General features: G+C 72.4%; 52 protein-coding genes and 1 riboswitch (2 of these 53 running past the window's edge). Of the genes, 28 read left to right on the plus strand and 24 right to left on the minus strand.

Translation table 11 applies throughout. The features are described from left to right. Together sucC and sucD are read left to right on the plus strand one after the other, a co-directional pair. Positions 1–464, plus strand: the end of a protein-coding gene (gene sucC, locus AC2XR2_RS27485; protein ID WP_491516561.1) for an ADP-forming succinate--CoA ligase subunit beta. The gene continues 715 nt to the left of window position 1, outside the view; the window shows 464 of its 1179 coding nt (coding positions 716–1179); the start codon falls outside the window, past its left edge; it ends in the stop codon at positions 462–464. 21 nt (positions 465–485) lie between these two features. Further along, positions 486–1370, plus strand: coding sequence for a succinate--CoA ligase subunit alpha (gene sucD / locus AC2XR2_RS27490; protein WP_491516562.1), 885 nt, complete (start codon positions 486–488; stop codon positions 1368–1370). A 212-nt stretch (positions 1371–1582) separates the two neighbouring features. On the opposite strand, the gene AC2XR2_RS27495 is transcribed toward sucD, so the two are convergent. Further along, complete coding sequence (locus tag AC2XR2_RS27495; RefSeq protein ID WP_491516563.1) at positions 1583–2479, minus strand: sigma factor-like helix-turn-helix DNA-binding protein; 897 nt, start codon at positions 2477–2479, stop codon at positions 1583–1585. Between the two features lie 96 nt (positions 2480–2575). Here AC2XR2_RS27495 and AC2XR2_RS27500 point away from each other — a divergent pair, with 96 nt between their 5' ends. Continuing rightward, positions 2576–4273, plus strand: a complete 1698-nt coding sequence (locus tag AC2XR2_RS27500; RefSeq protein WP_491516564.1) for a cell division protein PerM — start codon at positions 2576–2578, stop codon at positions 4271–4273. Positions 4274–4275: 2 nt separating this feature from the next. Here AC2XR2_RS27500 and AC2XR2_RS27505 read toward each other — a convergent pair whose 3' ends face one another. Further along, positions 4276–5118, minus strand: coding sequence for a hypothetical protein (locus AC2XR2_RS27505; protein ID WP_491516565.1), 843 nt, complete (start codon positions 5116–5118; stop codon positions 4276–4278). Positions 5119–5418: 300 nt separating this feature from the next. On the opposite strand from AC2XR2_RS27505, the gene purN reads away from it, so the two are divergent. Continuing rightward, positions 5419–6066, plus strand: coding sequence for a phosphoribosylglycinamide formyltransferase (purN, locus tag AC2XR2_RS27510; RefSeq protein ID WP_491516566.1), 648 nt, complete (start codon positions 5419–5421; stop codon positions 6064–6066). Then, positions 6063–7625, plus strand: a complete 1563-nt coding sequence (gene purH / locus AC2XR2_RS27515) for a bifunctional phosphoribosylaminoimidazolecarboxamide formyltransferase/IMP cyclohydrolase (protein WP_491516567.1) — start codon at positions 6063–6065, stop codon at positions 7623–7625. Before purN ends, purH begins: the two co-directional genes overlap by 4 nt. Before the next feature lie 27 nt (positions 7626–7652). Here purH and AC2XR2_RS27520 read toward each other — a convergent pair whose 3' ends face one another. After that, a complete protein-coding gene (locus AC2XR2_RS27520; protein WP_491516568.1) occupies positions 7653–9308 on the minus strand; it encodes a protein kinase domain-containing protein in 1656 nt (551 codons plus the stop codon). A gap of 216 nt (positions 9309–9524) precedes the next feature. Continuing rightward, entirely contained in the window at positions 9525–10160 is a 636-nt protein-coding gene (locus tag AC2XR2_RS27525) for an RDD family protein (protein WP_381297526.1), read from the minus strand. Between the two features lie 223 nt (positions 10161–10383). Here AC2XR2_RS27525 and AC2XR2_RS27530 point away from each other — a divergent pair, with 223 nt between their 5' ends. The 5 genes from AC2XR2_RS27530 (at position 10384) to AC2XR2_RS27550 (ending at position 15258) form a co-directional block, all read left to right on the plus strand. After that, a complete protein-coding gene (locus AC2XR2_RS27530) occupies positions 10384–11238 on the plus strand; it encodes a bifunctional methylenetetrahydrofolate dehydrogenase/methenyltetrahydrofolate cyclohydrolase (RefSeq protein ID WP_123762605.1) in 855 nt (284 codons plus the stop codon). A 160-nt stretch (positions 11239–11398) separates the two neighbouring features. Further along, positions 11399–11878, plus strand: coding sequence for a DUF3017 domain-containing protein (locus tag AC2XR2_RS27535; protein WP_381297542.1), 480 nt, complete (start codon positions 11399–11401; stop codon positions 11876–11878). Between the two features lie 242 nt (positions 11879–12120). After that, positions 12121–12582 carry a helix-turn-helix domain-containing protein gene (locus tag AC2XR2_RS27540; protein WP_381297523.1) on the plus strand — a complete coding sequence of 154 codons (462 nt, stop codon included), beginning with the start codon at positions 12121–12123 and terminating at the stop codon, positions 12580–12582. Positions 12583–12792: 210 nt separating this feature from the next. Then, on the plus strand, positions 12793–13980 hold the full coding sequence (locus AC2XR2_RS27545) for a helix-turn-helix domain-containing protein (protein WP_491516569.1): 1188 nt from the start codon (positions 12793–12795) through the stop codon (positions 13978–13980). 288 nt (positions 13981–14268) lie between these two features. Next, positions 14269–15258 (plus strand): malate dehydrogenase, encoded by a 990-nt coding sequence (locus AC2XR2_RS27550; protein ID WP_381297519.1) that lies wholly within the window; start codon positions 14269–14271, stop codon positions 15256–15258. Between the two features lie 160 nt (positions 15259–15418). Here the strand turns inward: AC2XR2_RS27550 and AC2XR2_RS27555 are convergent, their stop codons facing one another. Continuing rightward, complete coding sequence (locus AC2XR2_RS27555) at positions 15419–15973, minus strand: hypothetical protein (RefSeq protein WP_491516570.1); 555 nt, start codon at positions 15971–15973, stop codon at positions 15419–15421. On the opposite strand from AC2XR2_RS27555, the gene AC2XR2_RS27560 reads away from it, so the two are divergent. Next, complete coding sequence (locus AC2XR2_RS27560; RefSeq protein WP_491516571.1) at positions 15957–16424, plus strand: serine/threonine kinase C-terminal domain-containing protein; 468 nt, start codon at positions 15957–15959, stop codon at positions 16422–16424. The genes AC2XR2_RS27555 and AC2XR2_RS27560 overlap by 17 nt on opposite strands. Positions 16425–16735: 311 nt before the next feature. Here AC2XR2_RS27560 and AC2XR2_RS27565 read toward each other — a convergent pair whose 3' ends face one another. Next, positions 16736–18175 (minus strand): MFS transporter, encoded by a 1440-nt coding sequence (locus AC2XR2_RS27565; RefSeq protein ID WP_491516572.1) that lies wholly within the window; start codon positions 18173–18175, stop codon positions 16736–16738. A 93-nt stretch (positions 18176–18268) separates the two neighbouring features. Here AC2XR2_RS27565 and AC2XR2_RS27570 point away from each other — a divergent pair, with 93 nt between their 5' ends. Next, positions 18269–19186, plus strand: coding sequence for a LysR family transcriptional regulator (locus AC2XR2_RS27570; RefSeq protein WP_491516573.1), 918 nt, complete (start codon positions 18269–18271; stop codon positions 19184–19186). Here the strand turns inward: AC2XR2_RS27570 and AC2XR2_RS27575 are convergent. Further along, positions 19166–20062, minus strand: coding sequence for a bifunctional helix-turn-helix transcriptional regulator/GNAT family N-acetyltransferase (locus AC2XR2_RS27575; protein ID WP_491516574.1), 897 nt, complete (start codon positions 20060–20062; stop codon positions 19166–19168). The genes AC2XR2_RS27570 and AC2XR2_RS27575 overlap by 21 nt on opposite strands. Positions 20063–20212: 150 nt before the next feature. Here AC2XR2_RS27575 and AC2XR2_RS27580 point away from each other — a divergent pair, with 150 nt between their 5' ends. The 3 genes from AC2XR2_RS27580 to AC2XR2_RS27590 all read left to right on the plus strand — a co-directional run bounded on the left by AC2XR2_RS27580 (position 20213) and on the right by AC2XR2_RS27590 (position 23876). Further along, positions 20213–21994 carry an AbeC-like domain-containing protein gene (locus tag AC2XR2_RS27580; RefSeq protein WP_491516575.1) on the plus strand — a complete coding sequence of 594 codons (1782 nt, stop codon included), beginning with the start codon at positions 20213–20215 and terminating at the stop codon, positions 21992–21994. Further along, complete coding sequence (locus AC2XR2_RS27585; protein WP_491516576.1) at positions 21981–22337, plus strand: hypothetical protein; 357 nt, start codon at positions 21981–21983, stop codon at positions 22335–22337. Before AC2XR2_RS27580 ends, AC2XR2_RS27585 begins: the two co-directional genes overlap by 14 nt. A gap of 297 nt (positions 22338–22634) precedes the next feature. Beyond that, positions 22635–23876 (plus strand): hypothetical protein, encoded by a 1242-nt coding sequence (locus tag AC2XR2_RS27590; RefSeq protein ID WP_491516577.1) that lies wholly within the window; start codon positions 22635–22637, stop codon positions 23874–23876. A gap of 72 nt (positions 23877–23948) precedes the next feature. On the opposite strand, the gene AC2XR2_RS27595 is transcribed toward AC2XR2_RS27590, so the two are convergent. Further along, complete coding sequence (locus AC2XR2_RS27595; RefSeq protein WP_381297503.1) at positions 23949–24722, minus strand: LolA-like protein; 774 nt, start codon at positions 24720–24722, stop codon at positions 23949–23951. A gap of 190 nt (positions 24723–24912) precedes the next feature. Here AC2XR2_RS27595 and AC2XR2_RS27600 point away from each other — a divergent pair, with 190 nt between their 5' ends. The 5 genes from AC2XR2_RS27600 to AC2XR2_RS27620 are packed head-to-tail and all read left to right on the plus strand — an operon-like array spanning position 24913 to position 32053. Further along, positions 24913–26439 carry an aldehyde dehydrogenase family protein gene (locus AC2XR2_RS27600; RefSeq protein WP_381297501.1) on the plus strand — a complete coding sequence of 509 codons (1527 nt, stop codon included), beginning with the start codon at positions 24913–24915 and terminating at the stop codon, positions 26437–26439. A 47-nt stretch (positions 26440–26486) separates the two neighbouring features. Beyond that, positions 26487–28016: a GMC family oxidoreductase gene (locus tag AC2XR2_RS27605; protein WP_491516578.1), complete on the plus strand. Its 1530-nt coding sequence runs from the start codon at positions 26487–26489 to the stop codon at positions 28014–28016. Continuing rightward, positions 28016–29158: a quaternary amine ABC transporter ATP-binding protein gene (locus tag AC2XR2_RS27610; protein ID WP_491516579.1), complete on the plus strand. Its 1143-nt coding sequence runs from the start codon at positions 28016–28018 to the stop codon at positions 29156–29158. The genes AC2XR2_RS27605 and AC2XR2_RS27610 overlap by 1 nt, the downstream gene beginning before the upstream one ends. Further along, positions 29158–31104 (plus strand): ABC transporter permease, encoded by a 1947-nt coding sequence (locus AC2XR2_RS27615; RefSeq protein ID WP_491516580.1) that lies wholly within the window; start codon positions 29158–29160, stop codon positions 31102–31104. The genes AC2XR2_RS27610 and AC2XR2_RS27615 overlap by 1 nt, the downstream gene beginning before the upstream one ends. 1 nt (position 31105) lies before the next feature. After that, positions 31106–32053 carry an ABC transporter substrate-binding protein gene (locus AC2XR2_RS27620; protein WP_330264893.1) on the plus strand — a complete coding sequence of 316 codons (948 nt, stop codon included), beginning with the start codon at positions 31106–31108 and terminating at the stop codon, positions 32051–32053. Between the two features lie 6 nt (positions 32054–32059). Here the strand turns inward: AC2XR2_RS27620 and AC2XR2_RS27625 are convergent, their stop codons facing one another. Genes AC2XR2_RS27625 through AC2XR2_RS27635 form a run of 3 tightly spaced genes read right to left on the minus strand, consistent with a single transcriptional unit; the run spans position 32060 to position 33764 of the window. Beyond that, the gene (locus tag AC2XR2_RS27625) at positions 32060–32794 is read right to left on the minus strand and encodes an isocitrate lyase/PEP mutase family protein (protein ID WP_491516581.1); all 735 of its coding nucleotides are present in this window, start codon (positions 32792–32794) and stop codon (positions 32060–32062) included. Continuing rightward, complete coding sequence (locus AC2XR2_RS27630; RefSeq protein WP_491516582.1) at positions 32791–33234, minus strand: carboxymuconolactone decarboxylase family protein; 444 nt, start codon at positions 33232–33234, stop codon at positions 32791–32793. Before AC2XR2_RS27630 ends, AC2XR2_RS27625 begins: the two co-directional genes overlap by 4 nt. Then, positions 33231–33764: a carboxymuconolactone decarboxylase family protein gene (locus tag AC2XR2_RS27635; protein WP_381297490.1), complete on the minus strand. Its 534-nt coding sequence runs from the start codon at positions 33762–33764 to the stop codon at positions 33231–33233. Before AC2XR2_RS27635 ends, AC2XR2_RS27630 begins: the two co-directional genes overlap by 4 nt. Before the next feature lie 46 nt (positions 33765–33810). Between AC2XR2_RS27635 and AC2XR2_RS27640 the strand changes: the two genes are divergently transcribed. Both AC2XR2_RS27640 and AC2XR2_RS27645 read left to right on the plus strand, forming a co-directional pair. Next, positions 33811–35400 carry an aminotransferase-like domain-containing protein gene (locus tag AC2XR2_RS27640; protein ID WP_491516583.1) on the plus strand — a complete coding sequence of 530 codons (1590 nt, stop codon included), beginning with the start codon at positions 33811–33813 and terminating at the stop codon, positions 35398–35400. A 59-nt stretch (positions 35401–35459) separates the two neighbouring features. Further along, positions 35460–35945 carry a carboxymuconolactone decarboxylase family protein gene (locus AC2XR2_RS27645; protein ID WP_449351827.1) on the plus strand — a complete coding sequence of 162 codons (486 nt, stop codon included), beginning with the start codon at positions 35460–35462 and terminating at the stop codon, positions 35943–35945. 64 nt (positions 35946–36009) lie between these two features. Here AC2XR2_RS27645 and AC2XR2_RS27650 read toward each other — a convergent pair whose 3' ends face one another. From AC2XR2_RS27650 to AC2XR2_RS27680, 7 genes are all read right to left on the minus strand, one after another. Continuing rightward, a complete protein-coding gene (locus AC2XR2_RS27650; RefSeq protein WP_491516584.1) occupies positions 36010–36804 on the minus strand; it encodes an aminotransferase class IV in 795 nt (264 codons plus the stop codon). 53 nt (positions 36805–36857) lie between these two features. After that, entirely contained in the window at positions 36858–38027 is a 1170-nt protein-coding gene (locus AC2XR2_RS27655; RefSeq protein ID WP_491516585.1) for an FAD-dependent oxidoreductase, read from the minus strand. Beyond that, positions 38024–39586 (minus strand): class I adenylate-forming enzyme family protein, encoded by a 1563-nt coding sequence (locus AC2XR2_RS27660; protein ID WP_381297480.1) that lies wholly within the window; start codon positions 39584–39586, stop codon positions 38024–38026. Before AC2XR2_RS27660 ends, AC2XR2_RS27655 begins: the two co-directional genes overlap by 4 nt. Positions 39587–39729: 143 nt before the next feature. Then, positions 39730–41331 carry an AMP-binding protein gene (locus AC2XR2_RS27665; RefSeq protein ID WP_491516586.1) on the minus strand — a complete coding sequence of 534 codons (1602 nt, stop codon included), beginning with the start codon at positions 41329–41331 and terminating at the stop codon, positions 39730–39732. Beyond that, positions 41328–43562, minus strand: a complete 2235-nt coding sequence (gene pabB / locus AC2XR2_RS27670) for an aminodeoxychorismate synthase component I (RefSeq protein WP_491516587.1) — start codon at positions 43560–43562, stop codon at positions 41328–41330. The genes AC2XR2_RS27665 and pabB overlap by 4 nt, the downstream gene beginning before the upstream one ends. Before the next feature lie 29 nt (positions 43563–43591). Beyond that, positions 43592–44170 (minus strand): putative antibiotic biosynthesis monooxygenase, encoded by a 579-nt coding sequence (locus AC2XR2_RS27675; protein WP_381297475.1) that lies wholly within the window; start codon positions 44168–44170, stop codon positions 43592–43594. Positions 44171–44311: 141 nt separating this feature from the next. Beyond that, on the minus strand, positions 44312–45166 hold the full coding sequence (locus tag AC2XR2_RS27680) for a hypothetical protein (RefSeq protein WP_381297540.1): 855 nt from the start codon (positions 45164–45166) through the stop codon (positions 44312–44314). A gap of 134 nt (positions 45167–45300) precedes the next feature. On the opposite strand from AC2XR2_RS27680, the gene AC2XR2_RS27685 reads away from it, so the two are divergent. The 4 genes from AC2XR2_RS27685 to AC2XR2_RS27700 all read left to right on the plus strand — a co-directional run bounded on the left by AC2XR2_RS27685 (position 45301) and on the right by AC2XR2_RS27700 (position 50014). Further along, positions 45301–45669, plus strand: coding sequence for a hypothetical protein (locus AC2XR2_RS27685; protein WP_491516588.1), 369 nt, complete (start codon positions 45301–45303; stop codon positions 45667–45669). Positions 45670–45682: 13 nt separating this feature from the next. Next, positions 45683–46867, plus strand: coding sequence for a glutathionylspermidine synthase family protein (locus tag AC2XR2_RS27690; protein ID WP_491516589.1), 1185 nt, complete (start codon positions 45683–45685; stop codon positions 46865–46867). A gap of 602 nt (positions 46868–47469) precedes the next feature. Beyond that, complete coding sequence (locus tag AC2XR2_RS27695; protein ID WP_491516590.1) at positions 47470–48321, plus strand: LLM class flavin-dependent oxidoreductase; 852 nt, start codon at positions 47470–47472, stop codon at positions 48319–48321. Between the two features lie 110 nt (positions 48322–48431). Further along, positions 48432–48521, plus strand: a riboswitch (ZMP/ZTP riboswitch). A gap of 41 nt (positions 48522–48562) precedes the next feature. After that, entirely contained in the window at positions 48563–50014 is a 1452-nt protein-coding gene (locus tag AC2XR2_RS27700) for a glycine hydroxymethyltransferase (RefSeq protein WP_381297469.1), read from the plus strand. 36 nt (positions 50015–50050) lie between these two features. On the opposite strand, the gene AC2XR2_RS27705 is transcribed toward AC2XR2_RS27700, so the two are convergent. The 4 genes from AC2XR2_RS27705 to AC2XR2_RS27720 form a co-directional block, all read right to left on the minus strand. Continuing rightward, entirely contained in the window at positions 50051–50779 is a 729-nt protein-coding gene (locus AC2XR2_RS27705) for a hypothetical protein (RefSeq protein ID WP_491516591.1), read from the minus strand. 58 nt (positions 50780–50837) lie between these two features. After that, positions 50838–51581, minus strand: a complete 744-nt coding sequence (locus AC2XR2_RS27710) for a hypothetical protein (protein ID WP_491516592.1) — start codon at positions 51579–51581, stop codon at positions 50838–50840. A 155-nt stretch (positions 51582–51736) separates the two neighbouring features. Beyond that, positions 51737–52648 carry a hypothetical protein gene (locus AC2XR2_RS27715; RefSeq protein WP_491516593.1) on the minus strand — a complete coding sequence of 304 codons (912 nt, stop codon included), beginning with the start codon at positions 52646–52648 and terminating at the stop codon, positions 51737–51739. After that, a complete protein-coding gene (locus AC2XR2_RS27720; protein ID WP_330264874.1) occupies positions 52641–53201 on the minus strand; it encodes an RNA polymerase sigma factor in 561 nt (186 codons plus the stop codon). The genes AC2XR2_RS27715 and AC2XR2_RS27720 overlap by 8 nt, the downstream gene beginning before the upstream one ends. A 142-nt stretch (positions 53202–53343) precedes the next feature. Between AC2XR2_RS27720 and trpS the strand changes: the two genes are divergently transcribed. Together trpS and AC2XR2_RS27730 are read left to right on the plus strand one after the other, a co-directional pair. Then, entirely contained in the window at positions 53344–54357 is a 1014-nt protein-coding gene (trpS, locus tag AC2XR2_RS27725; protein WP_491516594.1) for a tryptophan--tRNA ligase, read from the plus strand. Positions 54358–54585: 228 nt separating this feature from the next. Further along, positions 54586–55170: a 2'-5' RNA ligase family protein gene (locus tag AC2XR2_RS27730; protein ID WP_381297457.1), complete on the plus strand. Its 585-nt coding sequence runs from the start codon at positions 54586–54588 to the stop codon at positions 55168–55170. 156 nt (positions 55171–55326) lie between these two features. On the opposite strand, the gene dprE2 is transcribed toward AC2XR2_RS27730, so the two are convergent. Together dprE2 and dprE1 are read right to left on the minus strand one after the other, a co-directional pair. Then, a complete protein-coding gene (gene dprE2 / locus AC2XR2_RS27735; RefSeq protein ID WP_491516595.1) occupies positions 55327–56082 on the minus strand; it encodes a decaprenylphospho-beta-D-erythro-pentofuranosid-2-ulose 2-reductase in 756 nt (251 codons plus the stop codon). A gap of 40 nt (positions 56083–56122) precedes the next feature. Then, positions 56123–57159: the 3' portion of a decaprenylphosphoryl-beta-D-ribose oxidase gene (gene dprE1 / locus AC2XR2_RS27740; RefSeq protein WP_491516596.1), read on the minus strand. The gene runs 337 nt beyond the window's last position; the window shows 1037 of its 1374 coding nt (coding positions 338–1374); its start codon lies beyond the right edge, outside the window; it ends in the stop codon at positions 56123–56125.

Genomic DNA, 57159 nt, shown 5'->3' on the forward strand with positions numbered 1-57159 from the left:
AGGCCAAGAACCTCAACTACGTCAAGCTCGACGGCGAGGTCGGCATCATCGGCAACGGCGCGGGTCTCGTCATGAGCACCCTGGACGTCGTCGCGTACGCCGGTGAGGCGCACGGTGGCGTCAAGCCCGCCAACTTCCTCGACATCGGCGGTGGCGCCTCCGCCGCCGTCATGGCGAACGGCCTGGAGATCATCCTGGGCGACCCCGACGTCAAGTCGGTCTTCGTCAACGTCTTCGGCGGCATCACCGCGTGCGACGAGGTCGCCAACGGCATCGTGCAGGCGCTGCAGCTGCTCGCGGACAAGGGCGAGGAAGTCACCAAGCCCCTCGTCGTCCGCCTCGACGGCAACAACGCCGAGCTGGGTCGCAAGATCCTCTCCGACGCCAACCACCCGCTGGTCCAGCGCGTGGACACCATGGACGGCGCGGCCGACAAGGCCGCCGAGCTCGCGGCTGCGAAGTAAGGGAAGAGGGACAGACAAGCCATGGCTATCTTCCTCGACAAGGACTCCAAGGTCATCGTCCAGGGCATGACCGGTGCCACGGGCATGAAGCACACCAAGCTCATGCTGGCCGACGGCACGAACATCGTCGGTGGCGTGAACCCCCGCAAGGCGGGCACGTCGGTCGACATCGACGGCACCGAGATCCCGGTCTTCGGCACGGTCGCCGAGGCGATCGAGAAGACGGGCGCGAACGTGTCCGTCCTCTTCGTACCGCCGGCCTTCGCCAAGGCCGCCGTGATCGAGGCCATCGACGCCGAGATCCCGCTCGCGGTCGTCATCACCGAGGGCATCGCGGTCCACGACTCCGCCGCGTTCTACGCGTACGCCGTGTCCAAGGGCAACAAGACCCGGATCATCGGCCCGAACTGCCCCGGTCTCATCACCCCGGGCCAGTCGAACGCCGGCATCATCCCGGGCGACATCACCAAGCCGGGCCGCATCGGCCTGGTCTCGAAGTCCGGCACGCTGACGTACCAGATGATGTACGAGCTGCGGGACATCGGCTTCTCGTCGGCCGTCGGCATCGGTGGTGACCCGGTCATCGGCACCACCCACATCGACGCGCTGGCCGCTTTCGAGGCGGACCCCGACACCGACCTGATCGTCATGATCGGTGAGATCGGTGGCGACGCCGAGGAGCGCGCGGCCGCGTTCATCAAGGAGAACGTGACCAAGCCGGTCGTCGGTTACGTCGCGGGCTTCACCGCGCCCGAGGGCAAGACCATGGGCCACGCCGGCGCCATCGTCTCCGGCTCCTCCGGCACGGCCGCCGCGAAGAAGGAGGCCCTCGAGGCCGCCGGCGTCAAGGTCGGCAAGACGCCGACCGAGACGGCGAAGCTGGCGCGGGAGATCCTCGCCGGCTGAACGGCACCCAGCTGAACGTCGATGGGCTCGCTCCGTGACTTGGGGCGGGCCCATCGACGCGTCATGGGGTGCCGGGTCCGGTTGTCAGGCGGCTGCGGGTGCGTCGTGGCTGATCGCGCAGTTCCCCGCGCCCCTAAAAGACTTCAAGTGGACCCACTTTTCAAGGGGCGCGGGGAACTGCGCGACCAGCCCCCACCGGCCCCCAGCCGGCCCTAACGAGCAAGTGGCACCACCTTCTCCGGGCCGTTCCCCATGGACGAGCGCAGCTTCCTCCGCAGCGACACCTCCGACTCCGACAACGCCCCCTGCCCCACCCGCGCCGGCACCCCCTGGATCTCCGCGCCCGGCGCGATCGGCGGTTCGTAGTGGGTCGGTGCCGTGCGGACCGTGAGTGCCGTCGTGCCGATCAGTGCCACCGTGAACGCGATCGCCGCCCGGGTCCAGAAGCGGGCCCGCCGCTCGCTGCCGTTGCGCACGGCAGGCGGCGTCGCCGCACGGAGCCGCTCGTGGGAGGCCAGCGAGGCCAGGCGCTCGTGCAGGGTCGACGGGTCGGTCAGGTCGGGATGCGTGGCCGCGATCGCCGCGCGCGCGTTCATCAGCCGGTTCGCGGTCGTCGGCGTGCTCGCCTCCGTCTCCGCCGCCGTCTCCGGAAGGTCGAGGCCGAGACCGTCGTACAGCAGGAGGCAGCGTCGCTGCGACGGCGGGAGCTTGAGGAGTACGGCCATCAGCGCGCGGTCGGACGGGTCGGCGGCCGGCGGCTCGGGGTTCCGGTAGCGAGGGCGGAACCGGTGCCAGGGGGAGAGGGCGTACTCGTACGTCATGGCCCGTACCCAGCCCGCCGGGTCGCGGTCCACCGCCACCTCGGGCCAGCGCTGCCAGGCGAGTTGGAAGGCCCGTTCGACCGACTCGCGGGCGAGTTCGCGGCGGCCGGTGAGCAGATAGGCCTGCCGGACGAGTGCGGGGGCGCAGAAGGCGTACAGCGCGTCGAAGGCCTGAGCGGGTGTCAGGGAAACCGCCGAGGGCCCCGGTTCGGGCTGCGGCTGATGATCCGTCACCTCGGGCGCGGGCTCCGGCTCCTTCGGTGGCCCGGCCGACAATTCCGCCGTCACAGGGCACCCCTTCGTACGAAAAAGTACATAGTCGTATATTGATCGACACTTCGGTGGTTCGCTTGTTACGACGGATAAGCGCGTGTCGTTGGGAGCATGGCGGGCGTGATCGAGATGACTGCTCGCCGTACCTCGTTGTCGCCCCTGTTCACCCGGTTGCGCGACCGGACGCCCGGCTTGGCCGCCAGCCTCCTGGGTGGCGCGGTGGCCGCCGGCCTAGGGCTCGGGTCGTTCGCCGTGCTCGTGACGGTGCTGTGGATCAGCTCGCCGTATCCCGACAGCGGTCCCGGTGGCGCGCTGCACGTGGCCGCGGCGCTGTGGCTGCTGGCCCACGGTGCCGAACTGGTCCGCACGGACACGCTCTCCGGCGTGCCGGCCCCGGTCGGTGTGACCCCGTTGCTGCTGCTCGCGCTGCCGTTGTGGCTGGTGCACCGGGCCGCGCGGGACGTGGCCTCGGGGGACGAGGCGCCCCCGCCGGCGTCCGGGCGGACGGCGTGGGCGGGGGTCGTGCTCGGGTACCTCGCCGTCGGCGCGGCCGCCGCGCTGTACGCGTCCGGCGGGGTGCTGCGGCCGTCCTGGGCGTGGGTCTGCGGGTGCCTGCCGGTCGTCGCCACGGTGGCGGCCGGGGCGGGGGTGTGGACGGCGTACGGCCGCCCCGGCGACGCGCTGGACGGCGTCCTGGTGCTGCTGCCCGCGGGGTTGCGGCGACTGGTGCTCGGGGCGGAGGCGCGGGCACGGCTCGGTGTGGCGGCCCGGGCCGCGGGGGCCGGGGTCGCCGTGCTCGTAGGGGGCGGTGCGGCGGTGCTGGGGGTGTCTCTGGTGGTGCACGGCGAGGCCACCCGGGGATCGTTCCTCCAGCTGACGGAGGGGTGGTCGGGGCGGTTCGCCGTCCTGCTGCTCTGTCTGGCGCTGGTGCCCAACGCGGCGGTGTGGGCGGTCGGGTACGCCACCGGGCCCGGGTTCGTGCTGGGCGCGGGGCATGTGGTGGCGCCGCTGTCGTCGGATCCCGCGCCGCTGCTGCCGCCGTTCCCGCTGCTGGCGGCCGTGCCGGAGGCGGGGGCCGGGGGAACCGTGCACTGGGTGGTGGCGGGGGTGCCGGTGGTGGCCGGGGTGGTGGTGGGCTGGTTCGTGGGGCGGGCCGCGGACGCCGACTGGTCGCGTGGACGGACCGCGGGGGCGGTGTGCTGGGCCGCGGCGCTGTGCGCGGTGGCGCTCGCCGGGCTCGCCGTGCTGGCCGGCGGCCCGCTGGGCGTGGGGACGCTGGCCGGCTTCGGCCCGGTGTGGTGGCAGGTGGGCGGCGCGGTGGCGGTGTGGATCGCGGGCGTAGGAGTGCCGGTGGCGTTGGGGGTGGGGGGCTGGCGGGGACGCACGCGCGGTGGAGCGCGGGCGTGGGTGCGAGGGCTGTTGACCTGGCGGAAAGCGGCGGACGGGACCACGACGACGCCTGGAGCCGCACCTGGGAGTGGCCCGGTGAAGCCCAGCGACACGCAGGCCGCCCGGGTGGTGGTGCCGAGCGGCGCCCCTGACCACACCCTCGGCGGCCCCGGCCAGGAGGACGCCCCCGCCCGGGAACACACGGACGCCGGCCCCCTCGAAGAAGACGCCTACGCCCCCACCGACCAGGACGACACCTACGAGCCCTACGCCGTGCTCCCCCTCGAGCCCTCGGCGAGCCCCTTCCCCGAGTCCGCCCCCTGGTACGAGGACGCGTCACGCGAGTCCCGCTGGGCCGCGCTGAAGGAGGCGTCCGCGCCCCTGGAGGAGCCCGAGAAGCCCGACCGCGCAGCCGACTGACCTCAGTCCTCGGCGCCCATCGGGCCCCGGAGTTTCTCCGGGAGCAGCTTCGCGCAGGACTGCTGGGCCTGGTTGGTGAGGGCGTCGTTGGCGCAGGTGTAGTAGTCGTCGTAGACGAGTCTCAGGGTGAAGCTCGCCGCAACGAAGGCGATGGCCAGGGAAGCGGTGACCAGGCCGGTCACCGCCGCCGTGGTCTGGGGGCGCGCGGACTGGGGCGGGGCCGGGGTGTTCGGGTCCGGGGTGCGGGGCTTGGCGCGCAGGGCGCTGATGCCCCAGTTCATGGCCAGGGCGCCCAGCAGCAGGCCCACGGGCTGCCAGCCGAAGAGGACGAAGAAGAAGGCCCACATCCCGGAGAGCAGCGCGTAGCGGGCGCGGCGCTGGGCCGGGTCCGTCGGGTCCCAGCGCGGGCCGGATCCGGTGTTGCCCTGACCTTCCTGGCCGGGGCCGGGGTTCACGCCCGGGCGCTGCCCGAAGCCGCCGTCGGAGCGGCCCGGCTGGCGGTCGCTCCACTGGCTGCCCCACGGGGTGTAGCCGCCACCGCCATCGCCCTGCCCGCCCTGGGAACCCTCCGAACCCTCCGAGCCCTCCGGGCGGCGGGGCTGCCACGGGCGGTCCGGGGAGCCCTCCGGTGGCGGGGCGAACGGGTTGTCCTCCTCGGCCGCACCGCCCTGCCCCTCGCCGTTCTTCCTGCCGGAAGACGTGCCTGAGGAGTTGCCGGAGGACTTGCCGGAGGAAGGGGCGTCCGGCGGCGACGCGGGCTGCTCCCGCAGCAGCATGCCGCTGCGCTCCCCTCCCTGCACCGACTGCTGGGGGAGCGTGAGGAGTCGCAGGCTGCGGTCCGACATCAAGTGAGCGTCTTCCCCTTGGAGTCCGTCGAGTACGTGAAGCGTCCGGCGTGAGCCGTCACCCCGTGAACGCACCGCACACCACCCGCGTTCCCGGACCGGCTCCGTGCAGACGCTACCTTCCGGCCACGCCCCCGTCCCACGGGGGCCGTCCGGTGTGCCGGTATCGTTGCTGACGGTCGGCCGCTTCGTAGGCTTCCCCGTATCCCCGGGCCCGAAGCATTCGTACGAAGGTACAAAGCGTCCGAAGCTGCGAAGCGTCGGCCGTGAGAAGACCCTCCTTCGAGAAAGGGCCCCGCCGTGGCCGCCAAGCCCGTGGCCGAGCAGGCCAGGCCGGTCAAGCGCCTGGTCGTGCTGGTCTCCGGATCCGGTACGAACCTCCAGGCCCTGCTGGACGCCATCGAGGAGACCGGCGCACAGGCCTACGGTGCCGAGATCGTGGCCGTCGGCGCCGACCGCGAGAACATCGAGGGGCTGGCCCGGGCCGAGCGGGCGGGGCTGCCGGTCTTCGTGTGCAAGGTCAAGGACTTCGAGAGCCGCGAGGAGTGGGACGCCGCCCTCGCCGAGGCCGTCTCCGCGCACAAACCCGACCTCGTGGTGTCCGCCGGGTTCATGAAGATCGTGGGCAAGGAGTTCCTCGCCCGCTTCGGTGGGCGGTTCGTGAACACCCACCCCGCGCTGCTGCCCAGTTTTCCCGGCGCCCACGGCGTCCGTGACGCGCTCGCGTACGGCGCCAGGGTCACCGGCTGCACCGTCCACTTCGTCGACGACGGCGTCGACACCGGACCGATCATCGCCCAGGGCGTGGTGGAGATCCGGGACGAGGACGACGAGAGCGCTCTGCACGAGCGCATCAAGGAAGTCGAGCGAAGGCTGCTCGTCGAGGTCGTGGGGCGGCTCGCCCGCAACGGCTATCGCATTGAGGGACGAAAGGTAGTTATCCAGTGACCGCCGAGAACAAGCGGCCCCTTCGCCGGGCGCTCATCAGCGTCTACGACAAGACCGGCCTCGATGACCTCGCGCGCGGCCTGCACGAGGCGGGCGTCGAGCTCGTCTCCACCGGGTCCACCGCCGGCCGTATCGCCGCCGCCGGCGTCCCCGTCACCAAGGTCGAGGAGCTCACCGGCTTCCCCGAGTGCCTGGACGGCCGGGTCAAGACGCTGCACCCGCGCGTGCACGCCGGCATTCTCGCCGACCTGCGCCTCGACAGCCACCGCGAGCAGCTCGCGGAGCTCGGTGTCGAGCCGTTCGACCTCGTCGTCGTGAACCTCTACCCGTTCCGCGAGACCGTCGCCTCCGGCGCGAGCCCCGACGAGTGCGTCGAGCAGATCGACATCGGCGGCCCCTCCATGGTGCGCGCCGCCGCCAAGAACCACCCCTCGGTCGCCGTCGTCACCAGCCCCGAGCGCTACGCCGACGTCCTGGCCGCGGTCAAGGACGGTGGCTTCGACCTCGTCACCCGCAAGCGGCTCGCCGCCGAGGCGTTCCGGCACACCGCCGAGTACGACATCGCGGTCTCCAGCTGGTTCGCCAGCGCCTACGCCCCCGCCGACGACTCGCAGTTCCCCGACTTCATCGCGGCCGCCCTGGAGCGCAAGAGCACCCTGCGCTACGGCGAGAACCCGCACCAGCCCGCCGCGCTCTACGTCGACGGCAGCGGTGTCGGTCTCGCCGAGGCCGAGCAGCTGCACGGCAAGGAGATGTCGTACAACAACTACACGGACACGGACGCCGCCCGCCGTGCCGCGTACGACCACACCGAGCCGGCCGTCGCGATCATCAAGCACGCCAACCCCTGCGGTATCGCGGTCGGTTCGGACGTCGCCGAGGCGCACCGCAAGGCACACGCGTGTGACCCGCTGTCGGCGTTCGGCGGCGTGATCGCGGTCAACCGGCCGGTCTCCAAGGAGATGGCCGAGCAGGTCGCCGAGATCTTCACCGAGGTCATCGTGGCGCCGGACTACGAGGAGGGCGCCCTGGAGGCGCTCGCCAAGAAGAAGAACATCCGCGTCCTGAAGGCCCCGGCCGCGCCCGCGCACCCCGCCGAGGTCAAGCCCATCGACGGCGGCGCGCTCCTCCAGGTCACCGACCGCCTCCAGGCCGAGGGCGACGACCCGGCCAACTGGACCCTCGCGGCCGGCGAGGCGCTGAGCGCGGACGAGCTCGGCGAGCTCGCCTTCGCGTGGCGGGCCTGCCGGGCCGTCAAGTCCAACGCGATCCTGCTCGCCAAGGACGGCGCCTCGGTCGGCGTCGGCATGGGCCAGGTCAACCGCGTCGACTCCGCGAAGCTCGCCGTCGAGCGGGCCGGTGCCGAGCGCGCGCAGGGCTCGTACGCCGCCTCGGACGCCTTCTTCCCCTTCCCGGACGGCCTGGAGGTCCTCCTGGAGGCCGGCGTGAAGGCGGTCGTCCAGCCGGGCGGCTCGGTCCGTGACGAACTCGTCGTCGAGGCCGCGAAGAAGGCCGGCGTCACCATGTACTTCACGGGGACGCGGCACTTCTTCCACTGACGGAACCGGGACACCGGCCTGGCGGCGCTACGTGGAACTGCGTAGCGCCGCCCACGTGTTGGGACCCACCTGGCCGTCCACTTCCAGGCCCTTGGCGCTCTGGAACTGCTTGACCGCCGCCTGGGTGTCCCTGCCGAACTCGCCGTCCACGCCCGAACCGCCCACGCTGTAGCCGCGCTTGGTGAGCATGCACTGCACCTGCACGACCCGCTGGCCCTTGTCGCCGTAGTCGGTGAGTTCGGTGCCGGAGTAGTAGGTGCAGCCGGATATCCAGGCGGGGGTGGCCGGGGGAGCGGTGGTCCTGGTGACCGTGGCGGTGGCGGTCGGGGCGGGCGCGCTGCCGCTGCCGGCCCGGGTGGCGGTCGGGGAGGGCGTACTGTCCGGCTCCGGGCTGGTCTCCTCGGCGGCCGCCTGCTGGTTCTCGGCCCTGTCCTTGTCCTTCTTCTTCTCGCCGTCTTCCTTGGCGGAGGCCGAAGGGGAGGCGCTGGGCTTCGCAGACGCCGGAGCGGTCGATGCCGTGGCGCTGGTGGAGACCGTCGGGGTGGCGGCGGCAGGGGACTCGAGGCCCGGCCGGGTGAGCAGGAAGGCGCCGACGGCCACCGCCCCGACGGCGATGCCTGCGACGCCGGCTATGAGGGGCCTCCTGCGTCTGCCGCTCCCGGTCGGCGCGGGCACCGGTGAGAGCACCGGCTGGGTCGGCGTGCGGAAGTGACTGCTCCCCGTGGGCAGGTCCGCCAGCACCGCGCACCCCTGCTGCCGCTCGCGGAGCCGGGCGGCGAGCGGTTCCTGCCAGTGGGCGGCGCGGCCGTGCCCGGCGGCCGTGGCGGCGGCCGTCAGCTGTCCCGGGGTGGGCCGCCCGGCGGGGTCCTTGGCGAGGCAGGCGGCCAGCAGCGAGGCCAGCGCGGGGTCCGACTCCGCCAGTTCGGCCATGACCTCGGCGTCGGGCGCCTCGAAGGCGACCCGGTGCATGACGTCCACGCCGGTCCCGTCGCCGAAGGGGGCGTGCCCGGTGGCGGCGTAGACGAGGGTGCAGCCCAGCGAGAAGACGTCGGAGGCGGCGTCGCAGCGGCCCTCGCGCAGATACTCGGGCGCCATGTACGCGGCCGTGCCGACCCGGTTGCCGGTCGTGGTGATCGCGCTGCTGTCGGCCGCGCGGGAGATGCCGAAGTCGATGACGTGGGTGCCCCGCGGGGACAGGATCACGTTGGACGGCTTGAGGTCCCGGTGCACGACCCCGGCGGCGGTCAGCGCCGACAGAGCCTCGCCGAGTTCCGCCACCAGGCGCCACACCCCGGCCGGTTCCATCAGCCCGCACTCGCGTACGGCGTCGACGAGGGTGAGGCCGGGCAGGTACTCGGTCGCCATCCACAGCAGCGCGTCGTCGAACCCGGTGCCGAGCAGATGCGGTGCGCGGGGCGTGCGGACCCGTCCGTGCACGGCGGCCTCCCGCTCGAACCGCCGCCGGAAGTCCGGCCCTTCGGCGTACTCGGGCCGGATCACCTTCACGGCGGCGAGCCCCGGGCTGCCGTCGGCGTGCCGGGCCAGGTAGACCCGGCCCATGCCGCCGCTGCCGAGCAGCCCGAGCGGGGCGTACGGTCCGATGCGGGCGGGATCGGTGGGCAGCAGCGGGGCCGCGCCGACCTGCCGCAGGGCGGTGTCACCGGCCGTCGGTGTGTCTGTCACGGTTCCCCCGACCTGCCTCTTCTGTCCACAACATGCTCTCCGGTCACGCCAGTCGGCTGACGAGAGGCTATCGCCCCGTCACCGGGGAGCGCCGGGATACGGAGGGAACACCGCCGGACAACGCCCCGGGGCCGTGTCACGGTGTGACACGGCCCCGGGGAGAGGGTGGCGAGGCGGCGACACGGCCGCCGGCCGTCGGTCGTGATGCGGTGGAGCTCAGTTCGTACGGATGACGATGGTGGAGCAGACCTTGTCGGCGAAGGTCTGACGCTTGGCGTCCCAGGCCGGCCACAGCCACCCGAGGTAGCACGCCAGGCTGTCCAGGAAGTGCGCGAGACGCCGGACGAAGGCCATGCCGACGCCGAGGGGCTGGCCGTCGGACTCCCGCACCAGGCGGATGTTGAGCGCCTTCTTGCCGACCGTCTGGCCGGTGCGGCCCTCCATGATGAGCAGCCAGATCGCGAGGCCGATGATGGCCAGGTAGCCGATGATCACCAGGGCCGCCGTCTTGTTGGCCGCACCGATGCCCACGAGGATGTACGGGACGATGAAGACCAGCATGTCGACCAGGGTGCCCGCGAAACGCCGGCCCCAGCTCGCGTACGGCGGCTGGGCGCCGTACCCCGGCTGCTGCGGGTAGCCGTAGGCGGAGGCCGGGACCTGCGGCGCCTGCGGGTAGCCGTAACCGGGCTGCTGCGGGTAGCCCTGCTGCGGCGGGACGCCCTGCGGGGCCTGCTGCGGGTAGCCGTAACCGGGCTGCTGGGGCTGCTGCTGGGGGTAGCCGTAACCGGGCTGCGGCTGCTGGGGGTTCTGCGGCTGTTCGTACGGGTTGTTGGGCGAGCCGAAACTCATGGTGGGAATCCTCCGTGAACGCAAAGGGGACGTTGCGGAATTGTGCGGAGGAACGTCACGAAAAGAGCGGTATGCCCCCCGAACATCAGCCGCGTTACAGCGCCCTCCATCGTTCTAGGAGAGGAGAGCGGTTGTCCAGGCGCATTGCGATGTGTTGTGCAAGTGCAACCCGGATTGGAACCCTGATTGGAACCGGGGGCCGGTCATCCGGGAGGATGGGCACATGACCGCCCAGATTCTCGATGGCAAGGCCACCGCAGCCGCGATCAAGTCCGATCTGACCGCCCGCGTGGCGGCGCTGAAGGAGAAGGGCGTCACGCCCGGCCTCGGCACGATCCTCGTCGGGAGCGATCCCGGCAGTCAGAAGTACGTCGCCGGCAAGCACCGCGACTGCGCCGAGGTGGGCATCGCCTCCATCCAGCGTGAGCTGCCGGAGACGGCCACGCAGGAGGAGATCGAGGCGGTCGTCCGCGAACTCAACGCCGACCCCGCGTGCACCGGGTACATCGTCCAGCTCCCGCTGCCCAAGGGCATCGACGAGAACCGCATCCTGGAGCTCATGGACCCGGACAAGGACGCGGACGGACTGCACCCGATGAACCTCGGGCGCCTGGTTCTCAACGAGCCCGCGCCGCTGCCCTGCACGCCGAACGGCGTCCTCACCCTGCTCCGCCGCTACGGCGTCGAGATCAAGGGCGCGGAGGTGGTGGTCGTCGGCCGTGGCGTGACGATCGGCCGCCCGATGCCGCTGCTGCTCACCCGGCGCAGCGAGAACGCGACGGTGACCCAGTGCCACACCGGCACGCGGGACCTGTCGTCGCACCTCAAGCGCGCGGACATCATCGTCGCGGCGGCCGGCTCCGCCCACCTGATCCGCCCCGAGGACGTGAAGCCGGGCGCCGCCGTCCTCGACGTCGGCGTCTCCCGCAACGCCGAGGGCAAGATCGTCGGAGACGTCCACCCCGGCGTCGCCGAGGTCGCCGGCTTCATCTCCCCCAACCCCGGCGGCGTCGGCCCGATGACCCGCGCCCAGCTGCTCGTCAACGTGGTCGAGGCGGCGGAGCGCGGTGTCGCCTGAGACGGGGGAGCCGGAACGGCGGCCGGGCGTGGAGCCCCGGGGCGCCGGACAGCAGCGTGCGGAGGCGCGGACGGTGGACGGGACACAGGCGCGGGTCGCCGAGGCCGACGAGGACCGTGAGCGTGCCGCGGCGGACACCTCGGCGCCCGCTTCCGACGACGTGAACGCCGCGGAGGATCCCGAGGGGCAGGCCGGGATCGTCGTACGGGATGCGATCAGCGCGCCCGACGTCGACGGGCGGCCGCGGCGGGCCACTCGGCGGTTTCCGCTGTTCACCAGGGACACCGCGCGGCCCGAGGGCGGTGGCCGGGCCGCGCCGCGGGACGCGCCGGCGCCCGCCCGGCAGTGGCCGGTGCTCGCCGTGCTGGCCGCGGTCGGTCTCGGACTGCTGCTGACCGCCCTCGACCGGTTCCGTGTCGGCACGCTCCTGATCGGCCTGGCCCTGCTCGCCGGTGCCGTGCTGCGCTGGCTGCTGCCGGACGTCGGCATGCTCGCCGTGCGCTCCCGGTTCACCGACATCGCGACCTACGGCGTGCTCGGCACCGCGATCGTGCTGCTGGCGATGATGGTGCAGCCGGACCCGTGGCTGGTGATCCCGTTCCTCAAGGACACCCTGCACTTCACGGTCACCAACAGCTGATCCCCGCGCGGGAGGGGCCGGAGGTCCGTCCCCTCCCCCGATGAGGGACGGACCGCCGTCGCGCTTCAGCCTCCCGCGGTGTGAGCGGGCCGTTCAACCGCTGTGGGCCCGCTGTGGCACAGCGGTGACGGTTCCGGCACGGTGTGAGTGACCTGCCACAACCGCCCCGCGGCCAGGAACCGATCCGGCCTCTGACGTCGTCAACTGCCTGGAAGCAGGTGAGGACGGCGTGGAGGTGGGCGATGAGTGGCTGGCAGCCGCTGCCCGGCGATCTGCCGCCGGAGGTGCGGCACTTCGTGGAGCAGCTCAGGCGGCTCAAGGACCGCACGGGGCTCAGCCTGGTCGCCCTCGGCGCCCGCACCGCCTACAGCAAGTCCTCCTGGCACCGCTATCTCAACGCCACCCAGCCGCCGCCCCGCCAGGCCGTCGCCGCGCTGTGCCGGATCGCCGGTCTCGAGGGCACCGACGCCGAACGCCTCACCGTGCGCTGGGAACTCGCGGTCCAGGCCTGGCCCCGGCCGGCGTCCCCGGCCCCGCCGGCCGCCTCGGGGAGCGAGGGATACGAGGACGACCCGACCCTGCCGTGGTGGGACGAGCCGCCGCGGGAGGAACCCGGCGGGATGAACCGGCTGCTGCTGGCCGCCGTACTGCTGCTCGTGCTTCTGCTGGCGGTCGGGGTCGCCGGGGCCGTGGTCTCTGGGTGAGCCGGGAACTGCCGTGACGGGCGTTATTTCCGATGTGTTCCTCGTGTGACGATGTATTGACAAGTTTGCGCTTTTGATACAGCACCGTTCGACAGCGCCGATAACGTGTCGAACTTGCCGATGCACCCGTGCGCCCGTGCCCGAAAAGCTGAGATCCTTGCAGCGCACGTGAGCACCACAGCACCGACCGGGGGGAAAGAGGGGGGAGCAATGCCTCGTTGGAAGGCCTTGCCGGACGACATGGATCCGCAGGTCAGGGAGTTCGCGAGCCAGCTGCGGCGGCTCGTGGACCGCAGCGGCCTGAGCATCGCGGCCGTCGCCGACCGCACGGGTTACAGCAAGACGTCCTGGGAGCGCTATCTGAACGGCCGGCTGCTCGCGCCGAAGGGCGCGATCGTCGCCCTGGCCGAGGTCACCGGCACCAATCCCATTCACCTGACCACGATGTGGGAGCTGGCCGAACGCGCCTGGAGCCGCTCGGAGATGCGGCACGACATGACCATGGAGGCCATCCGGATCTCCCAGGCGCGGGCCGCGCTCGGCGAGTTCGGGGCGCCGCCCGCGCCGGCCAAGAGCGGCAAGGCGGCCCGCAAGAGCGGCAGCGCGACCGCGACGCCGGGGGTGGCGGGGCCCGCGGGGGTCGCGCCCACGGTGCCGCCGCAGCCGACTCCGCAGGAGGCCGACAGCGCCTCTCCGACCGCCAACTCCTGGGGCGTGGCCGGATATCAGGGCCCGTCGCAGGCTTCTTCGGGACGTACGGCCGCCGCCGCGGCGCCCGTCTCGGCCGACGGGCCGGGGTGGACGCCGGGGGCGCCCGGGCCGTACGACCAGCCGCAGGACGCGCGGCCGGGGAGCGGGGGGCCCGGTGGCTCCGGTTCCGGGGGGTCCGGTGGCTCCGGCTCCGGCGGGAAGCGGCGGCTGACGATGTTCCTCGCGGGGGTCGTGGGGGTGCTGGTCGTGGTCGCCGCCGTGTTCTTCCTGGTCGACCCGGGAGGGGACAAGAAGCAGGGGGCCGAGAAGTCCCCGTCGCCGTCCCCCACCGCGTCCGTCTCGCTGCCCGCCGGGGTGAAGTGCAGCGGGGCCGGGTGCACAGGGAAGGACGCCGAGGCGATGGGGTGCAGCGGGAACCTGGTGACCACGGCCAAGACCGCGACGGTGGGGGCGGCCGTGGTCGAGGTGCGGTACAGCGAGACCTGCGGGGCGGCCTGGGGCCGCGTCACTCAGGCGGGCCAGGGGGACAAGGTCGAGGTGACCGCGGGCAAGGTGGCCGAGCAGAGCGGGAGCATCACCGAGGTGGGGGACACGATCGCCTACACGCCGATGGTCGCGGTGAAGGACGCGGCGGAGGCGAAGGCGTGTGTGACGCTGGCTTCCGGGCAGCGGGGGTGCACCGACTGAGCAATTCTTCTCGGCGTGCGCATGGGTTGTTGAATCCCGGGCACGCGAGAACTACCCCCACGGGAGTCCGGACACCGGTACCCCCATACGGCGGCCGCTTCCGTCCCCCCTCTCCCGGACGGGCGGCCGCCTTCTCCGTAGGGGGCCCTGTGGGGTGGGCCACACCGACCCGGACGTTCGGGTCACCGGATGCGCGATAGCCTGACCGGTGGATCTCTTGATGCCGAGAGATCGATCAAACGTCCGGGGCAGGGACGCCCCACCGCCAGCTGTCATACGGAGAACGCCATGACCCGCACTCCCGTGAACGTCACCGTCACCGGCGCGGCCGGCCAGATCGGTTACGCCCTGCTCTTCCGCATCGCCTCCGGCCAGCTGCTCGGCGCGGACGTGCCGGTCAAGCTCCGCCTCCTGGAGATCACCCCGGCGCTCAAGGCGGCCGAGGGCACCGCCATGGAGCTCGACGACTGCGCCTTCCCGCTCCTTCAGGGCATCGACATCACGGACGACCCGAACGTCGCCTTCGACGGCACCAACGTCGGTCTGCTCGTCGGCGCCCGCCCCCGCACCAAGGGCATGGAGCGCGGTGACCTCCTGGAGGCCAACGGCGGCATCTTCAAGCCGCAGGGCAAGGCCATCAACGACCACGCCGCGGACGACGTCAAGATCCTGGTCGTCGGCAACCCGGCGAACACCAACGCGCTGATCGCCCAGGCCGCCGCCCCGGACGTACCGGCCGAGCGCTTCACCGCCATGACCCGCCTGGACCACAACCGCGCGCTGACCCAGCTCGCGAAGAAGACGGGCACCTCGGTCGCCGACATCAAGCGGCTGACCATCTGGGGCAACCACTCCGCCACCCAGTACCCGGACATCTTCCACGCCACGGTCGCCGGCAAGAACGCCGCCGAGACCGTCAACGACGAGAAGTGGCTGGCCGAGGAGTTCATCCCGACCGTCGCCAAGCGCGGTGCCGCGATCATCGAGGCCCGTGGCGCGTCCTCCGCCGCCTCCGCCGCCAACGCCGCCATCGACCACGTGCACACGTGGGTCAACGGCACGGCGGACGGCGACTGGACCTCCATGGGCATCCCGTCGGACGGTTCCTACGGCGTCCCGGAGGGCCTGATCTCGTCCTTCCCGGTCACCACCAAGGACGGCGTCTACGAGATCGTCCAGGGCCTGGACATCAACGAGTTCTCCCGCGCCCGCATCGACGCGTCGGTGAAGGAGCTGGAGGAGGAGCGCGAGGCGGTCCGCGGGCTCGGTCTCATCTGACCGTCCCGACGCCGAGTCTTCTCGACGGCTCTGTCACGAGCCTGCACGGGCCCCGTTCCGGTTCCTTCCGGAACGGGGCCCGTGGCCGTTTTTCGCCCTACGGTCGAAGCCTTACCCGGTGGGGTGATTCGGGGGGATGCGCGATGAACGGCTGGAACGGCTACAGCTCCGGTTCCGGAGCGGAGCACGAACCGAGCGAGGAGAGAGGCCGGGCGGCCTGGAACTCGGGGGAGACGCGGGCGGGGGAGCGGCCGTCGTGGCCCTCGGCCGAAGCGCGGGCGGGGGAGCGGCCGCCGTGGGCCTCGGCCGAGACGCAGACCTCCTTCGTGCCGCCCCGGGACCAGGAGGTCGCGCCGCCGTGGGCCGCGGCGCCGACCCAGGCCTCGCCGCTCGCGCCCGGCTGGGGGACGGCCCCGCCCGCTCCGCCCCGGACCTCGCCGGTGCCGGTTCCCCCGGGTCCCGCGCCCCACCGGGTCCGGCGGGTGTTCGCCGCCCTCACGGTGGCCGTCCTGGTGGGGGTCGCGGTCGGCGCCGGCGTCTGGTTCCTCCTCCGGGACACCTCCCTCGGGTCCCGCTCCGGGGCGGGACCGGCTCCGAAGGTCACGGCCACGTCGTCCTCGTCGCCGTCCGCCGCCTCGTCCGCGTCGCCGGCCTCCACGTCGCCCTCCTCGCCCTCGTCCGGCGCGACCCCGTCGCCGGTGTCCTCCCCGGCCACCGGATACCGCCGCACCCAGGACCCCGTCGGCTACCGCGTCGACGTGCCCCGGGGCTGGACCCGCACCGAGAAGCAGGGCCAGGCCGCTCCCGTGGTGGTCTACGACGCCCCCGCCGACGGTCGCCGGCTCCAGATTTTCCGGATCGCGGAGGACACCCCGGCCCAGTCCCTGGACCTGGCCGAGAACGACCCCGGTTACGGCTTCGCGCGCCAGCCGGGCTACCAGGTCCTCGACCGCGCCTCCGGCACCACCTGGGCCGAACTCGCCTACCGCTACGACGACTCGGACCTCGGCGCCCGCCAGGTCGTCGACCACCGCTTCCAGGCCGCCGACGGCACGCTCTACGCGATCCGCGCCACCGGCCCCGAAGCCCTCGCACCCGCTCTCGTGCGCGAACCGCTCACCAGGGCGCTGGCGTCCTTCTGCCCGACGGGCACGGAGTGCGGCTGAGCCGCTGCCCCGGTCCCCGTCTCCCCGAGGCCCGGAACGGCTCGGCAAGCACCGGCCGCCGTACCGAGTCCGGGAGTGAACGCCCGCATCTGGTCGGCCGGTCGAGCCGGCCGGCGTGGGCGAGCGGGAGCCCGTCCCCGGGCGCCCCGGTCTCCTCGCAGCCGACGGGCCGGGCAGGGGCCGACCAGGACGCGCACCTGCTGTCCGGGGCTACGGAGCAGCAACAGGCCGATGACCGGGTTCAGCAGGGAGGGCACGGCGGCTCCTCGGGGCAACTGGTGCGTGGGCGGGGATGGTTGGGGCCGACCCGCTCAGCGGTCGACCGAACGCGATAGTACTCGTTTCCGGTCGAACGCGATAGTGCGTGACTCTCCGGACCGCTCCCGGTGACCGGCCACCACCAGCACCGTGGCCGCCAGCACCAGCAGGGCGACCGTGCGCAGCGCCGGGCCCATGCCGTGCGCGAGGTCGGGACGGGAGGCCAGGACCGTGCCGGTGACGGCGACCCCGAGGGCCGCGCCGATCTCGCGGGCGGAGGTGCCGAGGCCCGAGGCGAGGCCCGCCCGGTGCGGGGGGAGCGCGGTGGCGACGCCCAGGGTGAGCGCGGGCATGGACAGTCCGGTGCCGGCCGAGATGACCAGCAGCCAGCAGGCGTACAGCGCGTAGGGCGTGCCGGCGTCCACGGTGGACGCGCCGAGCAGACCGAGGCCGATCAGGGCGAGTCCGCCGGCGATGACCGGCATGGGGTGACCGGACCAGCGCGCGGCCAGTCTCGGCAGTACCGCCATGCCGACGATCAGCGGCAGGATCGCGACCCCGGCGAGGGCGGGGCCGTAGCCCTTCACGCCTTGCAGGTACTGCGAGTTGACGTAGAAGAGGGAGAACAGGCCGAAGAAGCCGGTCGCCATGCCGAGGGTCGAGGAGCGCAGCCTCGGCGAGGCGAACAGGCGGGGGTCGAGGAGCGGGGCGCGGGAGCGCAGGGAGTGCGCGGTGAAAGCGGTGAGGAGAACCGCGCCCGCCGCGAAGGCGGTCAGGATGCGCGGCGAGGTCCAGCCGTGGACCGGGCCCTCGATGATGCCGAACAGGGTGGCCACCAGACCCGCCGTGAGCAGCAGGGTGCCGAGCGGGGCGAGTCGCTGTCGCGGGGCGCGGTCCGTGCGCGGGGTGGTGAGGGCGACCGTCACGGCGAGCAGCGCGGCCAGGGGGACCATCAGGGCGAACAGGGCGCGCCAGGTGAGGAACTGGCCCACGAGGCCGCCGCCCAGGTTGCCCAGCATGCCGCCGACTCCGATCGCCAGCGTCCAGGAGGCCATCGCCCGGGCCCGGCCCCCGGGACCCGCCAGACGCATCAGGATCGACATGGTCGCCGGGGTGATCAGCGCGGCCCCGGCCCCGGAGACGCCCCGCCCGGCGACGAGCAGCGCCGGGTCCTGGGCGAGGGCGCTGGTGGCGGCGCCCGCGGCGAACAGGCCCAGGCCGGTGAGCAGGGCGCCCTTGTGGCCGTGGCGGTCACCGAGGGCGCCGGCCGGGATGAGGAGGGAGGCGAAGACGATGACGTACGCGTCGACCGTCCACAGCAGCTCGCTGGACGAGGGGTGCAGTGACGACGAACTCAGCTGCGGGATCAGGAGGTTGATCGCCGCGACCATGCTCTGGGCGACCAGGACGCAGGCGCACAGGGCGAGCAGGGTGGAGCGCTTCAGGGCGGACGCGGTGGGCGTCGGGACCTGGTCGGGGGCAGGTGAGGGCATGGCTCCTCCAGGGAGCGGGCGGTGGTGTGGGATGCCCTGTCACCGTAGGCTCGACGGTGTCCTGCACTCCAGTGCAACCTTTGCAAGGGATCGATGCGTGTGACGCAACTGGATCTGAATCTGCTGGTCGCCCTGGACGTGCTGCTGGAGGAGCAGAGCGTCGGAGGTGCGGCCCGGCGCCTGCACCTGTCCGAGCCCGCCATGTCCCGCACCCTCGGCCGGATCCGCAGGGCGCTCGGCGACCCCGTGCTGGTGCGCGCCGGGCGGCGGATGGTGCCGACCCCGCACGCGCTGGCCGTACGGGCCGAGGTGAGCGCGGTGGTGGAGCGGGCGCGGGCCCTGTTCGCGCCCGGGCGGGACGTCGATCTGCGCACGGTGGAGCGGACGTTCACGATCCTCGGCCACGACACCGTCGCCGCGGCCTGCGGGGCGGCCCTCCTGCGGCGGGCCGCCGCCGAGGCGCCCGGGGTCCGCATCCGGTTCCTGGCCGAGAGCCATGTGGACGTGCCGTTCCTGCGGGAGGGGACCGCCGATCTGGAGGTCGGGGTCGTGGACACGGTGGCGCCCGAGGTGCATGTGGAGGCGCTCCACGAGGACCGCATGGTGGCGGTGGTACGGCCCGGACATCCGCTGCTGGAGGGGGAGTTGACGGCAGAGCGGTACGCCGGGGCCGATCACCTGACCGTGTCCCGGCGGGGCAGGCTGCGCGGTCCGGTCGACGAGGCGCTCGCCGAACTCAGCCTGGAACGGCGGGTGGTGGCGGCGATCGCCACCTTCCCCTCCTCCCTCTTCGTGGTCCGGGACACCGACCTGGTCGGCCTGATCGGCTCCTGGGCGCTGCCGCTCGCCACCGCGCTCGACCTGGTCACCTTCGAAGTGCCGCTGCGGCTGCCGCCGTTGCGGCTGGGACTGGCCTGGCACCCGCGGCACGACGCCGACCCGGTGCACGCCTGGCTGCGGCGGACCGTGCGGGACCTGCTCGCCGACTGGTCAGGGACCCGGGGTCCCTAGCCGCTTCTCGAACCAGTGGTCGCCGTAGACGTGCTCGCTGTACGGCGGGATCTCCGTGTAGCCGCACGCCCGGTACATCGTCTGCGCCTCGATGAGGGACGCGTGGGTGTCGAGGCGCAGGACGGTGAGGCCGCGGGCCGCGGCCGCCGTCTCCAGGGCGGCGAGGAGGCGGCGGGCGAGACCCAGGCGGCGGGCGTCCGGGTGCACCCACACATGCCGGAGCTCGCCGACCCCCGGTTCCAGGCGCCGCAGCGCCCCGCAGCCCACGGGGCGGCCCTCCTCGTACGCGACGAAGAACGCGCCCGCGTGCCCCGAGACCTCCTCGGGGCGGACCAGGTCGGACGGGTCGAAGCCCTCCGGGAAGCGGGCGTCGATGTCGGCGGCGTAGGCGTCCAGACAGGCGCGGGCGTCCGGGGCCGCGCCGTCGACCGGGGTCACGGTGATGCCGGCCAGGCGCAGCAGCCGCCGGGCGGTGCCGATCGCCTCGGTGAGCCGGTCCCGCTGGGGCCCGCTGAGCCCTTCGAGGAGACCGGCCGCGAGGGCGTCGGCCCGGCGGTTCTGCTCCGCCAGCTCGATGCGTCCGGCGGAGGTCAGCTCCACCATGCGCAGCCGGCTGTCGCCCGGGTGGACGCTGACCCGGACCAGTCCCTGGCCCTGGAGGGTCTTCGTCATCCGGCTCAGATAACCGGCGTCCAGACCGAGCCGGTTCCTGAGCTCGCGCAGCGAGACCCCCTCGCCGATCTCGAACAGCAGCCGCGCCTCGCCGAGCGGCCGGTCCTGGCCGAGGTAGTGGTCGTCGAGCGCGCCGATACGGCGGGTGAAGTAACGGTTGAACCGGCGGAACTCCGCCACCTGCTCTGCCGACACCGGGTCCATAATCTTTGACTGTAGTCAAAGGTCTGCCGATTGTCGTCGGGAAGTCCGTCAAACCGGCATTCCGGTTTCCGGTTCCCACCCGCACCTCTATGCTGATTGTTTGTCAACAACCGACGTGAACAAGGGCTTTGCACGCATCGGGGGAGTCGCGTGACTACTACATCCGTACCTCGGCAGCCGCAGGCGGCACCGCCGGGTCCGGTCACACCGCCGCACGCCAGCGAGGCGACCCGCCTGCTGTGCGCCGGCACCTATCTGGATTCCGGTTACCGCGACCGGGTCATCGAGCAACTGCACCTGAACGAACAGCGGATCGTGGCGCCCTCGCTCGGCCTCGACGCGGCCCGGGTGCTCGCGCACGCGCTGCGCGCCCGCCGCCAGGAGCTGCTGTGGGCCGGGGCGATCATCGGCCTGTGGGTGATCGGGCTGCCGCTCACCGGCGGACTGCTGGGCCTCGCCCTCGTCCCCAGCCTCATGCTCGCGATCGCCCCCTGGGTCCGCGGCAAGGGCCTGAACCCGCCGCTCTACCGCCGGCTGCCCGCCTTCCTGATCCGCTGGTGGGGCCGCGTCGGCTTCGCGATCTTCCTCGCCGTCACCCTGTTCGCCGCCTTCGGCGGCGGGGACGACGACCCCACTTACGGCTCCTACTACGGCGAGTCGTCCTCCTACGGCGACTCCTACTTCGGCGGCTCCTACGGCGACTCGCCCGACGTCACGGACTTCCTGTTCCCGGACGTCGACCGGGCCGGCTCACTCATCGGGCCCCTCCAGGCCTGGCTCGTGATCGTCGTCCTCGCCCTGATCGCGGGGTGCGTGGCCGCCCAGCGCGGCCAGTTCGCCCGGGCGGTGGGCGCCGAACTGTCCCCGGAGCGCTTCCCGGACGCGGCCGGCGACCCCGCCGAGCGGGCCGAGGGGCCGCGCTTCCAGCGGCTGAAGGAGCGCATCCGGCTCGAACAGCACGCGCCCCTCGTCATGTACCACGAGAAGCGGCCCTTCTGCGGGGCCGGAGTCGCCTACGAGACCTGGGTCCTCGCCGTAGAGCTGCGGCCCGACGAGACCAAGAAGGAACAGCTCCCGCTCAACAACCGCGCGGTCCTGGAGAAGATCCGCCCGCTGCTCGAACAGCTGCGGCTGCCCTCGGAGTTCGCCGGGCACACGGTCCGCGACCGGCTGCGCTGGCTGGAGATCGACGAGTGCGTGTTCCTGCCCGCGGAGGGGCTGCGCCGGCGCGAGGAGGCGCCGTACCATCCGGGGGCCTTCGAGGAGCACCGGGCGCGGGCGGTCGAGGAGGGCGCCGAGAAGCGGCGGCACTTCCTGCGCATCCGCGTCGGCGGCTGGGAGGAGGAGCTGGTCGTCACGGTCTTCGTGCGCGTCCACACCCAGGGCCGGATGCTCATGCTGGAGATCGCCCCGCATGTGCTGCTGCCGGTGCGCGAGGACTTCAAGGACGCCGACCGCGCGGCGCACAACTACCGGCACAACAACGTCCTCGGCAAGGCCGCCTGGGCGGTGGCCCGGGTGCCGGGCTCCGCGGCCCGTTCCCTCGCCACCCTCGGCAGGGGCGTCGGGTACGTGTGGAAGCTGCTCACCGGCGGGTACGCGGGCGCGCTGCCGGACGGTCCCGCGCTGTCGGTACGGGAGCTGGGCTCCATGGACGAGGGGTCCACCTTCCAGGAGATGGACGCCTACCGCTATCTCCGCAGCGTCCAGGACCGGGTCGCGCACGGCGTGCTGACGGCGCTCGCCGAATCCGGTTACCAGACCGGCGAGTTCGTCCAGAAGATCGTGAACATCAGCAGTGGCGGGGTGCACGTCGAGGGCGGCGTCCACGGCAGTACGTTCGCGGCGGGCAAGTACGCCACCGCGTCTTCGGGTACGGCGGGCGCGGGCGCCGCGTCGCAGAAGGGGAGCGGCAGCAATGGCAACGGATGAACCGGGCGTCAGCATCAGCGGAGGGGTGCACGGCAGCACCTTCGCGATCGGCAGCCACGCGCGTGCCGAGAGCCACCACGGGGTCGCGCCCCAGCGTGACGAGGACGCCGAGGCGCTCCTGACCGCGGTGCGGGAACTCCGCGCGGACCTCACCCGGCTCCGGTCCACGGACGAGACGGCGGTGCTGGAGACCGCGCTCGCCGAGACGGAGGAGGAGATCGTCACGACGGGCCAGGCGGGACCGACCCGCCGGGAACGCCTGCGGGCCCTGCTGGACGACTCACAGGCACTGGTGAGCCTCGTGGCTTCGGCGGGGGCTGTGGCGGGGTTGTTGGGGTTGTGACGGGGGCGGGGCACGGTTGACAGAGGTGGGCATGAGCGGGGGAGTGCTGGACGGACGCCTGAAGGGGGCGGCGGCATGAGCGGGGGCGTGCGGTACTGGAACGAGGAGTCGCAGCGGTGGGAGGACGGGGACGGGACCGGCCCGGTCACACCGCCGCCGTCGCCCTGGCCGGGAGCGTCGCCGACGTGGCCGCCCGGCGTACCGGGTCCGGTGCCGTCGGCTGACGAGCCGGCCACGTCTTCGACCGACGCCGCCCCCGGCACTCCCGCCGGGCCTCCGGCCCCTCCGGTCGCCCCCGTGTGGCCGCCGGCAGCCGGGTCGGACGCGGAGGCCGGGGCGGACGGCGTGAACGCCGGTCCCGAGACGGTCGTCGGGCCGCACGGCGTGAACGCCGGTCCCGAGACGGTCGTAGGGTCGGCCCAGGCGGACGGCGTGGACGCCGGTCCCGGCACGGTCGTAGGGTCGGCCGGGGCGGACGGCGTGGGCGCCGGTTCCGGCACGGCCGTCGGCTCGGCCGCGGGGGCCGGTCCCGGAGAGCCGCCTTCGTCCTTCACCACATCCGCCTCGCCCTCCGCTCCCCCCGCCCCCTCCCTCCCCGGGCCGCCCTCCTCGCCTTCCCCCCTCCCCCCACCTCCCGTCGGCTGGCCCGGCGGAGGTCAAGGCGGGGGCGGCGGTTGGCACGGGCCCGGCGTCGGTGGCAGTGGCTCCGGCGATGGCTGGTCGTCCGTCGAGCAGGTCGGCGGCGGGGGCGTGCCGTCGGCCGAGTGGTCGGGGTCCTCCTGGGCCACCGCGGGGCAACCGGCCGTAGCCCCGCCCGCCCCGGGGCGGAACCGCCGGCTCGTCTGGTCCGTGCTCGTGGGTGCCGCCGCCGTCGGGGTCGTCACCACCCTGGTGCTGACCCTGGTCGTCGGCGGCGGCGACAAGGACGACCAGGGCGGCGGCGGCAGCCCGTCGCCCACGGAAGCCGTCTCGCAGCAGAGCGAACCGGTCGGGTCGCCGACCCCCTCGCCCACCGAGGAGTCGGCCTCCCCGCTCGCCTCGGCACCCGAACTCCCTGCCGGATACGAGCTGTACGAGGACCAGGAGGGCTTCCGTATCGCCCGCCCCGCGGGCTGGACGCGGAGCACCGTGCCGTCCCAGTTCGGCATCGACGTGGTCAACTACCGCAGCGCGGACGGCGAACAGCGGCTCCAGGTGTACCAGATCGCGGAGAGCTCCCCGGAGGAGTCCTTCCGGCTCTACCTCTCCGCCGACACCACCAAGCCGAACGGCTTCGAGAAGCTGGACCTGCGGCCCGTGGACGACGACGGCTTCACCGGCGAACGCCTGGAGTACGTGGCCGACACCCTCAGCGGCGAACCCGACATAGGGCCCTGGCACGTCTACGACGAGCGGTTCGTCGCCCAGGACGGCATGATCTACGCGATAGCCGCCTACGGCCTCCAGAAGGACGGCACCCAGGACGAACTCGAGCTCCTGACCAGCGCGTTGAAGGGATTCTGCGCGCCCTACGCCTGCGACCCGGCGGCCATCGACTGAACCCGCCCCCGGCCCGCGCACCGACCCGCACACAGGCCCGCCCATCGTCTCACGCGTCAGCTCGCGCCCGTGTCACGCGCTCTGCAACTCGTCCCGCAGCCTGTTCACGTCCACGCTCTCGTCCGCCGACGGTGTCTTCGACGGGACCGGCCTGCCGTAGTCCGAGAAGGACAGCGTCATGTCGGTCCCGTCGCCCTTCTGCGTGGCCCGCACCAGCCGGTGCGGGGTGTCCGACGTGACGTACAGGACCACCCGCTTGCCCTCCGAGGTGCCCTTCAGCGGGATCACGTCCGTGCCGTCGACCTTCGTCTCCGCGCCCTTCGTCAGCCGTTCGGCGTCGGAGGAGTCCGCGGTGATGTCCTTCTGGAAGGTGTTCAGATCGCAGGTGTCGGCCAGGCCCTTGAGCATCGCGTCCCGCGTGGAGCCGTGCAGATAGCGGTTCTTGAGGAGCTCGGCCACCGCGTCGCCCTGGCCGCCCGGCACCTGCGCCTTCCAGAACGCGGTGTCCGGCTTCATCCACACCTCGGCGCCCCGCTTGACGATCTCCACACTGCCGCCGCCCGAGCCCATCCTCATCGTGCCGGCGCAGTTGCCGTCCTGGTCGAGGGCGAGGTCCATCGAGACCGGCTGGGTCCTGCTCGTGCGGGTGCCGGCGCTGCGGTCCGTGAGCTTCAGACGGACGGACTCGGCGTCGAGGAGGTTCTTCTTCGCCTGGTCGGCCAGCTCACGCGCGCTCGGATCGTCGGCGGCGGCGACCGGGGCGAGGCCCGGTGCGAGCGGGACCAGGCCCGGCGACAACAGAAGGGCCGCTCCGGCCGCCGTAGCGATCAACACTCTCGGTGCCATGGCGTCACCTCCACACAGGGCACATCCAGCGTACTTTTCGCCCGATTTGCCCGCATGTTCAGTGAGCAAGCGCACTTTCGGCCATCGATTGCGCATGCAATCGAAGGTCCGGGGCATGCGATGACGGTCCCGCTGAGTGACACGGGTGTGACACAGGGGCACTGAACAGGAACGGAAGGCAACACCGATCATGGCCGGACAGCACGCGCGGCAGGAGCCGCAGACCATCCACGCGGGCGGCGAATGGCGCGCAGCCGTTTCCGGGGCCACCCGCGAGATCCTCGACCCCGCCGACGCACGGCCGTTCGCCGTGGTCGCCGAGGGTGACGAGAAGGACACCGATCTGGCGGTCGCCGCCGCCCGCCAGGCGTTCGACTCAGGACAGGGCCCCTGGCCGCTCACCCCCGTCGCCGAACGCGCCGCACTGCTGCGCCGCGTCGCCGATCTTCTCGTACGCGACCGCGAAGAACTCGGCCTCCTGGAGAGCCGGGACGCGGGCAAGACCGTCGAGGAGGGCCGCGTCGACATCGACTGTGTCGCCGACGCCTTCCGCTACTTCGCCGACCTCGTCGCGGGCGAGGCTCCCGGCCGGGTCGTGGACGCCGGCTCGACGGACGTCCACAGCGTCGTCGTACACGAACCCGTCGGTGTGTGCGCGCTGATCACCCCCTGGAACTACCCGCTCCTCCAGGCCAGTTGGAAGATCGCCCCGGCGCTCGCGGCCGGCAACACCTTCGTGGTCAAGCCGAGCGAGATCACCCCGATGACCACGATCGCGCTCATCGAGCTGCTGGTCGAGGCGGGGCTGCCGGAGGGCGTGGCCAACATCGTGACCGGCCCCGGCCACACCGTCGGCGCCCGGCTCGCCGAGCACCCCGACGTCGACCTGGTCTCCTTCACCGGCGGTCTGGTCAGCGGCACCAAGGTCGCGCAGGCCGCGGCGCCCTCCGTCAAGAAGGTCGCCCTCGAACTCGGCGGCAAGAACCCCAACGTGGTCTTCGCCGACGCCTGCGCCACCCCCGAGGGCTTCGACACCGCCGTCGACCAGGCCCTCAACGCCGCCTTCATCCACAGCGGCCAGGTCTGCTCCGCGGGCGGCCGCCTCATCGTCGAGGAGTCCGTCCGGGACCGCTTCGTGGCCGAACTCGCCCGCCGGGCCGGGAAGATCCGCCTGGGCCGCGGCACCGAGGACGGTGTCGAGTGCGGGCCGCTGGTCTCCGAGCAGCAGCGCGCCAAGGTCGAGTCCTACGTCGCCTCCGCGCTGGAGGAGGGCGCGGTGCTGCGTTCCGGCGGCCAGCGCCCCAAGCCCTCGCCCGAGCGCCCTGCCGACGGCTACTTCTACGAGCCGACCGTCCTCGACCGCTGCCACCGCGAGATGCGGGTCGTGCGGGAGGAGGTCTTCGGCCCGGTCCTCACCGTCGAGACCTTCCGCACCGAGGCCGAGGCGATCGCCCTCGCCAACGACACCGAGTACGGCCTCGCCGGCGCCGTCTGGACCGCCGACGCCGGACGCGCCCGCCGGGTCGCGGGGCGGCTGCGCCACGGCACGGTCTGGATCAACGACTTCCACCCCTACCTGCCGCAGGCGGAGTGGGGCGGCTTCGGCAAGAGCGGGGTGGGCCGCGAGCTCGGCCCCGCCGGCCTCGCCGAGTACCGCGAGACCAAGCACGTCTACCAGAACCTCGCCCCGAAGCCCGTGCGCTGGTTCGCCGGCTGAGCTCACTCGCCCTCCCCTCTCTCTCAAGACTTCACTGGAGTACCCCCATGCCCGAGATCAAACAGGAGTACGACTACGTCGTCATAGGCGGTGGCACAGCGGGCTCCGTCATAGCCTCCCGCCTCACCGAGAACCCCGATGTCACGGTCGCCGTCATCGAGGGCGGCCCCAGTGACGTCGGCCGGGACGACGTCCTCACCCTGCGCCGCTGGATGGGCCTGCTCGGCGGCGAACTCGACTACGACTACCCCACCACCGAGCAGCCGCGCGGCAACTCGCACATCCGGCACAGCCGGGCCCGCGTCCTCGGCGGCTGTTCCTCCCACAACACCCTCATCGCCTTCAAGCCGCTGCCGTCCGACTGGGACGAGTGGGAGGAGGCGGGCGCCAAGGGCTGGGGCGCGGTGCCGATGGAGGCGTACTACGCCCGGCTGAAGAACAACATCGTCCCGGTCGACGAGAAGGACCGGAACGCCATCGCCCGCGACTTCGTCGACGCGGCCCAGAAGGCCCTTCAGGTCCCCCGCGTCGAGGGCTTCAACAAGAAGCCCTTCGACGACGGCGTCGGCTTCTTCGACCTGGCCTACCACCCGGAGAACAACAAGCGCTCCTCGGCGTCGGTGGCGTATCTGCACCCGGTGATGGACGAACGCCCCAACCTCACGATCCTGCTGGAGACCTGGGCGTACAGGCTGGAGCTGGACGGCACGCGCGCGGAAGGTGTGCACGTGCGGGCCAAGGACGGCCAGGAGACCCTGATCAGGGCCCGCCGTGAAGTGGTCCTGTGCGCGGGCGCCGTCGACTCGCCCCGCCTGCTGCTGCACTCCGGCATCGGCCCCCGTGCCGACCTCGAAGCCCTCGGCATCCCGGTCGTCCACGACCTGCCGGGCGTCGGCGAGAACCTCCTCGACCACCCCGAGTCGGTCATCGTCTGGGAGACCAACGGCCCGATCCCCGAGAACTCCGCGATGGACTCCGACGCGGGCCTGTTCGTGCGCCGCGACCCCGACCACGCGGGCCCCGACCTGATGTTCCACTTCTACCAGGTCCCCTTCACCGACAACCCCGAACGTCTCGGCTACGAACGCCCGGCGTACGGCGTCTCGATGACCCCGAACATCCCCAAGCCGAAGAGCCGCGGCCGCCTGTACCTGACCAGCGCGGACCCGGAGGTCAAGCCCGCCCTCGACTTCCGCTACTTCACCGACGAGGACGACTACGACGGCCGCACCCTCGTCGACGGGATCAGGATCGCCCGCGAGATCGCGCAGACCGAACCCCTCGCCGGCTGGCTGAAGCGGGAGGTGTGCCCCGGCCCCGACATCACCGGTGACGAGGAGCTGAGCGAGTACGCCCGCAAGGTCGCGCACACCGTGTACCACCCGGCGGGCACCTGCCGCATGGGTGCCGCCGACGACGAACTGGCCGTCGTCGACCCCGAGTTGAGGATCCGCGGCCTGGACGGCATCCGTGTCGCCGACGCGTCCGTGTTCCCGACCATGACCGCCGTGAACCCCATGATCGGGGTGCTCATGGTCGGTGAGAAAGCCGTCGACCTGCTGGGAGGTGGTGCGTGATGAGTACGACCGCGACCATGGAGAAGCCCCCGACCACCGACAACCCGGTGTTCTCCGTCGACGGCCTGTGGAAGGTCTTCGGCCCCAAGGCGGAGCGCGTCCCCGAGGACGCCGAACTGGCCGCCCTGGCCCCCGCCGACCTGCGCGCTCGGACCGGCTGCACGGCGGCCGTCCGGGACGTGAGCTTCGACGTCCGCAAGGGCGAGGTCTTCGTCGTCATGGGCCTGTCCGGCTCCGGCAAGTCCACGCTGGTGCGCTGTCTGACCCGGCTCATCGAGCCGACCGCCGGCACGATCTGCATCGACGGCGAGGACGTCCGCGCGATGGACAGGTCCCGGCTGCGTGAACTGCGCCGGCACCGCGCCGCGATGGTCTTCCAGCACTTCGGCCTCCTCCCGCACCGCACGGTCCTCGACAACGTGGCGTACGGCCTGGAGGTCCAGGGCGTCGGCAAGGCCGAGCGCCGGGCACGGGCCGCCGAGGTCGTCGCCAAGGTCGGCCTGGAGGGCATGGAACAGCGCAAGCCGTCCCAGCTGTCCGGCGGCCAGCAGCAGCGCGTCGGCCTCGCCCGGGCGCTCGCGGTGGACCCGCAGGTTCTCCTGTTCGACGAGCCGTTCAGCGCGCTCGACCCGCTGATCCGGCGGGACATGCAGGAGGAGGTCGTGCGCCTGCACCGCGAGGAGGGCCGCACCATGGTCTTCATCACGCACGACCTGAGCGAGGCGCTCAAGCTCGGCGACCGGATCGCCCTGATGCGCGACGGCAAGGTCGTCCAGCTGGGCACCCCCGAGGAGATCGTCGGCTCCCCGGCCGACGGCTATGTCCGCGAGTTCGTCCGGGACGTGCCGCGCGAGCAGGTCATGACGGTCCGCAGGGCCATGCGGCCCGGCGACTGCGCGGGCCCGACCCATCCGGGCGCCCTCGCCCCCGACGCCGTGGTCGCCGACGCCATCAAGGTGGTCGCCGAGCGCGGCGGCCCGGCGTGCGTCGTGGAGCGGGGCCGCTGCCTGGGCGTCGTCGACCACGAGCGCCTGCTCGGTGTGGTCGCCGGCACGGAACTCCGTGACGGATCCTCGGCGCCGCGGACTTCCGAGGGAGGCTCCGGAACCTCCGGAACGGAGCTTCGCAAGGAGGCCGTCTGATGGCTACCGTCACCGCGTCCACGCCCCGCTCCCTGCCCACCCATCTGCTCAGGCACCGTGCGGTCCACAAGATCCTGCTCATCGCCCTGGCCGCCGCTGTCCTCGTCCCGCTCGCCAACGCCCAGTGGGCCAGCGGCAGTTGGCCGGCCGCACTCACCGTCGACCTCACCAAGCCGCTCGGCAGCGCCAGCGACTGGATCATCGACAACCGTGACAGCCACCCGCTGTTCCTCTACTTCTTCGGCTACCTCAGCAACGCCGTCGTGATCTCCGTGCACGCCGTGTACGTCGTCCTGCTCGAAGCGGGCTGGGCCGGCGTCACCGCGCTCGGCGCCCTGGTGGCCTGGCGGGTCGCCGGTGTCCGGCTCGCCCTGGGCACCGCGGCCGCGTTCCTCGCCTGCGGGCTGCTCGGCATGTGGGTCCCCACCATGCAGACCCTCGCCCTGATGGTCGTCGCCGTACTCGCCTCGGTCGTGGTCGGCGCCCTGCTGGGGCTCGCCGCCGGACTGTCCCGCCGTATGGACAAGGTCCTGCGCCCGGTCCTGGACACCATGCAGGTCATGCCCGCCTACGCCTACCTCCTCCCGGTGGTCCTGATCTTCGGCATGGGCGTGCCCGCCGCGGTCCTCGCCACCGTCGTCTACGCCGCCCCGCCCATGGCCCGCCTCACCGCGCTCGGCCTCCAGGGCGCGGACAAGGGGGTCCTGGAAGCGGTCGAGTCGCTCGGCACCACCGCCCGCCAGCGGCTGCTGACCGCCCGCATCCCGCTGGCCCGCAAGGAGCTCATGCTCGGCCTCAACCAGACGATCATGATGGCTCTCTCGATGGCCGTCATCGCGTCCGTGATCGGTGCCGGCGGTCTCGGAGACCGCGTCTACCAGGCGCTGGCCTCCGTCGACGTGGGCGCCGCCCTCGCGGCCGGCATCCCGATCGTGCTGCTGGCCGTCGTCCTCGACCGGGTCACCGGCGCGGCCGGCGCGGCGGACGGCAGCACCGGGGGACCGGGGCGCGCCGGATGGGCGTACGCCCTCGCCGGGACCGTCGTCGTGGCGGTCGCCGGACGTCTGCTGGGCCGGCTCGACTGGCCCGACGCCTGGACGCTGAACATCGCCGAGCCCGTCAACCGGGCCGTCGACTGGATGACCGCCCACCTCTACTCCGGGGTCCCCGTCATCGGCGGCACCGCCGACTGGGCGGCCCACTTCACCACCTGGATCCTCGACCCGGTCCGCGACGGACTCCAGGGGCTGCCCTGGTGGTCCGTGCTGCTCGTCGTCGCCACCCTGGCCTGGCTGATCGGCACCTGGCGCACCGCGCTCACCGCCGTCCTCGCCATGGCCGCGATCGGTGTCCTCGGCGTGTGGACCCCCGCGCTGGACACGCTGTCGCAGGTCCTCGCGGCCGTCGCCGTCACGCTCGTCCTCGGCTTCGCGACCGCCGTCGCGGCGGCCCGCAGCGACCGCTTCGAGCGGATGCTGCGGCCGGTCCTGGACGTCTTCCAGACGATGCCGCAGTTCGTCTACCTGATCCCGGTCGTCGCCCTGTTCGGCGTCGGCCGCGCGCCCGCGGCCGCGGCGGCCGTCGTCTACGCGCTGCCCGCCGTCGTCCGCATCACCACCCAGGGCCTTCGCCAGGTCGACCCGGCCGCGATGGAGTCCTCCCGGTCCCTCGGCGCGACCAGCTGGCAGCAGCTGCGCCAGGTCCAACTCCCGCTCGCCCGGCCCGCGTTGCTGCTCGCCGTCAACCAGGGCGTGGTCCTCGTCCTCGCCGTCGTCGTCATCGGCGGCCTGGTCGGCGGAGGCGCGCTCGGCTACGACACCGTCTTCGGCCTGGCCCAGGGCGACCTGGCCACCGGTCTGGTCGCCGGTGCCGCCATCGTCTGCCTCGGCCTGATGCTCGACCGGGTGACGCAACCGACGGAACGCAGCAAGAGGAAGGGAGCCTGACATGCGCGTACGGACGCTCGCCGTCGCCGGATCCCTGCTGCTGCTCACCGGCTGCGGCGCCGCCGACATGACCAAGCAGGCCTCGCCCTTCGCCAACGCCCAGGGCGCCAAGAGCGTGACCCTGTCCGTGCAGTCCTGGGTCGGCGCGCAGGCCAACGTGGCCGTCGCGCAGTACCTGTTGGAGCACGAGCTCGGCTACCGCGTCGACACCGTCCAGGTCGACGAGGTCCCCGCGTGGGACGCGCTCAGCCAGGGCCGGGTCGACGCCATCCTGGAGGACTGGGGCCACCCGGAGCAGGAACAGCGGTACGTCAAGGACAAGAAGACCATCTCGCCGGGCGGCGGACTCGGGGTGACCGGGCACATCGGCTGGTTCGTGCCGACGTACTTCGCCAAGCAGCACCCGGACGTCACCAACTGGAAGAACCTCAACAAGTACGCCTCCCAGCTGCGCACCGCGGAAAGCGGCGGCAAGGGCCAGCTCATGGACGGCTCCCCGTCCTACGTCACCAACGACAAGGCGCTGGTGAAGAACCTGGGCCTGGACTACCAGGTGGTGTTCGCCGGTTCGGAGGCCGCGCAGATCACCCAGATCCGGCAGTTCGCGAAGGAGAAGAAGCCCTTCCTGACCTACTGGTACGCCCCCCAGTGGCTGTTCAAGAAGGTCCCCATGACCGAGGTGAAGCTGCCCGCCTACAAGGAGGGCTGCGACGCCGACCCGGCGAAGGTCGCCTGCGCCTATCCGCACACCCCGCTCCAGAAGTACCTCAACACGGACTTCGCCAAGTCCGGCGGCAAGGCGGCGGCCTTCCTGAAGAAGTTCAAGTGGACGACCGAGGATCAGAACGAGGTCTCCCTGATGATCGCCGACCAGAAGATGACACCGGAGGACGCGGCGAAGAAGTGGGTGGACAGCCACGAGTCCACGTGGAAGGCGTGGCTGTCCTGATCCCTGTCAGCGCTTGAGCTCGCCGGCCATGCCCTGCAGGGCCAGCGCCGCCCAGCGCTGGAGCCCCGGCCCGAACGTGACGCGAGTGGCCCCGAGTTCACCGAGTTCGGTGGGTGAGGGGCCCTCGCCGTCCAGCCGGCCGAACATGTTGAGCGGCCCCTGGATCCCGGACCGCAGCAGGGGCAGTACGTCCGCCGGGGCGCCGATCGGGTACACGCAGTCGGCACCCGCGGCGACGTACGACGCGGCCCGCTCGATGGCCCGTTCGGCGGCCCGCTGGGGGTCGCCGTCGCCGTAGGAGAACGTGTCCACGCGGGCGTTGACGAACAGCCGGTCCCCGGCCGCGTACCGCACCTCGGCGAGCCACTCGGCGTGCTCATGGGGGTCCTTGAGCACTCCCTGGTGGGAGTCCTCCAGATTGCAGCCCACGGCCCCCGCCTCCAGCAGCCGCTCCACCAGCTCCTTCGGCGCCAGCCCGTACCCGCCCTCCACGTCCGCCGACACGGGGATGTCCACGGCCCCGCAGATGCGCGCCACCGCGGCGAACATCTCGTCGGCCGGCACGGAACCGTCCCGGTGGCCCAGCGCGGCGGCGATCCCCGCGCTGGGCGTGGCGAGCGCCGGGAACCCGGCCTCCGCCAGCACCCGCGCGCTGATCGCGTCCCAGGGGCCGGGCAGCACGAGGGGGTCGCCGGGGAGTCGGTTCCGGTGCAGGGCGCGGAAGGTGTTGACCTTCCTCACGGCGTGTACCCCCCTGGCGCGACACGACGGCTGACCATCACCCGGTTCCAGTTGTTGATGGCGACGGCCAGGCCGATGAGGTGGGCCAGTTGCCGGTCGGCGAAGTGCTTCGCGGCTCTCCGGTACACCTCGTCCGGCACGAAGCCGTCCGTCAGCACGGTCACCGCCTCCGTCAGCGCGAGCGCGGCCCGCTCCCGCTCGTCGAAGACGCCCTCCGCCTCCTCCCACGCGGCGAGCAGCTCCAACTGCTTTTCCGGCACCCCGTGTTCGCGGGCGATCGCGAGATGCATGTCCAGGCAGAACGCGCAGTGGTTGAGCTGCGAGGCCCGGATGACGACGAGCTCGGCGAGGGCGGGATCGCCGAGTCCCTTCTTCGCGGCCGCGCTCAGTGCGGACAGCGCGCGGGCGACGCCGGGGTCCAGGACGTCCGTACGACTCACTGGTGCTTGCCCGCCTCGTAGTGGCCCGGGACCATCCGGCAGGTCACGCCGAACCGGTTCCACGCGTTGATCACCGTGATCGCGGCGATCAGCTGGGCCAGCCCGGCCTCCTCGAAGTGCTTGGCCGCGTGCTCGTACACCTCGTCCGGCACGAAGCCGTCGGTGAGGACGGTGACCGCGTCGGTCAGGGCGAGGGCCGCGACCTCCTGCTCCGTGTAGAAGTGCTTCGACTCCTCCCACGCGCCGAGCTGGATGATCCGCTCGACGCTCTCACCGGCCGCGAGGGCGTCCTTGGAGTGCATGTCGAGGCAGAACGCGCAGTGGTTGAGCTGCGAGGCCCGGATTTTCACCAGCTCCAGGAGCCGGGGGTCCAGGCCCTTCCGGGCGGCCGTGTCGAGGCGGAGCATCGCCTTGTAGACCTCGGGGGCGTGCTGGGCCCAGGCGAGGCGGGGGGTGTGTTCGGGGGCGGTGGCGGGGCGGGCGCTGGCGGAGTCGGCGGTGGTGGGGCGGGCGGTTTCCTCTGTGGTCATGCCTCGACCCTAGGAGCCAGGCAGCCCAAGGGTATGGTCCACTTCCATGGCGAAACCCTGGGCCACTTTCGGCGTCGACCTCCACCTGGAGCCCACCGGTGGCGGCATCCGGCGCGGTCTCACCGACGCCCTGCGCGAGGCCGTCCGCACCGGCCGCCTCGCGCCCGGCACCCGGCTGCCCTCCTCCCGCTCGCTCGCCGCCGACCTCGGCATCGCCCGCAACACGGTCGCCGACGCCTACGCCGACCTGGTCGCCGAGGGCTGGCTGACCGCCCGCCAGGGGTCGGGCACGAGGGTGGCAGAGCGGGTGGTGGGGCCTGCGGTGGGTGGCGGTGGGGTCGGTGCGGGGGCCGGTGGGGGTGCGGGTGCGGGTGCCGGTGTCTCTGGGGTTGCCGGTGCCGGTGCCGGTGCCGCTGCCGCTGCCGGTGCATCGCGTCCCCGCGGTGCCGTCGATCCGTCGCCCGGGGCTGTCTCCCGGCCCGGTGTCTCCGGGGCACCCCCGGCTTCCGACCCCGCCCGTCCCCGCACCCCCGGGCTCCCGCCCCCACCCGCACCCCGGCCCGCCTACAACCTGATCCCCGGCACCCCCGACCTCGCCTCCTTCCCGCGCACCGCCTGGCTCAAGGCCGCCCGACGCGCCCTCGCCGACGCCCCCTACCAGGCCTTCGACTACGGAGACCCGCGCGGCCGCATCGAACTGCGCACCGCCCTCGCCGGCTACCTCGCCCGCGCCCGCGGCGTACGCGCCGACCCCGACCGCATCCTGGTCTGCGCCGGGTTCTCGCACGGCCTGCGCCTCCTGGGCGCGCTGCTGCGGGCACGCGGAGCGGACACGGTCGCCGTGGAGTCGTACGGCCTCGACGTGCACTGGAACCTGCTCGCGGCCGCCGGTCTGCGCACCACCCCGCTGCCGTTCGACGAACGCGGCACCGACCCGGGGCGGTTGACCGACCAGGGCGCGGTGCTGCTCACGCCCGCCCACCAGTTCCCGATGGGCGGCACCCTGCACCGCGACCGGCGGGCGGCCGTCGTCGACTGGGCCCGACGCACCGGGGGGCTGGTCGTCGAGGACGACTACGACGGCGAGTTCCGCTACGACCGCCAGCCCGTGGGCGCCCTCCAGGGACTCGACCCGGACCACGTCGTCTACGCGGGAACCGCCAGCAAGGCCCTCGCCCCCGGCCTCCGGCTGGGCTGGCTGGTGCTGCCGCCCGACCTCATGGCCCAGGTGCTGAAGGCCAAGGGCGGCATCGACGCGTGCGGCTCCCTCGACCAGCTGACCCTCGCCGAGTTCCTGAACTCCGGCGCCTACGACCGTCATGTGCGCGCCGCCCGGCTGCGGTACCGGCGCCGTCGTGACGCCCTGGTCGCCGAGCTCGCCCGCCGGGCCCCGAAGGTCCACGCCACCGGGATCGCGGCCGGTCTGCACGTGGTGCTCCGGCTGCCCCCGGGCACCGAGCAGCAGGCGCTGCGGGCGGCAGCCTGGCACGGCCTCGCCGTCCACGGGCTGCACCGCTACCGGCACCCCGAGGCCGCCGTCGAGCGCGGCGACGCACTCGTCGTGGGCTACGGGACCCCGCCGGACCACGCCTGGTCGGGAGCGCTGGAAGCGCTGTGCGCGGTGTTGCCCGAATAACACGGACCGATCAAGGGATTCCCCATTCCCGAATGCGGTCGCGCGGATAGGGTCGCCGTATGAGCGAGAATATTTCCCTGTCCCGTGTTGCCCTGAAGAAAATCACCCCCGACGTCTCCTCGGCGATGGGCTCCCTGCACGCCGCCGCCGTTTCCGCGGCCCATGACGCCAAGGTGGAACCGGAACTCCTGGAACTGATCCGGATCCGGGCCTCGCAGATCAACGGCTGCGCCTTCTGCATCGACATGCACACCAAGGACGCCCGCGCGGCCGGGGAGACCGAGCAGCGCGTCTACGCCCTGAACGCCTGGCGGGAGACCCCCTTCTTCACCGAACGCGAGCGCGCCGCCCTGGCGTTGACCGAGGCGGTGACCCTGGTGCACGACGGCCGGGTACCCGACGCGGTGTACGCCGAGGCGGCGGAGGTCTTCGACGAGACGCAGATCGCGGCGCTGATCTGGGCGGCGACCGTCATCAACGCGTACAACCGGATCGCCATCGCGACGCGCATGGTTCCCGGGAATTACCAGCCCGCCAAGAAATGACGTCGAAATAACGTCGAATACGGGCATCGGCGTGAATTGCCGGTGCCCTTCCTTTTCCTGGTCGCTATTTCTCCGGCAGCGGCTCCCTGAGGCCGTCCAGCCAGGCCCGCCATTCCGGGGCGCGGCGGGCCGGTGCGGCTTCGAGCGGCCCGCCGATCCAGTTCACCACCGGCCGGATCCCGTGCAGGGCGTTCACCAGCCAGACTTCACGGCCGCTCAGCTCGGGGAGGGTGCGTTCGCGGTGGGCGACTCGCACGCCCTCGCGCCGGGCGCGTTCCCGGACGAGGGCGACGGTCACTCCGGGCAGGACCGGCAGCCGGGGCGGGGGCAGGCACAGGGTGTCGTCCTCCCACCAGAGCACGCTGGCGGTGGCCGCCTCCAGGACGACTCCCGTCGGCCCGACGAGCACCGCCTCGTCCGCGCCCGCGCCGGTCGCCCGGCTTCGGACGGCGGCCAGGGCGTCGAGGTCCGGGCCCTTGCGGCGGGGCACGGTCCGCGGATCGGACTGGCCCGCGGCCCAGACCCGGATCTCGGTCCCGAGCGGGGGTGCGGGCCGCAGCCGCAGCCGCACCTGGCGGGGCGTGAGCTCGACCCGCGGGAACCACGCACCCGAGCGCGGCAGCGCGTCCGCCATGGCCGCCCAGAACTCCAGCAGCCGGTACGACGGCGGCCCCGCGCTCTCGCCGCAGGACCGCACGAAGCGCTCCCGGTGCCGGTCCAGACCCCGCACCCGGCCCTCGCGCACCAGCCAGGAGTCCGCGACGAGCAACGGCCCCTCGGCCTCCGTCTCCTGCACGGGCCGCAGTCCGGCGGCCGGCGACCACGCCCACAGCCTCTCCGCCACCCCCGGTCGCGTCATGGCCGTACCTCTCCCGCCGCCAGGCTCCGTCACGGCCGCTCCGTCCCTCGTGCTCAGTACTTCCGGCCCGCCACCGCCGGTGCCCCGCCCCGGGGCCCGTACGGCGCGTGCTCCAGCCACGATCCACAGGACGGCACGACCGGCGCAAGCGCCGCCGCCACCCGCTGCCGCAGCCGTACCGTCCGGCGCCGCGGCCGCAACTGGTCCAGCGCGGCACCGGCGGCGGCACTGTTGAACAGCGCCGCGGACCGCCGTACGTCGGCGAAGACCTCGACCGTCCCGTGGGTGATCGCCTCCGCCGCGGCCGCCGCGTCCGCGATGCCGCTGTTCATGCCCCGCGCCCCGAACGGCGGGAAGAGATGCGCCGCCTCCCCGACGAGCAGCACCCGCCCGTGCGGATCGGTGAACGAGGCGGCCACCTTGCGCAGGAAGCGGTACGTCGACACCCACAGCACCCGCTCCCCGTACCCCTCGCCCACGACGCCCGGCAACCATCGCCGTACGGCCTCCTCGGTCCCGAACTCCTCCTCCACGTCGTCGTCCCGGCACTGGAGATCGACCTGGAAGCCCCCGGTGAACGGCACCCGCATCACACTGCGCCCGCCGACGCCCGGATGCTCGTAGTGGAAGACCCGCTCGAGCGGCGGCTCGGCGCCCGGCCTGTGGGCCACGTCGACGACCACGTGGAAGCCCTCGCCCCGCTCGCCCTCCATGGCGATGCCCAGCGCCTCCCGCACGGCGGACCGGGCCCCGTCGGCGGCGATCGCGTACCCGCACTCCCACTCCCGGCCGTCCGTGCAGCTCAGCCGGACCCCGCTCGCCGTCGTCCGGACGTCCAGCACGCGCGCGTCCCACACGAACCCGACGCCCGCCCGCTCGCACGCGGCCCGCAGAAAGCGTTCGGTGTCGACCTGGCGCAGGCTGGTGAAGGGCGGTGGGCCCGGTCTCGGCGGATAGGTGCGGGAGTACACCTCGCGGCCCCGGTACAGGGTCCGGCGGGTCCGCCAGGTCTGCCCGTACCCGGTGATCTCGTCGGCCAGCCCCGGCAGCATCCCGTCGAGCAGCGCGAGGGTCTCGCGGTGCACGAACAGGGCGCGGCTGCCCGGCCGTTCACGGTCCTCCGGATCCGCCTCGAGGAGCACCACCTCCTGTCCGCGCGCCCGCAGCGCGAGCGCCGCGGACAGACCCACCGGGCCGGCGCCGACCACCACGACCGGTGTCACGCGCGCGCACCCTCCGCCAGCATCCGGGTGATCTCGACCCGCTTCACCTTCCAGGTCGCGGTCATCGGCAGCTCCTCGAACCGCCACTGCCGGGGCTCGGCCATCGCCGGCAGATCGGCGGTCGCCTCCCGCCAGCGCTCCGGGTCCAGTGGCTGCTCCCCGCGCACGCACACCACCGGCACCGGCTCCCGGTCCGCCCCCGGCACGATGACGACCTCACGCAGCTCCTCCAGACGCTCCATCAGGGCGTCCTCGATCTCCAGATTGCTGTGCACGGAGTCGATCCGGTCGATCTCCCGGTCGATCAGATGCAGTCCGCCGAGCCGGCCCCGGTAGCCCATGTCACCCATCTCCCACCAGCCGTCGTTGAGCTGACGGTCGTAGCGGTCCTGCATGCCGAGGTAGGTGAGGATGCGGCCCCGGGTACGCGCCTCGATCCGCCCGGTGTGCCCCGGCGCGACCGGCCGGCCGTCGGGTCCGGTGACCCGCACGCGCGTGAAGCCCGGTATCCCGAACCCGACCCGCCGCCCGTCCGCCCGCGCGGCGCTGCGCCGGGTGAACCACTGGAAGGCCACCGGTCCGGTCTCGCTCTGCCCGTAGAGCTGGATCAGCCAGGGCGTACGGCGTTTCGAGGCCTCCAGCAGCCGCCGTACCGTGCGCGGATGGATCGCGTCGAACGTCGACCCGTACGACCGCACCCGCGACAGCGGGGCACCGGGCGCGTCGGCCAACTCCTCCCACAGCACGAAGGTGTTGGGATGCGTCTCCACGATCCCGGGCCGGTGCCTGGTGAGCAGCGGTCCCACGGCGGCCGGTTCCGGGTCGGTGATCAGCACCAGCGGGCTGCCGAAGTGCAGCAGGACGCCGAGCAGATGGTAGAAGCGCGAGTGCACGAACGACATGTGCAGCGCCGCGGTCTCCCCGCGGGTGGGCCAGCCCATCGCCTTCTGCGGAACGAGCCGGTTCCACATGGTGTTCGCGCAGTGCACGGCGAGCTTGGGAAGGCCGGTGGTGCCCGAACTGTGGGTGATCAGCGCCGGTTCGCTGGGGTGGAGCCGGACAGCAGGCGGAGGCTCGGAACCGGCGTACCGCTCCAGGGGCTCGGCGCCCGGCGCCCGGTCCACGGACAGCACCTGCCGCACCCGGAGACCGACCCCCTTGAGCGGCCCCTCCAGCTTGGCCCGGTCGGTCACCAGCCACGGCTGCCTGAGCCGCTCGATCAACTCCCCGACCACCTCACCCGCCAGACCGGGGGAGAGCAGCACGGGCACCGCGCCGATCCGGGAGACCGCGCAGGTCAGCAGCACGAAGTCGACGTTGTCCGTCTTGTGCACGACCACCTGCTCGGACGGTCGCACCCCCGCCTCCCACAACCGCCCGGACAGCTCCTCGACGACGTCTGCCAGGACCTCGTACGTCAGGTCGACACCAAGGGCGGGGTGGGTGTCCAGCGGCCGGTCCAGGGTGACGAAGACGGCGCCGTGCCGGTCGGCCGCCCGGCGGAACACCGGGCCCAGGTAGAACCCCCGGTCGGCGAAGGGGGGTTGCTGCTCTCGCATGGGGCCGGTCCTTTCTGCGGTGCGGTGCGGTGTGCGGTGCTGCTCTGAGGCTGTGGTGCTCTGAGGCGGTGATGCGGTGTGTGGTTGGTGCGTTCGTGCGTTCGTGTGTTCGTGCGTGCGGGGGCGACGGGGTGGCTGACGGGTCACCAGGCGCCCTGGCGGACCAGGTGGCGGCGGAGCTTGCCCGTGGGGGTGCGGGGGAGCGACGGGACGAGGCTCACGCTTCTGGGCACCTTGAAGGCGGCCAGGCGCTCGCGGGCGAGCCGCAGGAGGTCCTCCTGGAGGGTCTGGAGGTCCGTCCGGCCTCGGAGACCTCCGCGGCCGGGGTCGCCGCGGCCGGGGGCGTCGGGGTCGTCGGGGTCGTCGGGGGTGACGGGGGTGACAGGTACGACGAACGCCCGCAGCCGGCTCACCCCTGTTCCGTCGGTGACGGCCACCACCGCGACCTCCTTCACCGCCGGGTGGACCCGCAGGACGGCCTCCACCTCCAGCGGGGAGACGGTGATACCGCCGACCATCTCCAGGTCGTCGGCCCGGCCCAGGTGCCGGTAGGTGCCGTCGGGTTCGCGTACGGCCCGGTCGTGCGTGGCCAGCCAGCCGTAGACCAGTGTGCGTTCGGTCTCCTCGGGCCGGTTCAGATAGCCGGGGGTCACCGTCGGACCGCGCACCCACAGTTCGCCCGCCGTGCCGTCGGGGACGGGGGCGCCCGCGCGGTCGCGCAGCTCCACCTCGAAGCCGGGCACGGGCCGGCCCACGGTGCCCGGGTGGTTGTGGTCGAAGCCGTTGGCGCAGAAGGCGTGCCCCGCCTCGGTGGATCCGATCTGCTCCAGCACCGGCGCGCCGAGCAGCTCCGTGACCCGCCGCCCCAGCTCCTCGGGCATCCCCTCACCGGCCGTCACCGCGGCCCGCACCGAGGCGAAGCAGGTCTCGTGCCCACTGCCCCGGTCGGCCACCAGAGCGGCGTACGCCGACGGCACCGAGTACAGCAGGGTCACCCGGTGCCGGGCCACCAGCTCGTCCACGGCCGCCGGCGTCGGGCGCCGGTCCACCAGCACGGCGGAGGAACCGGAGAACAGCGGGAAGACGAACGCGTTCCCGAAGCCGTAGGCGAAGTACAGCTTGGACACCGACAGGGTGACGTCGTCCCCGGTCACCCGCAGCAGCCGCCGCCCGATCAGGTCGTGGTACGCCTTCGGATCGCCGTGCGTGTGCACGACCCCCTTGGGACGCCCCGTCGTGCCGGACGTGTACTGCACATAGAGCGGGCTGTGCGCGTCCACCGGATGCGCGGGGGCCGGCGCGGCGGACGCGGTGAGCGCGAGCAACTGGTCGGCACCGAGCCGGGCCCGGTCGGCGAACCGGTCCTCCAGCCCCGGCCCGGTCACACACAGCACAGCCGAGGTGTCCGTGGCCATGAACGCGTGGTCCCCCGCCGGGAGTTCGGGGTTGACCAGCACGGCGACCGCTCCGAGCCGCGCGGCGGCGAGGAAGGCCGTCACCCACGCGATCCCGTCCGGCAGCGCCAGCACCACCCGGTCACCCGCCCGCACCCCGTGCCCGGCGAGCACCGTGGCCGCACGGGCCGCCAGCGCGTGCACCTCACCGTGGGTCCAGGCCCGGTGGCCCTGGTGAAAGGCGGGCCGCTCGCTCCAGCCACGCCGCTCGGCGAGATCGGCCAACTGGGCGGCGAGGTTGCCGGGGGCGTCGGGGGCCGCCGGGGTCATCACGGTCTGCGGGGTCGTCATCGCACCGGCTCCTCGCTGGCGGTACGTCCGCCACGGACCGCCGCCTGCTCCCGCTGCTCCGCCGTCCGCTCCGAGGTGTGCAGGTGCAGGGCCCGCATCTGGGCCGCCGTCTTCAGCAGCATCTCCTCGTACTCGGCGACCGGGTCGGAGTCGAGGACGATCGCGCCACCGGCGCCCAGGTGCATCAGCCCGTCCGCGAACACCGCCGTCCGGATCACGATGTTGAGATCCGCGCCGCCGCCGCACCCCAGGTAGCCGAGAGCACCGGAGTACACCCCGCGGGCCTCGGTCTCCAGGGAGTCGATGATCTCCATCGTGCGCAGCTTCGGCGCCCCGGTCATCGAACCGCCGGGGAAGCAGGCCCGTACGCAGTCCACCGCGTCGACACCGTCCCGCAGCCGCCCCTCGACGGTGGAGACGAGCTGGTGCACGGTCGCGTAGGTCTCCGTGGCCATCAGCCGGGTCACCCGCACCGATCCGGTCCGGCTGACCCGGCCCAGGTCGTTGCGGAGCAGGTCCACGATCATCAGGTTCTCGGCGCGCGTCTTGGCGTCCGCCGCGAGCGCGTCCCGCAGCCGGGTGTCCTCTGCGGGATCGGCCCCGCGCGGTGCGGTGCCCTTGATGGGCCGGGCCTCGGCGACCCCGTCCCGGCTGATCCGCAGGAACCGCTCGGGCGAGGACCCCGCCACGTCCACGTCCCCGAACCTCAGGAACGCCGCGTAGGGCGCCGGATTGACCCGGCGCAGCACCCGGTAGAACGCGTACGGGTCCGGCGGGGCGGGTAACCGCGCCGCGTTCGTCAGACAGATCTCGTAGCTGGTGCCCGAGCGCAGTTCCTGCTGACACATCTCGATGTCGGCGAGATAGGCCGCCCGGTCCCGCACCAGCCAGGGCTCGGCGGCGGCGAGGTCGGGGGAGGGGACGGAGGAGGGGGCGAGGGCGCGATCCGTGGGCGCCGTGGGCTCCGTCGCCTCCCCGGGTTCCGTAGGCTCCGTGGCGATGAACGTCAGCTGGGCCAGCGCGCTCTCCAGCCAGTCCTCGGCCTCTCGGGCGGCCTGCGGGGTGTCCTCGGCGAGGCAGACCGCGTAGGTGAACCTCCTCAGATGGTCCACGGCGATCAGCCGGTCCGCGAACAGCCAGCAGGCGTCCGGGACTTCGGAGGAGTGCCGGTTCGGCGAACCGCAGTCGCCCTTCATCTCGTAGCCGAAGTAGCCGACATAACCGCCGGTGAAGTCGAAGGGCAGCCCGGACCCGTCCACCCGGCGGCTCGTCAACTGCCGCCCCAGATAGTCGAAGACACTCGCCGCGACCTTCCGCGTGGGCCGCCCGGCCCGCTCGATCTCGCACCGCCCGCTGTCGACGTCGTACCGGACGAACTCCGCGAGCGGCCCACTGTCGTCACCGAAGAACGAGAACCGCGCCCGCCCCTCCTCGACCAGCGCGCTGTCCAGCCAGAACGCCCGCGGCGAGCCCGCGTACATCCGGGTGAAGGCGGCCTCGGTGTCGACCGCGCCGGCGATGCGCCGACTGTGCAGCCGGTAGGCGGGAGCGGTCCGCCGCGGCCGGGGGATGATCGAAGCGGACCGGGGGAGCACCGCGTCCGGCGCGGGCACGGCGGTGTTCTTCGCGCGCGGCTTGCGGGCCCGTTCCGCCGTGAGATTGCGGAAGTTGACGAGCATGCGGTGGCCGTAGTCGGTGAGCACGGACTCCGGGTGGAACTGCACACCCCACAGCGGCCGGCTGCGGTGTCTGAGCCCCATGAGCACCCCGTCCTCGGACCAGGCGGTCGCCTCCAGCGTCTCGGGGAGCGGCTCGGAGACGGCCAGCGAGTGGTAGCGGACCGCGGTGAAGCCCTGGGGCAGACCCCGGAACAGGTCCCGTCCGTCGTGCCGGACCGCGGACAGATGTCCGTGCCGCGGCTCCGGAGCGGGCCCCACCAGGCCACCCTCCCCGAGCGCGATGCCCTGATGCCCCAGACAGACGCCCAGTACGGGGATCGGCGACTCGGCGATCACGGCGGTGCTCAGACCGAAGTCACGCGGCTGGGCCGGATGGCCCGGGCCGGGTGACACGACGACGTTGTCGAACTCCGCCAGGTATTCCCCGAGGTGGGGAATCGTGTCGACCGCGTCATTGAGGACCACGACCGGTTCCTCGCCGTTGACCTCGGCGATCAGCTGGAACAGGTTGTACGTGTACGAGTCGTAATTGTCGATGAGCAGGGTCTTCACCCGCCCACCTCCCTCGGTTCGTTCCGGACCTATGCGGTCCGTCTTTTGTGCCGTCCGCGGAGGGCCTGGAGCGGCGGATACAGCCATTTCTTGAAGAAACGCTGAAGCCGGGGCATGAGAATCCAGGTGACGAGAGCCGTCACACACAGGCACAACAGCAGCGTGCGGACGAGCGGATTGAGTCCGCCGAGATAAGGAAGAACGATCAGATTGAACAGGAGCACCGGTGGGAAAACCGCGCTCATGTTCACGAACCACAGTTTCCATTTCGCCGGCGGTGCGGGCGCCTTCGGTGTCGTGGTCTGGGAGTCGAACCACACCTTGGAGCCCCGCACGCTCCTGCGCTCCGTCTGCCGGGCGAAGTCCACGACCCTGACGTCCCACTGCGTCCGGGCCCCCGAATCCTCCCAGGCCCGGGCCGTCCCCTCGCTGGCGAAGCGATAGACCACATGCCACTCCGCCTCTCGGTCGACAAGGACGCCACCCCCCAGGAAACCCGGCTGCTGTGAACTCGCGGCCAGCATGGCCCAACCCCAGGAGTGGAAGTCGGCCTCACGGCCCGGCACCACGTGATAGGCCACGGTGACGGTGACGGGATTGCTGCTCACGCCTCCCAGTACGCAATGCCTTCACATCACGTTCAAATATCAACGACGTTTTTTCGAGTGTCCGGATCGTGACTTTTTATCGGACTTTCGGGCGGCATGGAGCATTCTGTCGAGCTGTACCCGGAGTAACTTTCCGAGAATTCACGAAAGCTGTTTCCGGTCGGCATTCACCGGTGCCTCCCCGAACCTGGCCAGCGCCAACGCCCCCGCGACGGCCACCGTGAACCCCAGCACCGCCACCCACGCCATCCCCTCCCGCGTACGGTCCCCGAGCCACACCACCCCCACCAGCGCCGGCCAGACCGTCTCCCCGATCACCATCCCGGCGGTCGCCGTGGTCACCGAACCCCGTTGCAGCGCCGACGTCAGCGACAGGAAGGCCGCACCCCCGCCCACAAGGAGCGCGTAGACCGCCGGGTCGGCCACCAGATCCGACGGTGCCAACGAGTCGATGAGCCGGACCGACACCTCGACGACCCCGAACCCGAACCCCGCCCCCAGTCCGAGCACCAACGCCCGCCCCCGCTCCGGCAACCGCCCGCCCAGCAGCGCCGCCCCCAGCACCGCCAGCGCCGTCCCGAGCATCGCGTACCCCAGCCACGCCGGCCCGCCACGGTCCCCCTCCGTCCCCGACGCGACCCCCAGCAGCGCCATCCCCGCGCACACCACCCCGACCGCACCCCACTCGGCCCCGCTCAGCCGGACCCTCAGCAGCCGCGCCGAGACCACCGCGGTCACCGCGAGACTCGACGCCAACGCCGCGCCCACCGCGTAGATCGGGACCGACCGCAACGCGGCGATCTGCAACAGGAATCCCAGCCCGTCCAACGCCAGCCCCGCCAGATACCGCCACTGGCGCACCGCCCGCAGGAACAGCGTCACCGCGAACGCCGACCCCTCGCCGTCACCGCCGCCCGTATCCGCCGTCCGCGTCGCCATCGCCTGCAACACGGTGGCCGTGCCGAAGCAGACCGAGGCCCCGAGGGCGCACACCATTCCAAAGAGCACAAAGTGACCTTAGGGGAGGCGGTGAAGGGTGGGTTGAATTCGGACGGGCTCTTACTCATCTCTAAGCTGTCCGCCGGACACGCACACCAGGCCCACGGCCTGACCAAGGGGGAGACACCAACATGGCGGACGCACGCCGACAACTCCGCTCGGGCACCATCGCACTCGGCAGTGTGGGACTGCTCGCCGCGGCCCTCACCGCCTGCTCCTCCGACCCCGACAAGCGCTGCGTCGACCGGGACAGCTACACCCTCGGCAAGGGCTACCAGGTCGTCGCCGACAAGAACTGCAAGTCCACCACCTCCGTCAACGGCTCCTACTACTACGGCGGCAAGAAGAAGGGCAGCTGGGTCTCGGGCGGCTCCTTCACCAAGAAGTCCGGCAAGAGCTCCGGCGGTTCGTCGAGCAGCGGCGGCAGCGGAGTCGACCGCGGCGGCTTCGGCAGCGGAGGCGACGGCGACGGTGGCGGCAAGGGCAGCTCCGGCGGCTGACGGACCGATCACGATGCGCCGACACACCATCACCCCGCGCCCGGGCTGGCAGCAGACCGTCGAATCCCAGGGCCTGATCTACCCCCTCACCCGCCACCCCGACGACTCCCTGCGCCCCTACTGGGACGAGAGCGCCTACTACTCCTTCACGCTCCCCGAGGTGGAGGCCCTGGAGGAGGTCGTCGAGGACCTCCACCGCATGTGCCTCGCGGCCGCCGACCACATCGTCACCGCGAACGGATTCGCCGACCTCGGCATCACCGACCCGCGCGTGGCCGAGGCGGTCGCCGAGGCCTGGCACCGGCGCGCCGAACTCCCCTCCGTCTACGGCCGCTTCGACCTCCGCCATGACGGCGACGGCCCGGCGAAACTCCTGGAGTACAACGCCGACACCCCCACGTCCCTCGTCGAGGCCGCCTCACCCCAGTGGTTCTGGATGGAGGAACGCTTCCCGGGCGCCGACCAGTGGAACTCCCTCCACGAGCGTCTCGTCGCCGCCTGGAAGCACCAGGCCGCCCTCCTCCCGCCCGGCAGCCCCCTGCACTTCGCGCACTCCTCCGCCGACGAACTCGGCGAGGACCTCATGACGGTCGCCTACCTCAAGGAGACCGCCGATCAGGCCGGCCTGAGCACCGCCTGGATCTCCATGGAGGAGATCGGCTGGGACCCGCTCTCCGGCCGCTTCGTCGACAACCAGCTCCGGTTCATCCGCAGCTGCTTCAAGCTCTACCCCTGGGAGTGGCTCACCACCGACCGCTTCGCCGGCCACGTCCTCGACAGCCTCGACAACGGCGGCGGCACCGGCAGCACCCTGTGGATCGAGCCCGCCTGGAAGATGCTCCTCAGCAACAAGGCGCTCCTGGCGATCCTCTGGGAGCTGTACCCGGACCACCCCAACCTCCTCCCCGCCTACCTCGACGGCCCCCGGGACCTGGCCACGACCACCGGCTACGTCGCCAAGCCCCTCCTGGGCCGCGAGGGCGCCGGAGTCACGGTCCACGAACCCGGCACCGCCTCTCCCCTCCGCGAAGAGGCGTGCTGCTACCAGGAACTGGCCCCGCTCCCCGACTTCGACGGCAACCGGGTCGTCCTGGGCGCCTGGGTCGTCGAGGACGAGTCGGCCGGCCTCGGCATCCGGGAGTCCTCCGGCTTGATCACCGACGAGTACGCCCGGTTTCTGCCGCACGTGATCCTTTGAGCGGACGGCGATGTTGGTGAGGGCGGGGTGGGTGCGTTAGGGGGCTCTGCTGGGGGAGGGGCTTGGTGGAGGAGGGCCCTGCTGGAGGGACCTCGCCGGCGGAGCCTGGGGAGCGGGCCTGCGGAGGGGCCGCGCTGAAGGAGCCGTGCTGGAGGAGCTCTGCCGGGGGCGCCGCGGTTAGCCGGGGTGGTCGGTCGTGGCGCCGGGGTTGAGTGGGGTGGTTCGTCGCGGCCGGCGGCTGCGTGGGTTGGTCGGTGGGCCGCGAGCATGGGGCGGCGAAAGACCCGAGAGCGTCGGGCGGCGAGGGGCCCGAGCGCATGGGCGGTGCGGGGGCCGCCGATGTGGGCGGCAAGGGAGAGGTGATGTGCGGGAGGGCAGGGCGTCTCCGCGCGCCGTCCCCGAAGTCGGGTCCCCGCAGTCCCTGAAAACGCGTTGTCGCCTCGCGTCCCGTCGCGCTACGGTCGGCGCACTCTGACGCACACGCTCTCCAGAACCACGCCGCAGAACGGGAGCAGGCCCGCGCACAGCGCGCGGAGCCACGGAGGGGCGGCACCGGATCCGGCCGACCGGCGGATCCCGTACGCCCTCCGGAGGACCCTTCCATGAACATCGGCCTCGGCCTGCCCATCGACGACCCCGCCCAGCTGCTCACCTGGGCCCGGCGCGCCGACACCAGCCCCTTCCGCACCCTCGGCCTGCTCGACCGCCTCGTCTACGACAACCCCGAGCCCCTCGTCACCCTCGCCACACTGGCCGGCGCCACGTCCCGCATCCGCGTCCAGACCGAGGTGCTCCTCGCCCCCCACCACAACACCGCCGTGCTCGCCAAGCAGACCGCGACCCTGGACCGCCTCTCGGGCGGCCGCTTCACCCTCGGCATCGGCGTCGGCGGCCGCGAGGACGACTGCCTGGCCGCCGGAATCGACCTCCACCGCCGGGGCCGCCGCCTCGACGAACAGATGACCCGGTTGCGCCGCACCTGGTCCGGCGAACCGTACGGCGAAGGAGCCGGCCCCATCGGCCCCGCCCCCGCGACCCCCGGCGGCCCGGAGGTCCTCTTCGGCGGCTTCGCCCCTGCCGCCCTCGAACGCGTGGGCCGCTTCGGCGACGGCTTCCTCGGCGCCGCCCTGCCCCCCTCCTTCATGGCCAACCTGTTCCGCGACGCCACCACGGCCTGGCAGAAGCACGACCGCCCCGGCCGCCCCCGCCTGGTCGCCCAGGCGAACGTCGCCCTCGGCCCGGACACCACCCTGGACCTGGCCCGCCGCAACCTCCGCGACTACTACGCCTTCAGCGGCCACGTCGAGTACATGGAGGCCGGCCTGCTCACCACCCCGCAACAGATCCGCGAGACCACCGACGCCTACTTCGGCATCGGCGCCGACGAGGTGATGCTCTACTGCTGGGCCTCGGACCCCGACCAGATCGACCGCCTCGCCGACCTGCTGTTCTGACGTCGTCCACCACCACGGCAGCGAGTCCCACACGCCCCACCCGGGCCTCGCTGCCGTCGCTCGCATGGTGGACGCCACCCGGGAGCCGAACGGCCTGCCCGGTAGGCTGGCCGGCAGGCCGTGACTGGCGCGCTGGGATGGGACGGACCATCGGGGAGCGGCCTGTGAATGACCAAGTGCCGTGCGCCTGGGCCGAACCGTGATCCGTGACCGCTTCAAGCCACGCAGCCCGGAGGCCGCCATGTCAGAGCAGCAGCCCCTGTCCCCCGAGTCCACGGCCTTCCGCGCCGCCCTCGACGTGATCCGCGCCGTCGAGCCGCGCGTCGCCGACGCCATCGGCCAGGAGGTCCACGACCAGCGCGAGATGCTCAAGCTGATCGCCTCCGAGAACTACGCCTCCCCGGCCACGCTCCTCGCGATGGGCAACTGGTTCAGCGACAAGTACGCCGAGGGCACCGTCGGCCGCCGTTTCTACGCCGGCTGTCGCAACGTGGACACCGTCGAATCCCTGGCCGCCGAGCACGCCAAGGAGCTCTTCGGCGCCCGCCACGCCTACGTCCAGCCGCACTCCGGCATCGACGCCAACCTCGTCGCCTTCTGGTCCGTCCTCGCCCAGCGCGTCGAGGTCCCCGCCCTGGAGAAGGCCGGCGTCCGCCAGGTCAACGACCTCTCCGACGCCGACTGGGCCGAGCTCCGCCAGGCCTTCGGCAACCAGCGCATGCTCGGCATGTCCCTGGACGCCGGCGGCCACCTCACCCACGGCTTCCGCCCGAACATCTCCGGCAAGATGTTCGACCAGCGCTCCTACGGCACCGACCCCGCCACCGGACTCGTCGACTACGACGCTCTGCGCGCCTCGGCCCGCGAGTTCAAGCCGCTCATCATCGTGGCCGGCTACTCGGCCTATCCGCGGCTGGTCAACTTCCGGATCATGCGGGAGATCGCCGACGAGGTCGGCGCGACCCTCATGGTCGACATGGCCCACTTCGCCGGTCTCGTCGCCGGCAAGGTCCTCACCGGCGACTTCGACCCGGTCCCGCACGCCCAGATCGTCACCACCACCACCCACAAGTCCCTGCGGGGCCCGCGCGGCGGCATGGTGCTGTGCGACGACTCCCTCAAGGACCAGGTCGACCGCGGCTGCCCGATGGTCCTCGGCGGCCCGCTCCCGCACGTCATGGCCGCCAAGGCCGTCGCCCTCGCCGAAGCGCGTCAGCCCTCCTTCCAGGACTACGCCCAGCGCATCGTCGACAACTCCCGCGCCCTGGCCGAGGGCCTGATGCGCCGCGGCGCCACCCTGGTCACCGGCGGCACCGACAACCACCTCAACCTGATCGACGTCTCCTCCTCCTACGGCCTCACCGGCCGCCAGGCCGAGGCCGCCCTGCTGGAGTCGGGCATCGTCACCAACCGCAACGCGATCCCGGCCGACCCGAACGGCGCCTGGTACACCTCCGGCATCCGCATCGGCACCCCCGCCCTGACCACCCGGGGCCTCGGCACCGCCGAGATGGACGAGGTCGCCGGACTCATCGACCGTGTCCTCACCACCACGGAGCCCGGCACCACCAAGTCGGGCGCCCCGTCCAAGGCCGCGCACATCCTCGATGCGAAGGTCGCGGACGAGATCTCCCACCGGGCCACCGACCTCGTGGCCGGCTTCCCGCTGTACCCCGAGGTCGACCTCGGCTGACCCTTCCTCTCTTGAGTTGTCAAAGAACGGTGACTCCTAGAGATCGATGAGTTCCTGTCGTGGCTCCTCCCGCGGCGGTCCGGCTCCCGGCCGGGCCGCCGCGCGGCGTATCAGCCGGGTGCCGCCGGCCCCGGCCGCGAACCCCACGGCAAGCCCCGGCACCGCCCACCAGGCGCCCTGCGGGTCGGCGCCCCCGCCCCCGTGACCGCCCCCGGGACGGCCCCCGCCGGTATCGCCCAACAGCCCCGCCCGGTCCAGCCTTTCGAAGACCGTGCGCTCCGCCCGGTGCCAGCGGATGTCGTCGTCCTCCCGCTCCGGTGCCGGATCCGTGCGCACCCACGGTGTGCCGTCTCCGGTCAGGAACAACTGGTCCTGGCGCTCCACGGCCACATCACCCCCGGGCGCCGAGTGCGTCCGCGGCCAGCCGCCGACACCCGTCAGCCCCCACACCACGGTGATCCGCGCCGGCGGATAGCGGCCCTCCTGCCAGCTGTCCGACACCCGCTCGGTGCCCGCGTACGTCGGCTGCAACAGCTCCCACAGGCGGGCGAAGTACGGCTCGTCGGAACGCACCGCCTCGGTCCGGCCCGTGCCACCGGTGACCACCATCGCCAGGTCGGGCCTGTCGAGACCCGCCTCCCGCGCGGACGCTGTCGCGGCGTCGGCCGCCGGAGCCCCGAGCACGGCCACCGCCACAACCGCCGGTGCGAGCGCCCATAACGCCCCTCGCGGCCCGAGCCGCAGCGCCCCGTGCATGTTCCGCATCGCATCCCCCTCGATCGACACAGCCTCGTCAACTCAAGCTCGCGAACGCCTCCCTTCGTCACACATCACGCAGTTCCTGCCGCGGCCCCGGGTCCCGGCGCAGCCGCTCCCACCGCATCCGCAGCACGAACGGCCGCAGCACCAGGGCCAGTACGGCCCCTGCCACCAGGCCCGGAAGAGCCCACCACCACTGGACCCCCTCCGCCGCCGCCGAAGGCCGAACCACGGACGCCGAGTTCTCCGCCGCCCCCGGGTCCGCCGACCCCACGTCCGCCGCCCCCGCGCCGCTCCGGGCGTCCTGCCCCTGCTCCGGCTCCGGCTCCTGATCCGGCTCCGGGAAGATGGCATGGCCCTCGCCGGAGGTCTCGCCCATCACGCCCAAGTCCTTGAGCAGGGCGCGCAGTTGTACGGGGTCGCTGGTGCGGTGCCACTGGCCGTTCACCGACTCCGGTACATGCTCCGCGGTGTGTATCCACACCTCGTTCGAGTCGGCCGCCGGGAAGACCTGGTCCAGCCGCCACGGGGAGACGTCGTGCGCCATCCAGGTGACGTTGATCTGACGGGCGGCGAGCAGGTTCGCCTCGGGCGGTTTGCTTCGAGTGCCCGCACCCCGAGGGCCCAGGAGCCGCTCCAACTTGCCGTACTCCTCGTCGGAGTAGTAGAGCGACGCCGTCTCCCCGCTCTCCGGCGAGACCACCAACACGCTCGTCGGCCCGCCCGCCGACGCGAGGGGCGCACCCCACAACGTCAGCGCCAGGCCGGCCGCCAACGCCCCCAGCCCCGCCGCCAGTTCACGGCGCAAGCCCCTCCGCCCCATCTCAAGACATCGGCCCCTCCGGCCCGCCTCACGACTCCTCATGCCAACCCCCACCAGACGATCCCCGTGCGCCCCGTCCCCGGGCCGCTTGTCACTTCTGGTACACCGCCCGGCCCGCCGGGGTTCCCACCCCGCGCGCACTATTTCGGGGTTCTCCCGGCACCCTCGTCCGCCGGGTCGCCGAGCGACTGCGCGATCTTCACCGCCCGCTCCTTCGACGCCACGCCCTCGAGTCGCAGCGTCACGCTCGCTCCGCCGCCGTGATGGATCCACAGCAGCGTCGGCCCGGCGGTCCGCTCCGTGCGGGTGAAGCGGTCCCCGTCGTCGTCGACCAGCCAGAAGCCGAGCAGATGGGGGCGCGGGAACCACAGGGCGTGGTCCTGCACCCCGTCGGCTCCCGAAGGGCCGCCCAGCGCGATCCACTCCGGCGGCTCGCGCAAGGTCTTGGCGAAACTGGGGTCGAGCCGCTGCGGGAACTCGTCCAGCCGGATCGTGTGCCCGCCCTCCCGCCAGCACAGGCTCATCAGGAACCGCCCCTGCGGCTCGGCCGTCACCGTCACCGCACCCGGAGTGCCGAGCGCCTTCGGGACCAGCGGTGCGAACCCCGCCCGCCGCTCGGCCTGCGCGAACGACACCGAGCGACCGCAGCCGGGCACCTCGGCCCCCGGCGAGGGCACCGCCGACGGGTCGTAGCGCACCTCGACCCCGCCGAAGTCGAACCAGTCCAGGACCGCGGCCCGTACCGGGGGTGTGAGCGCGAGGACCGCCAGGAGCCCGCACAGCGTCGCGGTCAGCGCACGCCACCGCGTCCGCGTCCACCGACGCACCGCACGCAGCCGCTCACCGGGACCCGGCGGCTGGGCCACCGGCACCGCAAGCCGCTCGGCGAGTATCTGTTCCAGCACCCGCTCGACCATCGACTCGGCCCCAGCCCCCCCTGCCGCACCCGGCGCGTCCAGCGACCGCCCGAGCGCCCGCAGCTCCTCGGGCAACCGGGACCCACGCTCACGCGCGCTCCCGCCGGCGCCGTCATCGCCGTAGGACTCATTCACGCTCGTCACCTCCTTCCCGGGGCTCGAAATCCGGCAGCAGTTTCCCGAGCCTGCGCAGCGCGCGGTTCAGTCGGGACTTCACCGTCCCCTTGGGCCAGCCCAGGGCCTGGGCCGTCTCGGACTCGTCCATCTCCAGCAGATAGCGGTAGGTGACGACCAGGCGGTGCTCCTCGCTCAGCTTGTCCAGCGCGGACTCCAGCGCGGCGCGGCGCTCTATCTCCACCGCCGCCACCGCCGGGTCCGCCGACTCCGGTATCAGCGGCTCGGCCTCCGCGAAGGCCGCCTCGCGGCCGGCGAGGGTGCGCTGGCGAGCCGCCGTACGCACTGTGTTCCTCGTCTCATTGGCCACGATCGACAGAAACCACGGCTTGAACGCCGAGCCGTCCTTGAAACGGCCCAGCGCGCAGTAAGCCTTCACGAAGGCCTGCTGCACCACGTCCTCCGCGTCCGCCCCCGCCCCGAGCGCGGCGGCCGCCCTGAGCGCGATGCCCGTATGGGCCCGCACCAGGTCCGCGTACGCCTCCGGGTCTCCGGCGCGTACGCGTGCGATCACCGCGGCCTCATCGACGATGCGGCCCCCCTCCCGCGTCCTCACAGGATTGGTACACCGCCCGGACCGAATCGGTTCCCACCCGTGGCGCTTCTGTTTCCGACTGGTTCCGGATCGGCCCCCGACACCTGAGAGAATGGTGAGCATGGCCTCTGATCGACCCCGCGTGCTCTCCGGAATCCAGCCCACCGCAGGCTCGTTCCACCTCGGCAACTATCTCGGCGCCGTCCGCCAGTGGGTGGCCCTGCAGGAGTCCCACGACGCGTTCTACATGGTCGTCGACCTGCACGCGATCACGGTTCCGCAGGACCCGAAGGAGCTCACGGCCAACACCCGCCTGGCCGCCGCCCAGCTCCTCGCCGCCGGACTCGACCCCGAGCGCTGCACGCTCTTCGTCCAGAGCCACGTCCCCGAGCACGCCCAGCTCGCCTGGGTCATGAACTGCCTCACCGGCTTCGGCGAGGCCTCCCGCATGACCCAGTTCAAGGACAAGTCCGCCCGCCAGGGCGCCGACAGCGCGAGCGTCGGCCTGTTCACGTACCCGATCCTCCAGGTCGCGGACATCCTGCTCTACCAGGCCAACGAGGTCCCGGTGGGCGAGGACCAGCGCCAGCACGTCGAGCTGACCCGTGACCTCGCCACGCGCTTCAACGGTCGCTTCGGCGAGACCTTCACGATCCCGAAGCCGTACATCCTCAAGGAGACGGCCAAGATCTACGACCTCCAGGACCCGTCGATCAAGATGAGCAAGTCGGCGTCCACGCCGAAGGGCCTCATCAACCTCCTCGACGAGCCGAAGGCCACCGCCAAGAAGGTCAAGAGCGCGGTCACCGACACGGACACCGTCATCCGCTACGACGCCGAGAACAAGCCGGGCGTCAGCAACCTGCTCACCATCCACTCGACCCTGACCGGCACGAGCATCCCGGAGCTGGAGCAGCAGTACGAGGGCAAGCTCTACGGCGCGCTCAAGACCGACCTCGCCGAGATCGTCGTCGACTTCGTGACGCCCTTCCGGGAGCGCACCCAGCAGTACCTGGACGACCCGGAGACGCTGGACTCGATCCTGGCCAAGGGCGCGGAGAAGGCCCGCGCGGTCGCCGCGGAGACCCTCTCCCAGGCGTACGAGAGAGTGGGCTTCCTGCCCGCCAAGCACTGAACGCCGCACCGAGCGCCGTACCCAAGGCGCAGTGAAGGCCGGACCGACCTCCGGCACCGGCCGTCACCATCGGCGGCCGGGGCGTACCACCGCACACCAGCACCACCGGGCAGAGCGCTGCACATCACTACGCCTGCGCCTGCCCACAACACAGCCGTGGCCGTACAGTCGATAGCCGGACGGCCGGGAACGATTCCGACAGGACGACAGGGACGAACAGGAGACGACGTGGGGACCGTAACGATCGGTGTGTCGATCGCGGTCCCGGAGCCTCACGGCAGCCTGCTCCAGGAGCGGCGCGCGGGCTTCGGCGACGCCGCGGCTCATGGCATCCCCACCCATGTCACCCTCCTGCCGCCGACAGAGGTCGAGGACAGCGCGCTGCCCGCCGTCGAGGCGCACCTCACCGAGGTCGCCGCGGCGGGCCGGCCCTTCCCGATGAAGCTGTCCGGCACCGGCACCTTCCGGCCGCTGTCGCCGGTCGTGTACGTCCGGGTCGCCCAGGGCGCCGAGGCCTGCACGTGGCTCCAGAAGCAGGTCCGTGACGCCTCCGGGCCGGTCGCAAGGGAACTCCAGTTCCCGTACCACCCGCACGTCACCGTGGCGCACGGCATCGACGAGGCGGCCATGGACCGCGCCTTCGAGGAACTCTCCGATTTCGAGGCCGAGTGGCCGTGCACCGGGTTCGCGCTCTATGAGCAGGGCGCCGACGGGGTGTGGCGCAAGCTGCGGGAGTTCACCTTCGGAGGCTCGATCGTGCCGCCCCAGGCGGGCCACGTGAAGCGCGGCTCCCTGCCGACCAGCCAGCTGTAGCCCCGGTTACAGGGCCACGCAGCCTGCTGTAACGCTGGTTACGAGGCCACGCACCCCGCCTGTAACCCCGATTACAACGCCACGGACCCCGCCGTAACCCCGGTTACAACGCCACGCACTCCGCTGTAACCACAGCCACACCCGCCGTACCCACAGCTACAGCGCCAGCCGTCGGAACACCTCCCGCGGCACATGCCGCAGCGCCGCCATCACCAGCCGCAGCACCCCCGGCACCCACACCGTTTCCGAGCGGCGACGCAGCCCCAGTTCGATCGCCGTCGCCACGGCCTCCGGAGTGGTCGCGAGCGGTGCTTCCTCCAGGCCGGCCGTCATCCTGGACCGGACGAAGCCGGGGCGTACGACCATGACGTGCACGCCGGTGCCGTGGAGCGCGTCGCCGAGGCCCTGGGCGAAGGTGTCGAGGCCGGCCTTGCTGGAGCCGTAGATGAAGTCGGTCCGGCGGGCCCGTTCCCCGGCGACGGAGGAGAGCACGACGAGCGAGCCGTGTCCCTGGGCCTGCAACGCGCGCCCCAAGACCAGTCCGGCCGAGACGGCGCCCGTGTAGTTGGTCTGCGCGACCCGCACCGCGGCGACCGGCTCGCGCTCGTCGTGGGCCTGGTCGCCGAGGATCCCGAAGGCGAGCAGCACCATGTCGACGTCGCCCTCCGCGAAGACCTTGCCGAGCACCGCCTCGTGGGACTCGGGGTCCAGCGCGTCGAAGGCGACGGTGTGGACGTCGGCCCCCAGGGCGCGCAGTTCCGTGGCGGCGCTCTCCAGGGCGGGGGAGGGGCGCCCCGCCAGCCACACCGTGCGGACGCGGCGCACGACGAGACGGCGGGCGGTGGCCAGCGCGATCTCGGACGTGCCGCCGAGGACGAGCAGGGACTGGGGGAGGCCGAAGGCGTCTTTCACGAGCAGCTCCTTGGGGCGGCCCACGGGCCGCTGAGGTCGGCTAGAGGGCGAGACGGCGGGACAGGTCCGAGGTGAACACCCCGCGCGGATCCAGCTCCGCGCGCAGCGCACGGAAGTCGTCGAGACGCGGGTACATGGTGGCGAGCAGCTCCGGCCGCAGCCGGGAGTCCTTGGCGAGGCAGACCCGCCCGCCGACGGCGGCCACCTCGTCGTCCAGCGCGTCCAGGAGAGGGCCGAGACCGGGAAGGCGGGCCGGGAGGTCGAGGGCCAGCGTCCAGCCCGGCACAGGGAAGGACAGCCAGCCCGGGTCGGCGTCCCCGAACCGCTTCAGGACGGCGAGGAAGGACGGGCACCGGTGGCCGGAGACCCGCCGCACGATCCGGTGCAGCGCCTCCTCATGGCCGTGTCCGACGACGAACTGGTACTGCACGAGGCCGCCGCGGCCGTAGACCCGGTTCCAGTGGGGCACGCCGTCCAGGGGGTGGAAGAAGGCGGGGATCCGCTGGAGGCGGCCGGTACGCGCGCGAGGCGCCTTCCGGTACCAGAGCTCGTTGAACAGCCCCACGGTCGTGCGGTTGAGCAACCCCTCGGGGAGGAAGGCGGGCGGGGCCGGGAAGCGCGGGGTCCGGAAGGCCAGCGCATCCCTACGCGCGCGTGTGCCATGTCCGGGCGTCCCAGAAGCCCTCAGCGCGTCCAGCGGAGCATGGCTCCCCCGCGTCAGCACCGCCCGTCCCGTCGTCGCACCGCGGGCCAGCAGGTCGATCCAGGCGACCGAATAGCGGTACGCGTGATCGGTCGCCGTCAGACGGGCCATCAGGTCGTCGAGGTCACGCGCGCGTTCCGTGTCGACGGACATCAGCGAGGTCTCGACCGGCTGGAGCTGGACCGTCGCGGTGAGGATCATCCCGGTCAGGCCCATGCCACCGGTGGTCGCGTCGAACAGGGGCGTGTCCCGCCGTACGGTGCGGATCTCGCCGTCGGCGGTGAGGAGTTCGAAGGACAGCACATGGCGGGAGAAGGAGCCGGACACATGGTGGTTCTTGCCGTGGACGTCGGCGCCGATCGCTCCGCCGACGG

The sequence above is a fragment of the Streptomyces sp. LS-MS-L19 genome, assembly GCF_058382285.1.

Coding starts and splice junctions, on each gene's coding strand:
- sucD (WP_491516562.1), top strand. CDS start 486: ATGGCTATCTTCCTCGACAAGGACTCCAAGGTCATCGTCCAGGGCATG.
- AC2XR2_RS27500 (WP_491516564.1), top strand. CDS start 2,576: ATGGCGGGCGTGATCGAGATGACTGCTCGCCGTACCTCGTTGTCGCCC.
- AC2XR2_RS27505 (WP_491516565.1), bottom strand. CDS start 5,118: ATGTCGGACCGCAGCCTGCGACTCCTCACGCTCCCCCAGCAGTCGGTG.
- AC2XR2_RS27525 (WP_381297526.1), bottom strand. CDS start 10,160: ATGAGTTTCGGCTCGCCCAACAACCCGTACGAACAGCCGCAGAACCCC.
- AC2XR2_RS27530 (WP_123762605.1), top strand. CDS start 10,384: ATGACCGCCCAGATTCTCGATGGCAAGGCCACCGCAGCCGCGATCAAG.
- AC2XR2_RS27540 (WP_381297523.1), top strand. CDS start 12,121: ATGAGTGGCTGGCAGCCGCTGCCCGGCGATCTGCCGCCGGAGGTGCGG.
- AC2XR2_RS27545 (WP_491516569.1), top strand. CDS start 12,793: ATGCCTCGTTGGAAGGCCTTGCCGGACGACATGGATCCGCAGGTCAGG.
- AC2XR2_RS27550 (WP_381297519.1), top strand. CDS start 14,269: ATGACCCGCACTCCCGTGAACGTCACCGTCACCGGCGCGGCCGGCCAG.
- AC2XR2_RS27565 (WP_491516572.1), bottom strand. CDS start 18,175: ATGCCCTCACCTGCCCCCGACCAGGTCCCGACGCCCACCGCGTCCGCC.
- AC2XR2_RS27570 (WP_491516573.1), top strand. CDS start 18,269: ATGCGTGTGACGCAACTGGATCTGAATCTGCTGGTCGCCCTGGACGTG.
- AC2XR2_RS27575 (WP_491516574.1), bottom strand. CDS start 20,062: ATGGACCCGGTGTCGGCAGAGCAGGTGGCGGAGTTCCGCCGGTTCAAC.
- AC2XR2_RS27585 (WP_491516576.1), top strand. CDS start 21,981: ATGGCAACGGATGAACCGGGCGTCAGCATCAGCGGAGGGGTGCACGGC.
- AC2XR2_RS27595 (WP_381297503.1), bottom strand. CDS start 24,722: ATGGCACCGAGAGTGTTGATCGCTACGGCGGCCGGAGCGGCCCTTCTG.
- AC2XR2_RS27600 (WP_381297501.1), top strand. CDS start 24,913: ATGGCCGGACAGCACGCGCGGCAGGAGCCGCAGACCATCCACGCGGGC.
- AC2XR2_RS27605 (WP_491516578.1), top strand. CDS start 26,487: ATGCCCGAGATCAAACAGGAGTACGACTACGTCGTCATAGGCGGTGGC.
- AC2XR2_RS27610 (WP_491516579.1), top strand. CDS start 28,016: ATGAGTACGACCGCGACCATGGAGAAGCCCCCGACCACCGACAACCCG.
- AC2XR2_RS27615 (WP_491516580.1), top strand. CDS start 29,158: ATGGCTACCGTCACCGCGTCCACGCCCCGCTCCCTGCCCACCCATCTG.
- AC2XR2_RS27620 (WP_330264893.1), top strand. CDS start 31,106: ATGCGCGTACGGACGCTCGCCGTCGCCGGATCCCTGCTGCTGCTCACC.
- AC2XR2_RS27635 (WP_381297490.1), bottom strand. CDS start 33,764: ATGACCACAGAGGAAACCGCCCGCCCCACCACCGCCGACTCCGCCAGC.
- AC2XR2_RS27640 (WP_491516583.1), top strand. CDS start 33,811: ATGGCGAAACCCTGGGCCACTTTCGGCGTCGACCTCCACCTGGAGCCC.
- AC2XR2_RS27645 (WP_449351827.1), top strand. CDS start 35,460: ATGAGCGAGAATATTTCCCTGTCCCGTGTTGCCCTGAAGAAAATCACC.
- AC2XR2_RS27650 (WP_491516584.1), bottom strand. CDS start 36,804: ATGACGCGACCGGGGGTGGCGGAGAGGCTGTGGGCGTGGTCGCCGGCC.
- AC2XR2_RS27660 (WP_381297480.1), bottom strand. CDS start 39,586: ATGCGAGAGCAGCAACCCCCCTTCGCCGACCGGGGGTTCTACCTGGGC.
- AC2XR2_RS27665 (WP_491516586.1), bottom strand. CDS start 41,331: ATGACGACCCCGCAGACCGTGATGACCCCGGCGGCCCCCGACGCCCCC.
- AC2XR2_RS27680 (WP_381297540.1), bottom strand. CDS start 45,166: ATGGTGTGCGCCCTCGGGGCCTCGGTCTGCTTCGGCACGGCCACCGTG.
- AC2XR2_RS27685 (WP_491516588.1), top strand. CDS start 45,301: ATGGCGGACGCACGCCGACAACTCCGCTCGGGCACCATCGCACTCGGC.
- AC2XR2_RS27690 (WP_491516589.1), top strand. CDS start 45,683: ATGCGCCGACACACCATCACCCCGCGCCCGGGCTGGCAGCAGACCGTC.
- AC2XR2_RS27695 (WP_491516590.1), top strand. CDS start 47,470: ATGAACATCGGCCTCGGCCTGCCCATCGACGACCCCGCCCAGCTGCTC.
- AC2XR2_RS27700 (WP_381297469.1), top strand. CDS start 48,563: ATGTCAGAGCAGCAGCCCCTGTCCCCCGAGTCCACGGCCTTCCGCGCC.
- AC2XR2_RS27705 (WP_491516591.1), bottom strand. CDS start 50,779: ATGCGGAACATGCACGGGGCGCTGCGGCTCGGGCCGCGAGGGGCGTTA.
- trpS (WP_491516594.1), top strand. CDS start 53,344: ATGGCCTCTGATCGACCCCGCGTGCTCTCCGGAATCCAGCCCACCGCA.